We start from the raw sequence: 40460 nt of genomic DNA, 5'->3' as shown, positions 1-40460 counted from the left end.
CATGGTTATGACTGCTTTGCGCCGAACATCCTGGCCCGCTGCTCCGAACGTCTCTGCCTACGTCTGGTAGAGGGCTCGGTGTCGGCGCGTGATAAGAGCGCCCGAGGATAGGGCGGACGAACCGGGTGAGGTCCGCCGGCGGCCGGTACGTCGTTTGGCCGTAGTCCAGCAGCTTGCCGCCGACGGGGTCGGTGACCAGGCGCCGCCACACTCCGTCGCCGGCGACCTGGCGAGCCACATCCGCTCTGATCGGCTACACATAGATATCCCCCTAAAAGAGAGCGGCGTACGGGCGGATGGATCGCGAGGTGACGGAGGGATACGCCCAGGTGTTGACCTTGATGGTCTCGAAGGGCTATGACTCGACAGGTGCATGGCACCGGACCCCACGAAACGCGGGCCTGTTTCGAGCATGCGGCCAGCGCGTTCGTGTCCCTCGTCACCGGAATCAGCGATGATTGCTGGACGGCCCCGGCCCTGGGTGAGTGGTCTGTGCGCGACCTGGTCGGGCACACGAGCCGGGCGTTGTCGACCGTGGAGACCTACCTGGGGACACCGGCCGGCGTGGTTGATGCGGGCGCCGGCGCTCAGCCTGATCGCATAGATGCCGTCGGCTACTACCTGGCGGTACGAAGCGGGGATCTGGCGGTGCGTAGCGGGCTGGCGGACCCCGCGGCCGTGACCCAACGTGGCCGTGATGCTGGCGCGGCACTCGGTGACGACCCGTCGGACGCGGTTACGGCGCTGGCCAACCGGGTGCGCGAGCTGGTGCGCGAGAGCCCCGACGACGCGGTCGTCATGACTGCGCTCGGCGCTATGAGGCTGGCTGACTACCTGCCCACCCGGACCTTTGAGCTCACCGTCCACACCCTGGATCTGGCTCGTGCGCTGGATGTCCCGCCACCGGCGAGCCTCGGCACCGCCATCGGTGGCAGCCTGCTGCTCGCCGCCGGCATTGCCGCGGCGCTCCCCGACGCCGCCGACATCCTCCTGCTGCTCACCGGGCGCGCGGACCTACCCGCAGCCCTCAGCGTGGTCTGACACCAGCGGCATGGCCTGACACCAGCGGCACGTTGGCCGGGGTCAGATCAGGGTCTCGTAGAGGCGGGCGGTCTTCTCGGCCACGGCCGGCCAGCCGAACTCGGTGACGGCCCGGTCGCGGCCGGCTCTGCCCATGGCCGCGGCGCGCGCCGGGTCCGCGAGGAGCTCGTTGACGGCGGCGGCGAGCGCCGCCGGGTCGCTGGGCGGGACGAGCAGCCCGGTCACGCCGTCATCCACCACTTCGGGGATACCGCCGACCCTGGAGGCGACCACGGCCGTGCCACAGGCCATCGCCTCCAGGTTGACGATCCCGAGCGGTTCGTACACGGACGGGCAGACGAACACGGTCGCGTGCGACAGCAGTCCGATGATGTCGGGCTTGGCCAGCATGCCCGAGATCCATACGAGTCCCTTGCGGGTGTCGCGCAGCCCGTCCACCAGGTCGGTGACCTCGGTCAGTAGCGCGGGGGTGTCGGGCGCGCCCGCGCAGAGCACCAGTTGTGCCCGCGGGTCGAGCTCGGCCGCGGCCCGCAGCAGTACCGGTACTCCCTTCTGCCGGGTGATCCGACCGACGAACACCACGGATGGCTGCTCCGGGTCCACCCCGTACCGGGTGAGGACGTCGGTCGCGGGGCTTGGCGCGTACTCGTCGGTGTCGATCCCGTTGCGGATGACGTGGATCTTCGCCGGATCGACCGCCGGATAAGCCGACAGGACGTCCGCCCGCATGCCCTCGCTCACCGCGATGACGGCCGCGGCGGACTCGATGGACACCCGTTCGCACCAGGATGACAGCGCGTAGCCGCCGCCGAGCTGTTCGGCTTTCCACGGCCGCAGCGGTTCCAACGAGTGTGAGGTCAGCACATGTGGGATCCCATAGAGCAGCGACGCCAGATGCCCGGCCAGGTTGGCATACCAGGTGTGTGAATGCACCAGGTCGGCGTCGGCGGCAGCGGCGGTCGCGGACAGGTCGGCCGACACCGTCCGCAGGGCGTCACCCGCGTCCGCCAGCTGTTCCCACGGCCGGTGGGCGCGCACCGCGATACCGTCCGGGCCCACCCGGTCGGCCCCCTGGCAGTGCACGGTCAGCTCCACGAACCGGGAGATCTCGCGGGCAAGGTACTCGACGTGCACTCCGGCACCGCCGTAGACCTCCGGCGGGTACTCCCTGGTCAGCAACGAGACGCGCATTACCTGCCCTTCAGGCATCCGGGACGGGGCTCAGTCGGTCATCGTCAGGCTCAGCCGGTGATCGTCACACCTTTCCCGACGACCGTGATGCCATCGGGGCTGACTGTGAATCCGCGGGCGAGGTCGTGTTCCTTGTCCATCCCGATCTGCGTACCTTCCGGTACCACCACGTTCTTGTCGAGGATCGCGTTGCGGACCACCGCACGCCGTCCGATGATCGTGTTGTCCAGTATGACCGCGTTCTCGACCTGCGCCCAGGAGTTCACCCGTACTCCCGGCGACAGGACCGACCGGCGTACCAGGCCGCCAGAAATGATCACTCCGTTGCTGACGACGCTGTTGAGCGCCATGCCGGTACGGCCTGGTTCCTCGTGCACGAACTTCGCCGGCGGCAGGGACGGGACGTTCGTCAGGATCGGCCAGTGCCGGTTGTACAGGTTGAACACCGGATCGAAGGCACACAGATCCATGTGCGCGTCGAAGTAGGAGTCGAGGGTGCCGACATCCCGCCAGTAGCCCCGGTCCCGTTCGCTCGCGCCTGGCACGTCGTTGTCAGCGAAGTCGTAGACCTGCGCCATGCCTTCCTTCGCCAGCATCGGGATGATGTTCCCGCCCATGTCGTGGACGCTGTCGTCGTCGGTGGCATCGGCTCGCAGCGCCTCGATCAGGGTGTCGGTGGAGAAGACGTAGTTGCCCATGGAGGCGAACGTCTCATCGGGTGCGTCCGGCAGGCCCGGAGGATCCGCGGGCTTCTCGAGGAAGGCGTCAATTGTGCGGCCATCCGCACTCGGGCTGATCACACCGAGTTGTGTCCCCTCCATCCGGGGCACACGCAGCCCCGCGACGGTCACTCCGGCCCCGCTGTCCAGATGCTGTCCGACCATCTGCCGCGGGTCCATCCGGTAGACATGGTCGGCGCCGAACACGACCACGATATCCGGTTGATCATCGTAGATGAGGTTCAGTGACTGCAGGATGGCGTCCGCGGATCCCGTGTACCAGCGGGGTCCGAGCCGCTGCTGTGCGGGCACCGGCGTGACGTAGTTGTCGAGCAGGTCGCTCATCCGCCACGTGGTGGTGATGTGCCGGTCCAGACTGTGGCTCTTGTATTGCGTGAGAACGCAGATCCGCAGGTAGCCGGCGTTGGCCAGGTTCGACAGGACGAAATCGATCAGTCGGTAGAGGCCGCCGAACGGGACAGCCGGTTTGGCGCGGTCGGCGGTGAGTGGCGCGAGCCGTTTGCCCGCACCACCGGCCAGCACGACGCCGAGCACTCTTGGCGTTGACATCCCAGACCTCCCCGGGGTGGCGATCGATGATCGGATGGGATCGGCTGGCACCGGCCGCTGGCGGCCGGGTTGGCAGGCCCAAAGCCTAACAACGCGTAGCTAATTGCGATGTTGGGAACAGAAGCTCCCAGGACCTGTCCTACCACCAGGTTCACGCTGATCATCCCGAGCGCGGCGGATCGGATGCTTACGAAAAGGACTTTTTGTTTTAATTGGGTACAGTAATCTCATTGGTTGATTTTTTGTGGTGTTCTGGTGTCACTCGGTTGTTCTTCCCTGGCTGTGCCCTGCTATGCGCGCGATCCCCGCCGCGCTGTCCGGCGCATCGATGGAATATCGACCGAATGCGGAGGGACGGACCAGCGGGGATCGCACCTGCCTGCGCTCTGTGATTGATCCTGCGCATTTCCCTGTGCGTGGCGGGCGCTCTTATCCGGCGGGCGTGGTCAGGTCGTACACGGTTGTGCCGCCGATCGTGGTCTGGCTGAAGTTCTGCTGAACCCACGCGGTGATGGCGCTGGCCGTACCACTGGGCTGGCCGCCGCCCATCCCCATCCCGCTGCCGCCTATGAAGTAGTGGATTTTTCGCTGGCTGACGTACCCTTGGAACTGCGTGAGTGTGGGCGTGGGATCGGTTCCGTTGAAGCCGCCGATGGCCATCACCGGGTCGCCGGTGGCGAGCTGGACGCCTGCCGCGGAGTTGGAGCCGACGGCGGCCGCGACCCAGGTGTAGCGCCCCGCGTCCGCCTTCAGCGCCGTGACCAGCGCGGCACTTGGTGTTCCCGCGTCGAGAAGCCCGCCGAGGCCACCGGCTGTCCGTCCGAACATGGCTCCGCCCCGCCGGCCGAAGCCGCCGGCCAGACCTGCGGTACCGCCCTGTGCGGTCGGGCCGCCCGGTGACGTACCCGGCGGGGTGTTACCGCCAGCGAAACCACCGCCAGTGAAACCGTTCATCCGGCCGCCGCCAGCGAAGCCGCCGCCGAAGCCGCCGCCGGGGCCGCGGCCGGGGCCACCGAAGCCCGTGGGCCCGGCGGATGGGATGGCACCGGTGTGCGCGGCGGAAGCTGTCGCGACCGCGTAGGCGGCTGGCCCGGTGGCGCCCGCGACAATGCTCACGGCAGCCATCACCACGGCGGCACGGCGAGCCAACGGCACCGAGAGCACGAGGCTGAGGATCAGCGCGACAATCGCCGCGCCACCGAGAAGGAGCACCAGCGGCCGCAGCCACGGGTGCCAGCTGGGCGTCCGGCTGAGCAGGACGTAGGCCCAGGCTGTTGTGGCGGCCAGGGCCATGGCCAGCAGCAGAGAGGCGGCGAACTGGCCACGGCGGTGCCAGAGGCCGGTGCCGCCGATACCGGTCACAGCTCCGATCGCGGGGGCGAGCGCTACCGTGTAGTACGGGTGGATGATCCCCTGGGCGAGGCTCAGGGTGATGCCGGTGACGAGGAGCCAGCCGCCCCACAGCGCAAGGGCCGCCCGGGTCCTGTCCGTACGCGGGGCGCGCCAGCCGAGCGCAAGCCCGCCGATCAGGAGGATCAGCGCAGCCGGAATGAGCCAGGAGACCTGCCCACCCATCTCGGAGTTGAACATCCTGGTCAGACCGGTCGCTCCCCAGCGGCCGCCGGTGCCGCCCGCCCCGCCCATGCCACCGACGCTGCCGGCTTCGTTGCCGTTGAGCCGGCCGAAGCCGTTGTAGCCGAAGATCAGATTAAGGACGCTGTTGTTCTGCGAGCCGCCGATGTAGGGGCGTGAGCTCTTCGGCCACAGTTCCACGGCCGCGACCCACCAGCCGGCAGCGACGAGCATCGCCACCCCGGCGAGCAGGAGCTGGCCGATCCTGCGCCGGAGCGGCGTCGGTGCGGCCAGGAGATAGGTGAGCGCGAACGCCGGCACGACCAGGAATGTCTGCATCATTTTGGCGAGAAAACCGAAACCGACGAAGACGCCCGCCCAGACGATCCAACGGGTGCTCGCGTCCTCCACCGCCCGGACGGTCGCGTACGCACCCAGGACCAGCAGCAGGACGAGCAGCGAGTCGGGGTTGTTGAACCGGAACATCAGCACCGCGACCGGGGTTGTCGCGAAGACCGCGCCGGCCAGCAACGCCGCGCCGGGGGAGAACCAGCGCCGGATCGTCGCATACAGGACGCCCACGGCCGCGACGCCCTCGAGCGCCTGTGGGACGAGCACGCTCCACGAGTTGAGCCCGAAGAGGCGTACGAAGATCTCCGCCACCCACAGGGAAGCCGGCGGCTTGTCCACGGTGATGAAGCTCGAGGCATCCGAGGAACCGAAGAAGAAGGCCTTCCAGCTCGTCGAGCCGGCCTGCACGGCGGCGGAGTAGAAGGCGTTCGCCCAGCCGGACCTCCCCAGCCCCCAGCTGTAGAGCAGCGCGGTTGCGGTGAGAAGGGCGAGCAGGGCAGGGCGCACCCAGGGCTGGTCGGCTTCCCGGCCGCGAAGAAGGCGCCGCGTCCATCGGGCGGGTGACTGCCGGACCTGGGTAGCCGCCGGGCCAGCCGGTGCGGGGGGAACGCCGGCCGCCTGGTCCGGAAAGGTTGTGGTCACGTTCAGGTCCTCATCGTCAGGGGCGGGAGCTGGACGACGGCGCGGCCGGGGAGCGTCCAGGGTGCCCGGCTGGCCGTCATCACGGATATCGCCGACATCGCCCTATCGTCGGGTCTCAGCCTGATGTGGGCCTGACGCAAGTCTGGGAACCGACTGAAGGCCGACGCGGGCGGGCAGCCCCGCCGACACAGCTGTGCGGGGACGGCGTCGTGGCCATCGCGCCGGTCACCCGCTGTCGGGGCGACCGGCGATCAGATCGGAGATACGGTCTTTGCGGTGGATCCACCGTTGGTCGTGGCGGATGGCCCGGCTGTCGGCCCGGGCGGCTTTGTGAGATCCGCTGTGATAGCGCCATCGTGCCCACGGCGAGTTGGGCCGAGCCAGCCGGATCGCGCCGATGAGCGCGAGGAAGGGGACGAGCAGCCCGATGGTCCCGAGGCGCAGTTTGCCCTTCAGAAAAGTGATCACTACCAGAAGGATGTTGAGGATGAGCGATGCCACATAATCCCACAGTGCCGCGCTCTGGCTGTCGTCAAGGCCGTTGACCCCGAAGGGCAGGCTGCCCAGAACGAGCAGGCCGGTGACCGCCACCCCGAGGGCCACCGCATCGACCGAGACACGGCCCTCCTCGCTCCAGTACACGTCCTGTAGGTGCAGGACCAGAGCGAACTCGTCCAGGACGAGCGCGATCCCGGCACCGAACAGCGCTCCGAGCAGGTCCCACCACGGTGATCTGCCGGCTGCCGGGGTGAACGCACCGACTCCGGCGACGCACATGAAAATGATGCCGAAGACGACATGGTGGATATGTGTCCCACCAGCCGCGACATTTCCTGGCCACCAGGAAACCCCCGCCCGGATCATCCGGACGCTGAGCCGGATGAACAGAAATGTACCCACGAACGCCACCAGCAGCAGGAACAGCGGCTGTTTTCCGGGCTCGACAATGACCCGGTGATAGAAGTCCGCCACCGCGCTCACCTGAACTTCCGCAAAGAATCTCGGCCCGCTGCGGCCGGGTCTGCCCGGACCGTATTCGTCAGGCGGTTATCCTACGTCCAGCCGGTCCCGTGGCTCGCCGCGCCTGGCAGGTGTCAGGAAGTCGCGTGCCCGCGCTACCAGCCGGGTCATCTCATATCCGACGAGACCGATTTCGCATGTTTTGGCGGCCAGGACGGACAGGCAGGCGCCCTCGCTGATGGCCATGAGGAGCAGGGTTCCGTGGTCCATCTCGACCATTGTCTGGCGTACCGGCCCGAACTCCATGAGAGTCGCCGCACCGAGGGTCAGGCCGAGCAGGCCTGAGGAGATCGCGCAAAGTTGTTCTGCCCGGTCGCGGATGAAGCCGTCGCACACCGCGAGCAGCAGCCCGTCGACCGAGACGACGATGGCACTCGCCACTCCAGGAACCGACCCGACGAAGTTATTGACGAGCCAGTTCAACCCACCGTCTGGCCCGTCGTCCGGTGCGCTCGCCTCGGTCACACGCTCCCTCGCTGTCCGCGCGGGCGCGCCGATCCACCATGGCTCCGGTAGTACAATTCGCTACCTCTCTGGCCGTTCTCGTCCGCGTTCGGTGACCCGGCTGAGCCGTGGCTATTTCCGCCAAGGTATCGGCTCGGGGCTCGCCAACCGCGACCAGGTTCCTCGCGTCACCGTCGGATGGTCAGTTTATGCCCTGCCAGGCGGGCGCCTTGACCTGGTGACAGCTGGATCAGGCGGCGGGCCGGAAAAAGTACCCAGGATAAACGAATTAACATATTATGTCTGTATTGCCATGGTTACCTGTTGATTGGATTTTGTCATCGGGCTCGTGCCGGGATGGCCTTGACCCGCTGGGATCCACGGCCAATCTCGTCGCCGTGATCTGACCGGTCGGTATCGGTCGTCATGGTCCAGCCGGTAGAAAAGACCGGAATCCGGCAAGGCCCATGCATCCGGCAAATCCAGTATTTTGGCCATATGCCCGTCCGGCCACCCGGCCGTCGATCAACGGGCGGGTGGCCGGACGGGCATGCCGGTGTTCAGCTGGCGGCGGCCCCGTGTTCAAGCCGGGCAGCGATGTTGTAGATCCGGCGTTCGAAGCTCCCAGACCAGTACGGCGTCATCGGGCTGGTGATCTCACGGTGGCCCGGTGCGGTCTCCCAGGCGAGGAACTGCTCTTCGCTCTCCCACTCGCTGAGCAGGAGGTAACGGCCGGAGCCGTCGGGGCCTCGCAGGAGCTCGTCACCGAGGAGGCCGGGCGTGCCCTTCATCCGTGCGGTGACCTGTAGATAAGCCAGTTCGAACTCGTTCGCCACCGCCGGGGCGACATTCGCGAAGACAAGAATACGCGCGGTCATCGACGACCTCCTTGCGTCAGCTGTTCTTTGATCTTCCACGGACAGCGCCGAGAAGGCTATCCGGCTGTGGCCAGAACAAGCGAGGCCGGACCGGCCAGCGGCTGGTGCTCGTCGAACCGCCAACCGGTGTCCGCGAGCAGTTCGGCGGCTTCCTCGACGCTGTAGGCCTGGCCACCGCCGACAAGCAGGAATTCGCCCGAGAGGAGTGCCGCAAACGCGGGGTCGGTGTGGGTGGGATCGGTCCACAGGTCGACCAGCAACAGACGGGCCCCGTCAGGGGCCGCCTCCCGAACCCGGCTCAGCAGAATCCGGCTACGGTCCGGTGGGAAGAGATGAATCACGTTCGCCAGCAGCAGCACATCGTGATCCTTGGGTATCGGATCGTCGAAGAGATCGCCCTCGACGATGTTCAGCCGGTCCCGGTCAGCCAACCCGTCGACATGCCGCGCAGCCACGACCGCGGTCTGGGGAAGCTCGAACAACGTGGCGGACAGCTGCGGATTGCGGCCCAGCGCCGCACGCGCGAACGAACCGGTACCGCCACCCAGATCGAGCAGGCGCTGATGGGCGGAGAAGGAGTAGCGACCGGGTAGCGCCGCCGCGGAGGCGCTGGTGCTGACCTCCATTCCGAGCGAGAGCATTGTCTGCTCCGCCGCGGACAGGGGCGCTGTCTGCGGTTCGCCCGTGCGCACCGCGGCCTCAAGCCGTTGCCAGGTGGGATAGCTGATCTGGTCCCACCACCTCAGCATGGGGCGCCGGTCAGCCGGCGTGGCGCCGGCCAGAAACGTCTGCGCGACTGGGGCGTTGCTGTATGCGTCGCCCTCCCGGTTGACCAGGCCGACGCTCACCATCGCATCGGCGACGATCCGCGTGGACCGTTCCGGGACGTCGATCACGCTGCTCAGCTGCGCCACTGTGCGCGAGCCCTGCGCCAGCGCCTCGAACAGGCCGATCCGGGACGCGACGAACAGAAACTTGGCGGCCATGTAGCCGGCGGAGATCCGTAGAATCTGTTCGGGTGTTTCACTGGACTCGGTCATTATAGTTCCCGTTCTTGAGTAATGGTTCGTCGGCGGGGTGCTGATATTTGCGGGACCAGGTGTCTAAACGGATCGAGGCGGGCAGTTCAGCCGGTGCTCGGGAAATTTTCTGGTGCCACTCGGCGGGCGACAGCCGGGAAAAGCCGAAGTGCGTTTTCGCGACTGATCAGACGAAATGCTTCCGCATCGAGGCTGGGATCATTTTTCAGTCCCTGGGACGCCACGGAAACTCCTGCGGCGGGTACCGCGTTGTAGTCGCTACCGTAAAGGATTCGCGTGGCACCGACGGAGGCGAGTAATGTCGGTGTGGCGTATGGTGACATTGGCCCGGCTGTATCGTAGTGAAAGCGGTTCAGGGCGGCCTGGACCGTGCTGGCATCGAGACCATGCCCCAAGGCGGCGGCAAGGGTGAGCCGAGCGGCCTGATAAGGTAGGAACCCGCCGGCGTGCGGCAGGATGAACGAGATTTCCGGGTAACGGTCCAGCGTGCCGGAAGTAATCAGCTGGATGGCTGCCCGCGTCGTGTCGAGCATGAAGTCCGCGATGAATGCCGGGAACGGGCTCACTGAACAGGCCGGCAGGTTGAACGGGTGGATGAGCACGACTGCCTGCCGCAGGTTCAGCTCCGCGAAGACCTCGTCAAGGGCAGGATCTCCCAGATATGCCCCGTCCGCATGGCAGCCCATGACGACGCCGTCCGCGTCGAGCTCGTCGAATGCATAGGCGATCTCGGCCAGTGAGATTTCCATGAATGGCAGCGGAACGTAGGCGAGAAATCCGAACCGCCGCGGGTGCTGATGGGCGATCTCGGCCAGTGACTCGTTGGCGGTACGGGCGATCTCGGCGGCCCAGGGCGCATCGCCGCCGAGGAATTCGCTGGGAATCGCGGCCGACGCCAGCCCCAGCTCGATGCCGTTCATGTCCATCGTCTTCAGGGCGGCCGCGAGATCCCAGGTCGCGAAGGGCGGTCCGCCGACCGGTGGTAACAGATTACGGTCGACCGCCAATCGTTTTAAAGTGGGTGGTAACATATGGTGATGGACGTCGATGTACCCGCTTGGTCGCGCACCGTCGGAATGCCTTCCGGGAGGATGTTCGCTCATGGTGGGTTCTCCTGGCCGGGACGGGGTGGGATAAAACTAAGGTGGGATGAATACTAAAGGGCAACCGGTCCGCTGGATTATGACGCCACTACTCCTGACTTGCGACAATGTTGTTTTTCTCGACCGGTAACCTAATTTTCGGCAGAAAATCAGAGCGCGGTGTAATGGTGCTGGGAAGGGCTTGTGTGATCTGTTTCGCCCAGCTTGGGAGACAGGGCTTTGACCCTCGCCGGCCGGGCGGTGGACGGCTGGTTATCCGACGGTGAGAGGTACGTTCTCCTGTACCCCGCTGCCCGTAGCTCCTTTCTCGGAGCTCCCGAGCCCGCCGCCGAGCCCGCCGGGATGCGGGCCTCGCACGTTCATGCCAAGCTGGCGGAGCAGGCCGCGATCGTCGCGGATCGCGTCATGCTCGACGACCTTTCCCCCGGACATGCGAAACCAGTGGGTGTGTCGCCAGGCCACCCGCTGACCAGCGGCCCGCACTCCCATGATCACTCCGTGCGCCGTGCCTTCGATCACAATCATCGAGGCGACGAGCTCCGAATCCGCGACGATGCTTTCCAGCCGCCAGGCGGCGGCCGGAAAGCATCGCAGCACGACCCCCAGGGTGGCAGCCAGACCAGCCCGCCCAGGTGGGCTGCCGGGCTCCATCCGGTGATTAACCATATCCGGGGCGAATGCTGTCAGGGCACCTTCGAGATCGCCGTTCTCCAGTGCCTGGAAGTGGTTGATGATCGTCCGTCTGTTGGTCTCGGCCAGGGTCTCGCCGCTCACGATCGCCATTCTGTTCCTTCCCGGTGAACGAGGATTTCGGCTACATCCATCCGCACGCTCTCTCGTAGGTCGCGCAGTGGCGCGGTGAGAGCGTCCTGCTCCGGGCTGCGCTCGAAGGCCTGGAAATGCTCCCGGTCCGTCCAGTCGCTCGTGATGACGAACGCGCGCGGGCCGTCCCGCAGGAGGCTCTGCCGCAGATTGCCCGTCGCCAGGCTCGCGGCCAGCGCGACCTTTTCCCAGGCGTCGATGAAATCTTGTTCCCGATCGGGACGGACACGCATCGTAAGAGTTACTCTGATCATCAGATCCCTCCGTCTACGTACAGCGTGGCGCCGGTGATGTAGCGGGCCGCGTCGCCCGCGAGGAAGAGCACCGCGCTGGCGATCTCCTCGGGCAGGGCGAGGCGCCCGAGCGCGGTCATCGCCTCGGCCTGTGCCCGCCTTGCTGGCGACATGCCGGCCGTCTGGTCGGTCTCGGTGAAACCGGGGGCCACCGTGTTGACTCGGATGCCTCGTGACCCGAGTTCCTTGGCCAGGGATCTGGTGAAGCCGAGGACAGCGGCCTTGGAGGTCATGTACGGGGTGCGGTCCGCGACGCCACGCAATGCTCCAGCTGAGCCGATGGTAATGATCGACGCTTCATTGGCCAGTAGGTCGTGCGCCGCTCGGTGGAGCAGGTAAAGGCTGGTCAGGTTGGTGTCGAGTACCCGTCGCCACTCGTCCAGGCGGAGCTGGTGCAGCGGTGCCTGGGTCGCGACCGCCGCGTTGTTGACCAGGATGTCGAGCGCCCCGAAGCGGTCGCGGGCGGCCTCCAGCAGCCGGTTCACGTCCGCTTCCACCGACACGTCGGCGCGTACCAGCTGCGCGTCGGTGCCAAGTCGGTCGAGTTCGTCCGCGAGCGAAGTGACCGCGTCGCTTTCGTTGACATAGCAAGTGATCACGGACGCTCCCTGCTGCGCGAGCGCCAGCACGACGGCACGCCCGATCCCGCGGGCACCGCCGGTGATCAGGGCTGATCTGCCTTTGAGCCCGAAGTCCATCAGCTGTCCTCCCGCGCGGGTGTCTCGACGGCCCGCAGGATCAGCGAGCTGTTGAAGCCGCCGTAGCCGCGGGCATTGACCATGGCGACCCGTACCGGGGTTTCGCGTGGTTCCCGGACGAGGTCGAGGCGGTACTGCGGGAGCGGGTCGTCGAGGTTACCGACCGCCGGGATCACTCCGTCGCGAATGGACAACAGCGCGTTCGCCGCCGCCAGCGCTGAGCCGCCCGCGCACATCCGCCCGATCAGGCCCTGCGGAGCGGTGACGGGAACGTGCTCCGCATGGGCACCGAATGCCAGGTGGATCGCGCGTGCCTCCAGGTCGTCGAGATCCCGCGAGCCCGCGCCGTCCGCGAAGATCACATCAACGTCGGCCGGGGTGAGGTCCGCATCGACGAGCGCTCGGCGCATGGCCTCGGCGTACCAGCGCGGGTCCGGCGATGGGTCGCGATGATGGGCCGCGTCGTGGGTCGCCGCGTATCCGGCGATCTCGGCGTATATCTTCGGCGCACCGCGGGCTGCGGCGGAGGCCGGGTCCTCCACGACGAGTGTCACGCCGCCCTCGGCGGGCACATGACCGCCCGCGGAGCGGTCGAACGGCTTGTAGCCGGCCTTCGGCTCGCTGCTGGTGGACAGGCGCCCGCCGGTGATCTGGCAGGTCAGAGCGTAGGGAGTGAGGCCGGCCTCGGCAGCGCCAGCGAGGACGGCCGGCGTTCCCCGGCGGATCGTCCGCCGGGCCTGCGCAAGACTGTCGAGGCCACCGGCGGCGTCGGTGACCACAACCGCGGACGGTCCCTTCAGGCCATGCCTGATCGAGGTCTGGCCGGTGGTCGCCGCGTAGAACCAGGCGATGGACTGGTACACGCTCACGGCCTGGCGGCCAAGGCTCCACAGCCGCTGGATCTCCCGCTGGCCGAAGTCATTGCCGCCGGACCCGGCCGCGAACACCACCGAGGTCGCGTACGGATCGTGCGCCGCCGGGTCGTAGGAGGCGTCGGACAGCGCGAGTTCGGTCGCGGCCATGCCGAGCCACGTCCACCGGTCGGTCTGCAGGACGAGTCGGCCGCCCAGGCGCCCAGCGGGGTCGAATCCGTCGATCTGGCCGGCAAGCGTCGTGGTGTACCGGCTGGCGTCGAAGCTGGTGATCGGTTTCACTCGCAACTCGCCACGCAGCGTGGAGCGCCAGTGCTCCTCGGTTCCGATGCCGCTGGGGGCAATCACTCCGACACCGGTGACAACAGGACGCAGGGCTGGCCGGGCGGCGATCACCGGGCGTCCGATCCACGGTCGAGAACGATGGCTGACTGGAACCCGCCGAAGCCGCTGCCGACCGACAGGGCCACGGTGACGTCATGGTCACGAGCGATGTTCGGTACGTAGTCCAGGTCGCATTCGGGGTCTGGGCGGGCCCAGTTGGCGGTGGGTGGGACGACCCGGTTCTCGATCGCCAGGGCGCAGGCCGCGACCTCGATGGCGCCGATCGCTCCCAGGGAGTGACCGACCATGGATTTGATCGAGCTTACCGGGACGGTGTACGCATGCTGCCCGAGCGCTTTCTTGAACGCGGCGGTCTCGTGGCGGTCGTTCTGTTTGGTCCCGGAGCCGTGGGCGTTGACGTAGTCGATCCGGGCCGGGTCGGTGTGGCCCTGCCGCAGGGCATCCGAGATCGCCACGGCCATGTCGAGACCATCGGCCTTCAGACCGGTCATGTGGAAGGCGTTCGAGCGTGCGGCATAGCCGGTGACCTCGCAGTACACGTGGGCGCCCCGGGCCCGCGCATGTGTCAGCTCCTCCAGCACGAGTACGGCGGAGCCCTCGCCCATCACGAACCCGTCGCGGGTCGCGTCGAACGGCCGGGAGGCGTGCTCGGGATCGTCGTTGCGCGCGGACGTCGCCCGGATCGCGTCGAAGCAGGCGATCGAGATCGGGGACAGCGGCGCGTCCGACGCTCCCGCGATCACGATGTCGGCCTCACCGTCGACGATGAGCTGGTGACCGTACCCGACCGCGTCGATCCCGGAGGTACAGCCGGTCGAGACCACGTGTGCCGGGCCATGGGCGGCGAACCGGTAGGCCACCTCGGTGGCCAGACAGCTGGGGACCAGGGCGTGGTAAAGAAAGGACGATGCGTAGCTGGGGTCGACAAGCCAGTCGCGCCCACTGTTACTGGCGATCACGTACTCGTCTTCCAGCCGGGTGGTCGCGCCGACCGCGCTGCCCATGCTCACGGCTACCAGCGGCTGGTCGGGGTCGGCGGGGTCCGCGTCCCCGCCGAGTTCCAGCCCGCTATCGGTGACCGCTTCGGTCGCGGCCACGAGGGCGAACTGGATGAAACGGTCGTTGCGGGCGATTTCCTGTGGCGTCAGCCCCGCTGCGGCCGGGTCGAAGTCGCATTCGGCGGCCACCTGCGAGCGGAACTGGCTCGGGTCGAAGAACGACAGGCGTCTGGTGGCTGTCCGGCCATCGGTCAACAGGTGCCAGAACTCCTTGCTACCTGTGCCTCCCGGCGCGACCACGCCGATGCCGGTTATCGCCGTCCGTCTCACTTCCGGCTCCTTCATGGGATGTTCCAGCGTGGGCACGTCAGTTCTGGGGGAGCGGTTCGGTGTCCACGTGGCCGAGTTCCGGGCGCGGCGCCAAGGGGCTCAGCTGGAAGACAAGGAAGGCCGTCTGGCTGCCCTCGTTGACGATCCGATGCCGCATCCCGATCGGGATGAGGAGCCCGTGCTCGGCGGGCAGCGCGGTGTGCTCCCCATCGAGCCGCGCGGTGACGCCTCCGGACACGCAGTACAGGAACTCCTCGGAGTACGGATGCCAGTGCTCGGTGACGACCTCACCCGGTTGCAGCGTCAGCGTGCCGAGGAAGCCGGACTTCGCACCCACCGTCGCGGGGGACAGTAGGGTGCGGATATCACCGCCGCGACGGCGGTTGGCCGGGACGGCGTGGATCGACAGCGCGGCCGGTCTGGTGGTGGGGGTGGTCACGGTCATGGCTTCTCCTGGATCCCTGGGGGTGGGCAGGCCAGCGTTCCAAAATCGTCGGCGACGTGGGGGCTTGTCGTCGCCGGGTAGCAGGTGCGCTGTGCGGGGGCGTGCTGCGCCGGAGGCGTGGGGCGCGAGGTCAGGCCTGGCGGGGGAGTGGCGTTGTGGCTCGGGCGGCTTTTTCGATCTTGTCGCGGATGACGCCCATCTCCCGTCGGGTGTTGTTGTTGATATTGTTGGTCATCCATGCGTCGTCGACGGGTGCTTCTGGGCGCATGTGGAAGTCCTGGACCCAGCGCATCCTGGTGCCGGTGCCCTCTGGTTCGTAGGTCCACTCGATGTTCATGAATTCGAAAGGCCCTGTTTCGACGCGGTGCGCCTGGACGCGGTGTTTGTCTGGGTCCAGGGTCCGTTCCGAAACCCAGCTCCAGACGTTTCCGTTGGCATCCGGGTGCATGGTGAGCCGGAACCTGAAGGTCTTGTCGTGGTGTTCGAGAATTTCTACCGAGGCGTACTCGGTGAAGAGTTCCGGCCAGTTTTCGAGATCATTGGTCGTTTTCCAGACGAGATCGATGTCAGCGTTGATCCAGATCGAGTTCTCTGTGTGTGAGGCCATCATTCTCCATTCGGTTCACCAGGTGGGCGCAATGGTCCGCCCAGGCTCGTTCGTTTTGTCAGGCGATGACCTGTCCGGCGGCGTTGATCGTGGCGAGGATCTGTTCGAGGGTGTAGTCGGCGGGCGGTTCCGCGGGCAACTCGATCCCGAACGCGTCGAAGACGACGGTCTGCAGGTGCAGGTACGCCAGTGAATCGATGCCGACCTCGGCGAACGTGACGTCAAGGTGCGCCGGGCGGTCGTCGGGGGCGAGCACGGTCTGTTCGATGAGAAAGTCGAGCAGCCGGTCGGTATTCCAGGCAGGTTCCATGACGTTCTCTCCCTTGTGGTGGTGGCTGGGGGCGGCCGGCGGTCAGGGCCGCTGGTCAGCCCGTTCGGTCCGGTCGGTCCGTTCGGTCCGGTCGGTCCGGTCAGTCGGCAGCCCATGAGTAGAAGTTCCGCGCCATCGCGTCCCGTGGACTTTTCCAGGTTGCCGGGTCGTACGCTGTGATATGTTTCCCCAGTTTCGTGTTGACGTCCACGAACAGCGGATGTTCACGAAACGAGGGCAGCGCGTGGCCGACATCGTCAGCCGCCTCGATCAGATGGAAATACAGTCCGTGAAAGCTGAACAGATCGCGGCGGACGACGCCTAGCAGGCGGGGCAGCTGGCCGTTGTCCGACTCATGGAAGATGTCGGCGACAGCGGTTTCGTCGCTGGTTTCCATGCGGGCGACGATAAGGGTCCGGTGCGTCATCGGGAGGGTCCGGGAACAGCTGGGCGGACCTGGCTGTAGAACACTGACACGCATGCTCCCTAGCTGTACTTGGAAGAACTCGGACGAGCGTGCGCGACATCGGTGTCGCATTGACGCCGGCATGTGCTGACGATATGCCAGAACCGCTGGTAGACGCCTGTTTTATGCCTTGATCAGCGGCTGCTCCCGGCTGCCTTCGATGATCTGATGACGCGGGTCCAGTGGACCGCGAAGCGATCTGTTGCATCCGCCCTTGCTGTACCGCGATAAGCCCCCGGAAGCCAGTCCCGACCTGGCCTTTGCCCCCGTAGCAGCATGCTTTATTTGTTCCACCTGTGTCTCTAAATTGATCTGGCAGGAACATGTAGTGGCAACTTAATGCCAAGTGTGGCTTCTGGCGTGCCGGTTCTGTTATAGCCAACCCCGCTCCGCAGCGAGGATGCCGGCCTGGAACCGGCTGCGGGCGTCCATCCGGCGCATCAGGTCAGCGATCATCCGGCGCACTGTCCGGACCGACACACCAAGATGGCGGGCGGCCGCCTCGTCCTTGGCACCGAGGCTCAACAGCCGCAGGAGCACACGTTCGGATTCCGTCGGCTCCTCTGGTTCAGCGGAATCGTGATCGTCCATGTCGCGGTCCGCTGGATCACCACCGGACGGATCGCCACCGGAGATCGTGCCGAGCGCGTTGCGGCCGGCCTCCAGCGGTTCGGCGGACTTCCACAAGTGGTCGAACAACATCACGGCCAGATTGGTCAGCGCCGGCTCGCGCAGCAGCAGCGCATGGCTGTCGTATGGATCAAGCTTCAGTAGGACGAGAGCGATCTGGCGGTCGACGATGGCAAAATCCGCTGGTGGGGCATCGATCACACGTAGATCCAGGCTGTGTGCGGCCATGTTACGGATGCGCGCGGCGGTCATGCCGCCCGAACGCGTCCCGCGGGAGTAGATGCCGCGCATGGTGATTCCGCGCTCCAGCGCACTTCGGACGGCTTGTGTGCTCGTAGCTGTGATGGACGGTTCCCGACCGGGCTGGGTGTGCAGCATCAGTACTTCCCGTTCCGCCCGGGCCAGCAGTTCCCGCGCCTTGATCTCGACGGCGTCGGCGCCGTCCAAACGCTCCACCGCCTCCCCGGGCCCCCCGATCTGACGCCCCTGCAGGTAGTCGGCGACCAGCGTGTTCACCTGCAGGCGCGCGCGGATGAGTTGTTCCTGCCGGCGGATGAGTTGATCATGTTGCTGGCGGAGCAGCTGTTCCAGGGGGACCTCGGGATGCACCGCGACGAGGCGGCCCGGATGATCTCGGGACATCACCAGCAGCGAGAGCTCGATGAGCCTGTCGCGGGCCCGCGTGATAATGCTCGTGGGAAGCCTGAGGGTCAGGCTTACGTCCTCGGTGGTCAGGTCCTCTTGGCGTAGCCACAGCCGGTAGGCCGCGAGAGCGACGTCATCAAGGCCGAGAAGATCAAGCACTTTCCTCTCCCGCGCCGGCTAGTCGACGTGGGCGCTGGCCTCGGACAACAGACCCCGCTGTCGGGTCTCGGCTGCCACCACATCCAGGGCGTGGCGGACCAGCGCGATCAGGGCCTGCCGGACGGACTCCCGCCGACGGGCGTCGCAGAACACGATGGGTCGCCGAGCGTCGATGTCGAGAGCGTTGCGGACGTCGTCGAGGGTGTACGCCTTTGAGCCGTCGAACTGGTTGACCGCTACCAGGAACGGGATATCGCGTTCCTCGAAATAGTCGACCGCCGGGAACGAGTCCGAGAGCCGGCGGGTGTCCACGAGCACGATGGCGCCGATGGCGCCGAGGACCAGCTCATCCCACATGAACCAGAAGCGGTCCTGACCGGGCGTGCCGAACAGGTACAGAATCACGCTGTCGAGCAGGGTGATCCGGCCGAAGTCCATGGCAACCGTGGTCGTGGTCTTGGCACTGACCTGGGACGTGTCGTCGATACCGAGGCTCGCGGAGGTCAGCGCCGCTTCGGTGGTGAGCGGGGGTATTTCGCTGACGGTGCCCACGAAGGTCGTTTTTCCGGCGCCGAATCCACCGGCAATTATTATCTTAACCGGATTGAGTGCGGAGCCGGTGGTATTTGTTCTAGAGGGTCTGAAGTCCATCGAGCACCTTCTCCATCAGCGCTACGTCGGGACGCTCGGTCGGTCGGGTTGGGCGGGTGACGTGTACGAGACCAGCGTCGATCATGTCGCCGACGAGGACCCGTGCCACGCCGACCGGAAGGCTGAGCTGGGCGGAGATCTCCGCGATCGACTGGATGTGCTGACAGAGCAGCACGATGTCCTGCTGCTCGGGATCGAGGTTCCGAAGCATTGCCCGTCCGTGCGCCGTCGTCGACACCAGAGCTACGAGCTCCAGCGCGCGATTGGCCGCCGGCCGTGTTCGGCCACCGGTGACGGCGTAGGGGCGGACGACCGGACCTGCGTCCTCGTCGTACCACTCCTCGTCCACGGGTCCTCCTGATCAGGGCGTGGGGTCAGGTCCCGCGGGCCTGCGGCGACGCGACAGAGCGAGAATCGCGTCGCCTTCAGCCGGGCGGGCGCTCAGCGCGGTAGTGCCGCCTGCATCTCGGCACGTAGCTCGGGGGTCAGGAACTCGCCGACACGGATGACCAGCAGGGCCATCTCGTATGCGATCAGACCGATATCCGACCCAGGCGTGCTGAGGATGGCCAGACACGACCCGTCGCCGACGGCCGTGACGAACAGAAAGCCCTGTTCCATCTCGACGATTGTCTGGCGGACGTTGCCGCCGCGGAAGAACCGCCCGGCCCCCCGGGCCAGGCTGTTGAATCCCGAGGCGACCGCGGCCAGCTGGTCGGCGGTGGTCCGGTCCATACCGTTCGACGTGGCCAGCAGGAGACCATCCGATGACAGCACAATCGCGTAGGTGACCTCCGGTACTTTCCGCGTGAGATTGTTCAACAGCCAGCTCATGTTTTCAGCCGGGCCGATATGGCGCATCACATCACCTTCCTGGCGTCGTCGCCGTTCGGGTTAGGTCCTTCTTGCAGGCCGCGGCCGAAGTTGGACTGGAAGGAGGACATCATGTTCCGGATTTCCTCCGGCGATCGTTGCCCGACAAGGAGCGGCGGGGCCGTGGGTTCGTTGGCGGGCGTTCCCCTGAGCTCGGGAGCCAGACTTGCCCGTCGCCTCCGCTTCGGCAGGCCCGCGTCCGTTGTCGGTGGTGTGGCAGGTGGCAGCTCCGATGCGGGTGCTGACGCCGCGACCGGTGGAAAGGATGTTGTCTGGGACGGTGCAGCCGGCGGGGGGAAGTGCGGGCTGGGTGGGCTGGGTGGGAAGGGCGAAGCCGGCGGGAGCAGCCGGGATTCGGGCGCATGGGCCCGCCCAGGCAGGCCGTTGTCAGTGAACGCCGCGGTGGTCCAACGTGTTGAGGTATCGGCCGGGTCCTCCCAACGACTGGTCGGTCCGGTCTGGTGGCCATCATTGCCCGGCGGCTGGCCCCACCGATGTGATGGGTCCAGCAGTTCGGCCGGGGTATCCGGAGCTTCGGTCCAGTCATTGGACGCGGGCTGTGGGTCCGGCCGCGTCCACGGCCCGGAGTGCTCGCCGTTCTTGCCGTTGTCGGAGCTCCCGACTCCGTTCCGCTCGGCGACGAACCAGCTTGAACGGATCGTGGCGAACACGGGCAGATCGTCCATGAGTGGCCGGTCATCGCCGTCGCCGTTGCTGGACGCGGCCGGCGCGCCCACCGGCATCAGCTCGCCGAACTCGCTGGGTTCGGCGGAGCCGCCGAGCGGGTCCGTGAACGAGCCGGCGGGGACCGCTCCGGAGGTCTCTTCGTAGATCGCCGGGTTCTGCTGGCCGGCGGCCGCGTCGATCTCGCGCAGCAGCGCCGCTGGGAGCAGGACGATGGCGAGGGTCCCGCCATACGGTGACGGCCGCAGCCGGACCTGGATGCTGTGCCGCTGGGCGAGCCGGCCGACGACGAACAGGCCGAGTCGTTCGCTGGTCTGGAGGTCGAACGGTGGTGGGTTGCCCAGCCGCTCGTTGACCTCGTCGTACTCCTCGTCGGTCATGCCGAGGCCGCGGTCTTCGACCTCGACCACGCAGCCGTTGGAGACCTCGTGGCCGGAGACGTGGACGGGAGTGTGCGGCGGGGAGAAGGAAGTGGCGTTCTCGATCAGCTCGGCGAGCATGTGGATCACGTCGCCGACCGCGTGGCCACCGACGGCGGAACCCGAGATCGGCAGCACCTTGACGCGGGTGTAGTCCTCCACCTCGGCGACAGCTCCGCGGACGACGTCCTTGAGCGGGACCGGCCGGCGCCAGCCGCGGGCTGGTTTCGATCCGGACAGCACGATGAGGTCCTCGGCGTGGCGCCGCATGCGTGTCGCGAGGTGGTCGAGCCGGAACAGCTCCGCCAGCTCGTCCGGGTCGGTCTCCTTGCGTTCCAACCCGTCGATGACCTTGAGCTGGCGATGGATGAGAGCCTGGCTGCGGCGAGCGAGGTTGAGGAACGTGTCGCCGATGCTCTTGCGCATCGCCGCCTGTTCGACAGCGGTGCGCACAGCCACCTGATGGACGGTGGTGAAGGCGTCGGCCACCTGGCCGATCTCGTCCCTGGTCCGGCTCGCGGTGGGGAACGCCTCGTTGTCGATGTTCACCTGCTCCCCCTGGTGGAGCCGTTCCACGACATCTGGGAGGCTCTTGTTCGCGACCTCCAGGGCGGCTCCCCGCAGGCGCCGGAGGTGGCGGATCATCGGGCTCGCCACGAACAGCGAAATGCCGATCGACACGGCGAGAACCAGCGCGACGGTGACACCGCCGAGCCAGGCGCCACGGGTCGCGGTCGAGGCGATCGCGTTGCTCCGGTTCCGCAGGTCGGTCGAGAGCTGGTTTTCCATCTCGACCATCCGGGCGAGCTTGTCGTCAGCCGCGGTGAGCCACGCCTGTGGGTCGATGGTGATGGGCTGGTTCATCTGGGCCGCGAACACCGTGCCGTCACGCATCCGGGTCACGCCGTCCACGGTCGGGCCGACCGTCTTGTCGTAGCTGTCCTGCTGCCGCTGGGAAGCGGTGGTGCGGAACTGCGTGATCCAGGCATCCTCCGCGCCGCCATTCGCCTGGATCAGCTTGACGACCCCGACGTTGCTCTGGTGGAGGAACAGGATCACGGCCACGTAGCCGCGCTGGAGAGCGGCGGCCTCCTTCGCCCGCGTCATGCTGCTCAGGCTCGCGGCCATGTTGATGAGTTCCGAGTTGTCGGACCCAAGACCAACCTGGGCGACGACAGTCAGCAGATCCGTGATTCCCCGGGTGTAGAAGGTGACGTTTTTGTCACGGTCCGTCTGCCCCAGGTCGATCGACTGCCGGTGGGCGGCAAGCTGATCGAGCTGGTTGCGGGTGGTTTCCAGCACGGCTCGCAGATTCTTGCTTGCGCTGCTGGGAAGCCCCGCGACGTCGGTTCGGTACTTCTCCAGGGCCGCGTCGGTCGGGATCCGGGTGGCTCGCACGTCGTCCAAGCCGACCCGAAATCCGCTCCCGACATACGTGCCCGCTGCGTTGCGTTCCTTCTGGAGGGCATCAGCGAGATCGTTGACCTTGATTGAGAAACCCGCGAGGGTCCGGATCCGATCGCTTGCGCTGACACTCTCAAGGTTCGTCCGGACCTGGATGGCGCTGAAAACTGTCAGCGCCATCAGCGGAAGGATGAGAATGGCGACCAGCTTGGAGCGGATTGGCCAGTTCTGGAGCATCCGATCCTCTCGTCCGACGCCGTGTCTTGGCGCCTCGTTGGGGCGAGCGTTCTTGTAGAGCCTTCGTGCCCCGGCCCTGCCGCGGCCCGGGGCGAAAACCGTAACCCTCCGGTCTCCCCCCGTGGGCGAGACGACTCTACCCGGGTGATTAGTCCAGGTTCGGAGGGGGTACAGCCGACAGGTTCGGGCGCGGGTTGGCTGGGTCAGCCTAAGGCCGACAATGGATCATTGACGCGAAAAGCCAATTCTGTGATGAATTGTTGGGTATCCCCTTGTGTCGTCAATGGTGCCACGCGTCCGTTTGTGTGGTTCTGGTTGTCTCATGAGCAAGGAGTGGCATCCATAGGGATATTCCCAATGGTTCCACATGTAACAGACTCTATTTGGCGGCCGATGGGTGCCTGGCGGGCGGCTGCTGCGTGCCTGGGGAGAGCTTTGCCGGACTGCGGCCGCGGCCGTTGGGGAGTTTGGTGCCAGTGGCGCTGTATCGAAAAGACGTGCATCCGAGCGGGTCGGTGAGCTGCTAAAAGTTTCATGATCGCAATCTGCTCTGCCGTGCCCGCGGGATCACCGGGTGGTCCCGAAAGGATCTGAATTGTGTCCCGTACTTGTCTTCAGGGGATGAGATGACAGGACGGGAAATAGATGCAGATTGCCGGATTTATGTTGATCGTATGGCGATCGGTAAATATTTAGTTAACATATTGTATTTGTTGGCAGGCTGCACTGTTGACGGTAGGGAAATGCTGTTTCCATCCGCTCGGATGGTGTTTCCGTTGAGCTGTGAAAAGCGTCCGGGCGGGCTACGTGCGCGGTCGAATGAGTCGAATGATCAGTGGGAGCCGGTGCGGAGGACCGCGTAGGTGCCGGTGGGCAGTGCCCTGACCCCATCCGCCGACCGGACCAGGGGATAGACGGCGAAGTGGTAGATCAGTCCGTTGTCGGGCGCGCGCAGGTGCCAGCCGCCTCTGATTTCCAGGCTGGCGTTGGTGACCTTCGCGCTCCGGGCGGCCGGATCGTCCGGCCCGGTGGGCATCGTGTCATGGCGCCACAGCACCCGGGCTTCGGTGATGCCAGGTGGCATCTGGAACGTCAGGACGATCTCGTTGCCGCGGTCGACGGCATGCAGCGCACGGATAGGCCCGGTGGGCAGGTGGTGGGTTGAGCGGCCGACGACCGCTCTGTTCCCGGCGACACTGACCGGGGTGTATACGACCGGCCCGCCGGCAGCGGTCACGGTGAGACGGCCACGCCGGCTTGAGCCGGCCAGGTGCGCGTGCCCGTCCAGTGAGTCCACGGGCAGTTCTTCGTCGACAGCGCCGAACGGGCCTGTCGCGAGGAGCGGATCAGCCGGGGTGGGGCCGCCGTCAGGCGGCTGGTCCGCCGGGCGTTCGGGTAAGCCGGCGGGCACCTCGGTGACGTAGATCCGCACCAGCGCGCCGGGAACGGTCGTCCACCGCAGGGTAGTCACCGCGCCGTCGCTGTCCGCCTCGAGGTCGAGGACCGGACGCGGCCTGGCGATCACTTTCACAACCACGTCCACGCCCGCGGTATGGGCCAGAGCGCCGAGCGGATCCGGGTAGGACACCCGTACCCGATAGCGATAGGTGGCCCCGGTCTGCGCGTCATGGTCGACATAGCGGCCACCGGCGGCGCGGACCCGGCGGGTGGCCCCGTGAAACGGCGACGACTCGTCAAAGGTCCGCTCGATCAGTACGTCGTCGTATCCTGCCGCGAGATTCCAGGACAGGGCGACGCCGTCACCGTCCATGCGGGCGCGCAGCGCCGTGACATCTGGGGCGATCGTCAGCGGCTGGGTTCGGGCCGGCACCGAGCGCCGGCCGCCGGCCGCCGACATCACCTCGTGCCAGACCGTCACGCCGTGGGGAACACCCGCGTCGGACAGTTCGGTGGAGGCGGTCATGCCGAGGCTGCGTTCGAACCGTCCAGTCGGTGCGGCCGGGTCCGCCACCACTCGCAGGACGCGGAAGGAGACCGGGCCGGACGACGTCGGCGCGCTCCACCGCAGGACCACCGCTCCGTTCTCCTGCGTGGCGGTCAGATTGGACGGCGGTGCGAGCGCGCCGGGCGCATCGGCCGGCATGCCGGCGGGCGCATCGGCTGGATCATCAGGGGCTGTCTGGGAGCCGCGGGTGGTCGGCGCGACCTCCGGTGCTGCGACCTCGGGCGTCGTGCTCCCAGGGGCGCTGCCGAAGGCGTAGCGCGGGCCGACGTCGTCACGGCTGACGACCCGCGGGCGTCCGCCGGGCTGGCGGCTTGGTGGCGGGGCAGCTGGCGGGCGTGCCGCGGCGATGCCGATCAGGAGCCCGTGCGTCTGGCGGGACGTCAGGCGGGTGCGCGGATCCTTGTCGAGCAGGCCGGTGAGAACATCGCCCAGCGGGCCCGCCCGGTATGTCTGTGAGGGGGGCTGGAACAGGATCGCCGCCACCATCGCGGCGAAGGTCTCCCGGTAGAACGGCGGCTTCCCCTCCACGGCGAAGTAGAGGGTCGCGCCGAGGCCGAACATATCCGCCTCAGGCGTTGCCGGATCACCGTTCAGGCGTTCCGGTGACATGTAGGACGGTGTCCCGAGCACACCGGTGACGGTGAGAGCTGAGTCGCTGTCCCGGGTCGCGATGCCGAAGTCGGTCAGGACCACCCTGCCGTCGGTTCCGATCAGCACGTTCGAGGGCTTCACATCGCGGTGCAGAATCCCGAACGCGTGCGCGGCGGCCAGCGCGTCGCCGATCGCGATCCCGATGCGGGCAACCTCCGCGACAGACAGCGGACCGTGATCGCGGACCAGCTGGAACAGCGACTGGGACGGCACCAGCTCCATGACGATCCATGGCAGACCATCCTCGACGATCACATCGAGGATGGTCACGACATGCGGATGGCCACGCAGCCTCGCGGCGTGTCTGGCCTCCCGGAGAGCTCTTTCCACCCGGTCGGCCCGCTCGAACGGATCAGGAGCGTCGCCGAGGTCGACCTCTTTGAGAGCCGCCTCGGTCAGCAGCACCTCGTCAAAGGCGCGCCACACCGTGCCCATCCCACCGGTGCCGAGCCGTTCGATGAGCCGGTACCGGCCAGCCACGATGCGGCTGGCCTCTGGAGCGGCAGCCACGTCGTCCCCTCCGCGGTGTTTGTTACGCCGAGTTGTCCCAGTGCAGCATGCCACCTGGATTGTGCGTTCGCGCCGGCCGCGTCGTCGCGCTTCCGGCGGCGTCGGCCGCACGGTAGCGCTGGGAGAGCGGACCATGTGGCCAGCCGGCCCGCACCGGGCGGCAGGACTGGGCCGCGGCGAGGGTCACAACGACAGGGAGGCAGGCGAGAAGCAGCCAGACAAGCCAGCCGCCCGATGGTGACCAGGCGGGGCGGGGCACGAACCAGAGCGGTCCGTCCATGCCGACCGCGTACCGGTGGCTGTTGGCGCCCCAGGCGACGAACTGGCCGACCGCGGTCATGACGATGACGCCGACCGCCACCGTGGCCGCATGGCCGCAAAGGCGCTCGGGCAGCCGGACGGCGAGCACCTCCGCCGCCAGCAGGGGCAGCATGACCAGCACAGGCAGGATGTACCGGCCCTGCATGCCAAAACCGTTCTGGATGAACACGGCCGCGGCGAGCAGTTCGTAGCTGGCCATGACCACCGCGAGGCTTCCCGCGAGCAGCGCGCGATCGCGCCACCGGCCGACCGCGAAGGCGGCGAGGAGGAGCCCCACCACCAGCAGTCCCCACAGCCAGTACACGGCGTCCGGGATGGGGACGGACTGCCAGCCGAAGATCCCGACAGCCTGGCGGGCGGACTCCGGGGCCAGCTCGACGGCGACCGCGAGACCGCGGCCGAGGCGGTCCCACAGGACAGGGGTCCGTAGCGACAGGCTCTGCGTCCAGAGCGTTGTCGCGGCGATTCCCACCGCGGTGACCGTCACTGCCGCGATCGAGGGCCGGCCGGCCGCGCGCAGCCGCAGCAGCGCCGCGCGCCCGCCGGCACGGCCGATCCCGATAGCGATCGCGAAGGCCACCCACAGGGGTGCCAGCGGACGGCTCAGCGCGGTGATGCCCAGGACGGCGCCAGCGATCAACCAGGTTCGGGCCGTGGGATGTTCGGCACGGGACAGGCGCAGCGCCGCCGCGGTGGATGCGATCGCTCCGGTGACCTCGGCGCCACTGGTACCCACCTGCGAGCTGAGAAAGATGACCATCGGGGTGGCGGCGAGGGTGTACCCGGCCAGCAGCAGGGTCTGCCGGGCGCGTCGCCCGGCTGCTGCTTGCCCGGCTGGTGGCTGCCCGGCTGGTGGCTGCCCGCCCAGCAGCAGCCACAGCCCGGCGCCGAGCAGCCCGGCCGACATGAGGGTGGCACCCAGCCGCGCGAGGAGGTACCCGGAGTGGACCGACCAGGCGGCCCGGGTGAGAACTCCCGCGGGCAGGTACAGCCAGGGTGGATACGCACCGACGATGCTGTTGACCCGCCCGTCCGGAACAGCTGCCGGCAGGCGCAGGCACGCTGCCGACACGTCCGGGTGCAGGGCGGTGCACGGAGGATTCGTCGTGTCCCGGAGGTCAGCTGGCAGCAGGAAACTCCGGTAGGCGTTCCGGACCTGGCGCAGCGAGTCATCGCTGAATGCCCGCGTCGCTTGTATCTCCGCGAACGGGACAGCGTCGCCGAGGATCTGTCCGTGTCCCGCGGCCACGGCCTTTGCGTAATGGCTCGGCTCGTCCGGGGCGGTTCTCAGCGGATTGGTCAGCGCCCACAGCAGAATCCAGCAGGCCAGTGCACCGAGAAGGAGCACCGGCGCACGGCTCACCCGGGCGCCGGGCAACCGCGGTCTCCTCATCCGTGCTTACCGCCGCCTGGGAAGGTTCTTGCTGACAACATGTGGAGATCCTCCCGCCGCGACGTCCCGGCAGCCCGTCGCACGGGGCCACAGTAGTCTCCCTGCCGCGTCACCGGCCTGATGCCGGCTGAGGCGGGTTCAGGGATTGACAGGCTGTGGCCGCCAGCTGGTCACCAGGAGTGCGGCGGCGCCCGCGAGGCCGACGCCGGTCGAGATCGCGAAGCCGGCCCAGCCAACGCCGCCCAGGCCGATCGCGTGGTCGAGTGAGGCCTTGCCCGGACCGGCGGTAGCGACGGCGACCGCGATCACGGCGATCATCAGAACGTACTCGTAACCCTCACGGAACACGAAGAAGCCGTGCGGCCTGTGCGCGACCACTCCCGCGACCGTCATGAGACCGACCGCGGCCGCGGCCGCCAGCGGGGTGAGGAAGCCGGCGGCGAGGCCGATGCCCGCCGCGAACTCGAACAGCACTGACATCCAGGCCTGCACGAGTGGGGGACGCAGGCCCATGGAGCCATACCAGCCGGCCGCGCCGGCTATCCGGCCGCCACCGAACAGGTGGTTCCATCCGTGGGCGACCAGGGTGAGCCCAACGCACAGGCGAATCAGGAGGATGGCTGTATCTACATGGGTCATTTCATGCTCCCGAGGAAGAACTGGTGGATCGGTGCCGGGTACCGCGGCGCTGCGTGCCAGCCGGGCCTCGGACCTCGGACGTAGCAGGGCTGGGGCACGCACCTTGCGTCATCGTTCCCCTTGGTCCACGCCCCTGTTGCCGGGCGCTCTACGTCCAAGATGCTTCGATGATGGCTGAATGAACTATACGATGAGTTGGTGAGCAGACGACCCGCCGACATCGACGCGACTGGCCACGTCCGGGTGCCCAAGACCGCTGAGTTGGTAGCGGCTGCCCTGCGTCGGCAGATTATTCGTGGTGATCTTCGAGAAGGTGACGGCCTCCCCAACGAGGCGTCCCTGATGGCGAGGTTCGATGTCTCGCGACCGACGCTGCGTGAGGCTTTCCGGGTGCTGGAGTCCGAGGGCCTGATCGGTGTGCGGCGGGGCGCTCACGGCGGGGCACGGGTGCATGTTCCCAACGGCGATGTGGCGGCACGTTTTGTGGGGCTGGTCCTCCAGCACGACAACGTGACAGTCGCCGACGTGCTGGAAGCCCGTTCGGTGATTGAGCCACCGGCCGCCCGGCTGCTGGCGGCGCGGCGGCGGCGGCGGGATGCCGAGGCGCTCACGGCGCATCTCGATTGCGATGAAGAACGCCTGACCGGCCCGGAAAGCCTGATTCCAGCGCACACCGACTTCCACGAGACAATGGTGGAGCTGGCCGGCAACCAGACCCTGGCGGTCCTGACGAGAATGTTGCATCACCTGGTCACCGGAGTGGCCATGGCGCACCGGGCCGCGCTGCCGTCCGGTAGCGGGGAGGAGTCCCACGAGGACGATCTTGCCCTGCGTGCGCACCGGCGGCTGGTCGATCTGATCGCGGCTGGCGACGCCACCGGGGCGGAGCTTTTCTGGCGGCGTCATCTGGTGGAGACCAATCAGCTTGTCCTGGCGCATTTCGATGGGGCCAGCGTGCTTGACGTGCTCGGCTGAGGCTGCCATCGCGCTCTCCTGCCGGGCTGCTGGCGGGAACCGCGGCGGGCCGGATGGTCGTGGCCCGTCGGGCCGGCCGCCCACTATCGGGCCGATGACGCGGCCGGTGCGCTGGTCTCGCGAAGCAGGGGCGCGAGTCTGGTGCACACGATGTCGACGTGGCGGGCCACGAGGTCCGCCGGCATTCCGCCGAGTGAGGCCCACAGGTACACGGTGTCGACCGGTGCGTCGCCGACGAAGGCCCGGATGCCGCTCGCGACCTCCTCGGGCGTGCCGTAGTGGAAGTAGTCGATCGGGTTCTTGGACGCCTCGCGGGCCCGGACGCGGTCGGGGTCGACCGGCCGTGGCATCGGGGCGCCGGTTCCCTCCACCATGTGCCGGCGGTAGGAGTCGAGCTGGTAGGCGAGGTACCCGCCGATGACCGGCCAGTCGCGTTCCGGGTCGTCACTGACCCAGCCCTGGATGCCGCCAGCCATGCGGGCGGTCTCGGGGGCGTGCCCGGCTTCCGCGAGCCCCTTGCGGTACGGCTCGGCGATCGGGCCGAAGGCCGACAGCAGGTTCTCACCGAGCAGACCGGCCCGCCGGGCGCCCTGGGGGCCCAGGTAACCGAGCCAGATGGGCAGCCGTTCCTGGACGGGGCGCGGGGTCACCCGGCCCTCGGCCCAGATCTGCCGCAGTTCACGGACCCGCCGGTCGGTGGCACCGTAGCGCTTCGCCGGATCGGCGCCGAACAGCTCGAACTCCGGTATCCGGTAGCCCGCGCCGAGGCCGAGGTCGAGGCGGCCGCCACTGATGATGTCCACCACCGCGGCCTGTTCGGCGATCTCGACCGCCGCGTGCAGTGGGGCGATCATGATGCCGGTACCGATGCGTACCCGGCTCGTCCGGGCCGCGATGGCCGCCGCGAAGGTCAGCGGTTGGGGAAGGTAGTCGTCATCGAACAGATGGTGTTCGGTCACCCAGATCGAGTCCGCGCCCAGCCGCTCCGCCTCCTGGCACATCTCCAGGGTGAAACCGTACAGGCGGGTTGGGTCCTGGCGGCGTTCCGGCGGGTTGCGGAGGTCGAAGTAGAGGCCGACCTGCATGCTCGTCTCCTTCGTCCGGACGGTGCGGGCGCGTCGTGAAGGTCTGGCCGCCTCGCCAATAAATAAGGTAGACAATACAGATGAGGCATCTTCATGTCCTTGGGTGCGTCCGGGTGCGGCGTGCCGCCTGTCGGCTGGCCGGGGAGGTTCTGTGAAGATCGATACGACGCTTCCGAAGGACATCGATGTCGTTCATCGCAACGCGCGGGAAGCCGAGGCCGCGGGCTATGACGGCCTGTGGCTGGGCGAGACGCGGCACGATCCGTTCCTGCTGTCGCTGCGGGCGTGCGACGCCACCGGTGACCTGACGGTCGGGACCTCCATCGCGATCGCCTTCGCCCGGACACCGATGACGCTGGCGAACGTGGGTTTCGACCTTGCTCGTTACTCCCGGGGGCGGTTCGTCCTCGGGCTGGGCTCCCAGGTCAAGCCGCACATCGAGCGGCGTTTCTCGATGCCGTGGTCACGACCGGCCGCCCGGATGCGTGAGTTCGTGCTCGCGATGCGCGCCATCTGGGACACCTGGCAGAACGGAACGCCGCTGTCGTTCCAGGGCGATTTCTACACGCACACTCTCATGACGCCGTTCTTCTCTCCCGAGGCGCACGAGTGGGGCCCGCCGCCGGTGTACCTCGCGGCCGTCGGCGAGATGATGACCGAGGTGGCCGCCGAAGTGGCTGACGGCATGTTCTTCCATGCGTTCTCGACGCCGCGGTACCTGCGTGAGGTCACGCTCCCGGCGCTGGAGCGGGGCCGGGCGAAGATCGGCCGGACGCTGTCGGACTTCGTCCTGGCCGGCCCGGCGTTCGCGACGGTGGGCCGCAACGAGGCGGAGCTCGCGACGGCCATCGCCGGCACGAAGAAGCAGATCGCCTTCTACGCCTCCACGCCCGCCTACCGCGGGGTCCTCGACCTGCACGGCTGGGGCGACCTGCAGACCGAGCTGACCCGCATGAGCAAGCAGAACCGCTGGTCGGAGATGGGTGATCTGATCGACGACGAGATCCTGCGGACGTTCTCCGTCGTCGGTTCGCCCACGGAGGCCGGCAAGGGCCTGCGGGAAAGGTACGGCGATGTCGCCACTCGCATCACCTGCTATGCGACCTATGAGAGCGACCCGGCCATGTGGCCGGAGGTCCTCGACGCCATCCGTGGCTGAGTGGTCCTGCCGGCGCGGGGGCTGGCCCAACCGTCGGTAGTGGCCGCCAGGTAACCGATCAGGGAGAGAAATGAGCATTCTGGACGGCAAGGTCGCCATCGTGACCGGGTCGGGGCGCGGTCTCGGCCGCGCGCACGCGCTGCTGCTCGCGAGCCAGGGCGCCCGGATCGTCGTCAACGACCCGGGCGTGGCCTGGGACGGCGCAGGCAAGGACGAGGGACGGCCCGCGCAGCAGGTCGTGGACGAGATCGTCGCCGCGGGTGGCGAGGCGGTCGCGAACTTCGACAGCGTCGCGGACTGGAAGGGCGCCGACGGGCTCGTCCAGCAGGCTGTGGACACCTTCGGTGGGCTGGACGTCCTCGTCAACAACGCCGGGTTCGTCCGTGACAAGATGTTCTTCAACCTCGACGAGGACGACTGGGACTCCGTCATCGAGGTGCACCTCAAGGGCCATTTCGCCCCGGCCCGGTTCGCGGCCCGGTACTGGCGGGCCCGCGCGAAGGCCGGCGAGGAGGTCTACGGCCGGATTATCAACACTACCAGTGAGTCGGGGCTGGTCGGCAACTTCGGCCAGGCCAACTACGCGGCCGCGAAGGCCGGGATCAGCGCGCTCACCGTCGTGATGGCCCGCGAGCTGGCCCGGATCGGCGTGACGGCCAACGCGATCGCGCCCCGGGCGCGCACCCGCATGACGACCCAGACCTTCGCCGGCTACGGGCAGGTGACGGAGGGCAGGTTCGACGACCGGGCGCCCGAGCACGTCAGCCCGCTGGTCGGCTGGCTGGCCAGCCCGGCCGCGGCCGACATCACCGGCCAGATCTTCCATGTCTACGGCTCGGTCGTCTCGGTCTTCCGCGGCTGGGAGATCGCCGCCACCATCGACGCGGGCGAGCGGGCCTGGACAACCGAGGAACTGGTGGCTGAGGGGCCGCGGTTGTTCGTGAACCACGATCCGGGACTACCCCCGACCCTGCCTGGGGTCGCGGCGAAGGACTGAGCTCCCCGTCGTCGTCGTCGCTCGCCCCGCCCATCGCCTGACGGGCGGGGCGAGCAGTCACAGCTGATGGTCAACTCGAAGGGGAGCGCGGTGTCGGACGATCTGGTCCTTTGCGTAACTGACAGTGATGGTGTTGCGACTGTGACGTTCAATCGTCCGGACCGCAGGAACGGCTGGTCGCCCGAGCTGGAGGCGGCCTACTTCAGCCAGCTCGACCTGCTCGACCACGATCCGGACGTCCGCGCGGTCGTGCTCACCGGCGCGGGCACCACCTTCTGCCCCGGGCTGGACACCAGCCGCCTCAACAGCAGCGCCGGCAAGGGACTCGATCTGTCCGGGCGCCCGCCACAGTACCGGCCGCGGACCTTGCGCAAGCCGCTCGTCGCCGCTGTCAACGGGGGATGCGCCGGTATCGGGCTCGTCCAGGCGCTCATGTGTGACGTCCGCTTCGCCGCCCGCGGCGCGAAGTTCTCCACGGCGTTCGCCCGTCGTGGGCTCGCGGCCGAGTACGGCCTGAGCTGGGTCCTGCCCCGCTACGTCGGCGTGGAGAACGCGCTCGACCTGCTGCTGTCGGCCCGGACGTTCGACGCGGACGAGGCCCACCGGCTCGGGCTGGTCAGCCGGGTGGTCGAACGCGACGACGTGCTCGCGCAGGCTCAGGCCTACGCGGGTGAGCTGGCCCGCAACTGTGCGCCGACGGCGATGGCCGCCATCCGCCATCAGGTCTATGGCGATCTCGAGGTGGGCCTGGACGAGGCACTGCGCAGGTCGTTCCGGGTGATGGAGGTGACCAACGGGGCGGGCGACTTCGCTGAGGGAGTCGGGAGTTTCCTGGAGCGTCGTCCGCCCCGGTTCGCCCCGCTGGCCGACGACTTCGACCCGGGCGCGCTGCTCGGTGCCCCCGTGCCCGGCGGCCACCTGGCAGCCGACGACGTCCTCGGCTGACGCTGTGGATGGGGAGATCGCGGATGGCAGGAGGTCAGGCAACGAGTCGACTTGTATACCCGGCCTCTACCAGCGCCTGGTAGGCCGCGTGTACTTCGGGCGGGATCGTCTGGGGGATAGCGAAGTCGCGGTCGGCGTAGACCCAGATGCGTTGGGTATCGCCCACCAGCATCGACACGACCCGGCCAACGTCTCCGATGGTCGTCACGTAGGCGTCCAGCGTGAGTGGCAGAGATGCGCATTGGACGGTGACCTCCGGCCAGAGCTTGCGGCAGGTGGCGTACGCTCGCCGCTGCTGGTAGGGCCGGGAGATTAGGGTAGCTGATCGAACTGTATGGCCCTGGTTGTGTAGGAGATCGCGGGCCAAGGTGATGTTCTCACCGGTGTTGCGTGCCAATGGCTCGATCAGGATGGCGGCATCCGGGACGCCGAGGGTCAATGCGTGCTCGCGGTAGTGGACCGCCTCACCGCGAGGGAACACAGCAAGAGTGGTGGGCGCGTTCGCGCCGGTGAAGACGATGTGCGGGTACAGCCCTCGCCGGTAAAGGTCCGCTGCGCAGGTGGCTACAGCAAGATCGTGGCTACCCAGTCCAATGCCCACATCGGTGGGCCGCAGCTCGTGGCGCAGGTCGTGGTAGTCCCATAGGACCCGCACGCAGTCGCGGATGGCGGCAGGGATGGCGGCAGGCCGTTCGCCGCTGGTCATGACGCAGGCCGGGCCGAGTCGGGCACCTCGAAGCTGTAAGACCAGGTGAACCGCGACGCGGCATGCACCCCCACGGCGTACTCGACCACGACACCATCCGCTGTGCGGGTCGTGCGATGCAGTTCGACGACCGGCTCGCCGGAAGGCAAGGACAATGTCTCCAACTCCTCGGGAGTCGGCATCCGTGCTTGGAGCTCCTCGGTCATGTGCGCGATTTCCAGACCCTGCTCATACAGCACACGGAACCCGCCGCCGGGTCCAGCCGGCCCGGCGGCGGGTTCCACCAGGCGGGTGCCCTCGACGTGTTCGGGACGGTAGTAACTCGTCAGTGTGTGCGTGGGCGTGCCCTGTTCGCGGACCAGCCTGGCCCGCTCGTACACGTCGGCTTCGTCTGGTAGACCGAGTGCGGCCGAAACCCTGGCCGGAGCGGGGATCCGCCGTACCGTCTGCGTCTGATCGTTACGTTCCCATGTACGGCCGGACGCGATCCTGTCCGCAATGAACGCCACTTGGTCGCAGTCGCGCCATTTGGCCTTGTCATACCGATCGACACCGAGCCGCCGCAATGGCGGCCGAGGCCGTACATAGACGCCCGCGCCCGTTCGCCCAACCACAAGTCCTTCCTCCTTCAGTTTGGTCACCGCGAGACGAGCGGTCTCAGCCGCGACCTCGTAGCGCCGAGCCAGCTCGGCAGTGGAGGGGAGCGCGGCTCCTGGCTCGAGCCGTCCGGACTCGATATCGGCCCGCAGGTCGGCTCGGATGCGCTCCGAGGCGCCTCGTCTGCTGGTCACAACGCCGAGTCTAAGCATCTTCCTAGGAAGGTATTGACCTACCTAGGAAGGTAAGGAAGGCTGGGGATCGCACCAATCTTCCTAGGAAGGTTGCCTGTGGCCGGAGCTCTCACATCCTGCCGGAGACCTTGATCCCAACCCCCTGCGCCGAGGAGGCCGAGACCCGTGTCTGATTCTGCTTCTGCCCGCTCGCCTGATAGATACGTCGACTGGCGGCATGGTGCCGTCTGCCGCGACGATGATCCCGAGCTGTTCTTCCCGGTCGGTAGGACGGGGCCCGCTGTGGAGCGTCAGATCGCGATGGCCAAGGCGGTATGCGACCGCTGCCCAGTGACTCGGGGCTGCCTGGACCAGGCAGTGAATACCGGAGAGGACACTGGCGTCTGGGGTGGTCTGGACCCGGACCAGCGACGGAGCCTGGTTCACAGCGAAGCCCGGCTCCGGCTCCCGCTCCAGGCGCTCATGCCATGAGCGCCCTCACCCCGCGGTCGTCCGCGACGGCCGAGCAGATGACGCGGGCGTTGACGGTCGTCCGGGACCAGGCCGCAGTGTTATGGCAGGCGGCGTGGGAGTACGGCCGGGCGGTGGAGGCGGAGACGGACGCCCTGCTCGCCTATGCGCAGACTGTGGCCGCTGACGCCGATGAGGTGAATGTCCGCGCCGATCGCGAGGTACTCGTGCGCACGCTGGGCCGGCGGGACGCGGCCGGCCGGAGGCTGGGCCTGTCCGGTCAGCCGCCCGCGCTGGTTCGTGCGGTACGAGAACTGCTCACCGCGGCCCGGACGGGAGCCGCAGCGCGCGGCGCAGGGCCCGGGCCGCCGGCTGGAAAAGATCGGTTCCGACCGGTCAGCGTGGTTCTTTGGGCAGCCCGAGCACCTGCTCGCCGAGGATGTTGTGCTGGATCTCGACAGCGCCTCCGTAGATCGTCTCCGCTCGGGAGTTCAGGAAGCTCGCCTGGAACAGGCTCAGTTTGTAGTGGTCCCCGACCAGCATCGAGTCGGCACCGGTCGCGTCCATCAGCAGCTCACCGAAGTCCCGGTGCCAGGTGGACCAGAACAGCTTCGAGATCGAGGACTCCGGCCCGGGGTGCGCGTTCGCGACTGCCCGGCTGATCGTGCGGATGTTCATCGCCTGCATGACCCGCAGGCCGACGTAGGCGGACGCGATCCGGTCGCGCAGCACCGGGTCGGCCGGGCGGGATTTCACGAGGTCGATCAGTGCCCGCATCTCGCGCTCGAACCCGGCCTGGAAGGGCAGCACAGTGGTGCCCCCGCGCTCGTTGCCGAGGGTGCCCATGACCACGCGCCAGCCACCGTTGACCTCGCCGACGACCAGGTCCTTGCTGGTGCGGGCGTCACTGAGGAAGACCTCGGCGAACTCCGTCCCGCCGGCCATGTTCCGGATCGGCCGGACCTCGACACCGGGCTGGTGGCGGGGCACGAGAAGCATCGAGATCCCCCGGTGCTTGGGGGCGTCCGGGTCGGTGCGGCACAGGACGTAGAGCCAGTCGGCGTACCCGCCGAACGTCGTCCATATCTTCTGGCCGTTGATCACCCATTCGTCGCCGTCGAGTTCGGCGCGGGTGCGCAGGCCGGCCAGGTCGCTGCCGGCGTCGGGCTCGCTGAAGCCCTGCCCCCAGAACTCCTCGACCTGTGTGATCTTCGGGAGGAAGCGGGCCTTCTGCTCGGGGGTGCCGAACGCGAGCAAGGTCGGCCCGAACAGGTCACGGCCGTGGACTCCCACCCAGTACGGCGCCTGTGCCCGGGCGTGCTCGACCTGGAAGATGATCTCCTGGGCCAGCGTCCCCCCGCGGCCGCCGTACTCGACCGGCCAGGCGATGTTCAGCCACTTGTCCTTCGCGAGGAGCTTCTCCCACTCCCGGCGAAGCTCCCAGGCGGTGTCGTCCGCCGGGCCGCCGACACCCAGGATGCTCCGGAAGTCACCGGTGAGATGATCGGCCAGCCATGACCGCGCCTCCTCCTGGAACTGCCTGTCCTGCGCGGTGACGGCAACGTCCATCGGCTACCTCGCCCACTCGCGCCCAGGCGGGCGCCTCTGGCTGATTCAGGATACAAAATCGTATAAAAAGTTATCTGATAGGTAGGGCTATAGCAAGTCCCGCGGGGCGTGCCGGGCGTGCGGTCGGTCGTGCGCTGGCTGTCGGCGGGTCCACCCACATCATCCGACGGGCTATGGTTAGCTGATTTACCTGATGGGAGAGGTGCTGTCGTGGACTTTGACCTCACGGACGAGCAGCGGATGCTGGCGCGGACCGCACGGGACTTCGTCTCGCGCACCTGCCCGCCGCGGCTGGCCAAGGAATGGGACGAACGGGGCATCCTGCCGAAGGAGCTTTTTCGCGGCATGGCCGACCTCGGGTGGTTCGGCCTCCCGCTGCCCGAGGACAGCGGCGGGGGCGGCGGGACCGCGCTCGAGCTCGTCCTGCTCGCCGAGGAACTCGGGCGGGCCAGCCTCGACATCGCCATGTGCTATTCGGGGACCTTCATCCCGGGGCTCACTCTGTTGAAGTGGGGCACGCAGGCCCAGCGCGACCGGTACCTGCCCGGCATGCTCGACGGCACCGAGCGCTTCGCCATCGCCATGAGCGAGCCGGACGCCGGCTCCGACGTCGCGGCGCTGCGCACCACCGCGGCCGACCACGGCGACCATTTCGTCCTCAACGGCCAGAAGGCGTGGTGCACGGGGGCGGGCCTGCCCGGCACGACCATCGCGATGTACGTGCGCACCGACCCGTCCGCGCCGAAGCACGAGGGGCTGTCCCTGGTGCTGGTCGATCCCGCGACCGCTGGCGTGGAGATCCGCCGGACGCCGACGCTGGCCCGGCACATCCTCGGTACCAACGAGGTCTTCCTGCACGACGTGGTCGTCCCCCGGGAGAACCTGGTCGGCCCGCTGCACGGCGGCTGGAAGGTCATGCTCTCCGGCCTCGACCTCGAGCGCGTGCTCATGAGCGGCGCATACGTCGGTGTCGCCCAGGCCACGCTCGACGAGGCACTGGAGTACTCCAAGCAGCGCCAGCAGTTCGACCGTCCGATTGGCAACTTCCAGTCGCTGTCACACGCGATGGCCGATCTCCAGGTCGAGATCGACTCCGCCCGGCTGTTGTCCTACCGGGCCGCCTGGCTGCACGCGCAGGGCCGGCCGTGTTCCCGCGAGGGCTCGATGGCCAAGCTCAAGGGGTCCGAAACCTATGTCTCGGCGGCCCGGTGGGGTATGCAGATCCTCGGCGGCCACGGCTTCGCCACCGAGAGCGTGATGAGCTTCCGCTGGCGCGAGTCCATCGTCGCGCCGATCTCGGGCGGCACCAGCCAGATCCAGCGCAACGCGATCGCGCGCAGCATGGGCCTGCGCAGCTACTGACAGCCAGTCTGACCGCAGTCTGACCGCGCTTGTCCCGGAATTTCCCCGGGGTTTTCCAGGAGAGGCAGCCACTGAACATGGCGGACTACGATTTCGGGGGCATCCTCCTCGTCGAGTCGGACGGCCCGGTGCGCATTGTCACGCTGAACCGGCCGGACGCGTTGAACGCGTTCGCGGACGGCCTGCATGAAGCTGTCGCCGAGGTCTGGGCGCGCATCGCCGGCGACCGGGATGCCCGCGCGGTGGTGCTCACCGGGGCGGGGCGCGCGTTCAGCGCGGGTGGCGACATCCCGGGCATGGCCAGGCAGATCGCTGACGTGGAGGTCCGCCGCCACTCGATGCGCGAGGCGCGCCGGCTCGCCGATGAGATCGTCCGCTTCCACCTCCCGGTGGTGACGGCGGTCAACGGCCCGGCGGTGGGCCTCGGGGCGACCATCGCCGTCATGAGCGACATCGTCCTGATCGCCGACACCGCCTTCCTGGCTGATCCCCACGTGCAGGTGGGCCTGGTCGCGGGCGACGGCGGCGCGGCGTTCTGGCCGCTGGCCACGAGCATCCTGCGGGCCAAGGAGTACCTGCTCACCGGTGACCGCATCCCCGCGGACCAGGCCGTCGCCCTCGGCCTGGCCAACCGGGTGGTCCCGGCCGGGGAGCTGCTGGCCGAGGCGCGCCGGGTCGCGCACAAGCTCGCCGGGCTGCCTCCGCAGGCGGTCCAGGACACCAAACGGGCGATCAACCTGCACCTGGCGCAGGCAGCCCGGCTGGTGCTGGACTTCTCCCTGGCCGCGGAGGGCGAGTCGTTCACCACCGAGGAGCTGCGCCGCAACGTCGAGAGCTTCCAGACCAGGTCATGAACGTGTCTCCCAGCGGAACGGGTGCCGACGGCCTGCCTTGCGCACCCTTGGCGGGCCTGTTCGTGGTCGGCCTGGAGCAGGCTGTCGCCGCTCCGCTCGCCACCCGGCATCTCGCTGATCTCGGCGCCCGGGTCGTGAAGGTCGAGAACCCGCGCGGTGGCGACTTCGCCCGTGACTACGACCAGGCCATGAACGGTATGGGCGCCCACTTCGTCTGGCTCAACCGGGGCAAGGAGTCGCTCGCGCTCGATGTGAAGAAACCCGCGGGCGCCGAGGTCCTCGCCCGCCTGATCGAGCGCGCGGACGTCGTCGTGCAGAACCTCGCGCCCGGCGCCGCCGCCAGGCTCGGCGTGGCCGCCCATCAGGTGCTGGAACGCCATCCGCGGGCCGTGGCCGTCGACATCTCCGGCTACGGCGAGGGCGGGCCACTGGCCGCGAAGCGCGCCTATGACCTGCTCGTGCAGTCCGAGACCGGGTCATGCTCGGTGACCGGGTTCCCCGGGCAGCCGGCGAAGCCGGGCATCCCGCTCGCCGATGTCGCCGCCGGCATGTACGCGTACTCCAGTGTCCTGGCCGCTCTCCTCGCGCGGGGCCGTACCGGCACGGGCGCGGAGATCTCGGTCAGCCTGTTCGACGCGGCGGCCGAGTGGATGGGGTATCCCCTCTACTACACGCTGGGAACTGGTCTCGATCAGGAGCCCAACGGTGTGAGCTCGCCGTCGGTCGCGCCGTACGGCGCCTATCGGACCGCCGACGATCAGGTACTCGTGGTGGGGACGACGAACGACCGTGAGTGGCAACGCCTCACCGAGGAGGTGCTCGGCCGGTCGGATCTTGCCGCGGATCCGTCGTTGGCCGGTAACGCCGACCGGGTCCGGGACCGGGCCAGGGTCGACGCGGTCCTGGGGGAGTGGGCCGGCGGACAGCTCCTGGCCGACGCCCAGTCCCAGCTGGACAAGGCGGGGATCGGCAATGCGCGCCTGAACTCAGTGACCGATCTTGTCAGGCATCCGCAGCTCGCGCTTCGGGACCGGTGGCGTGAGATCGATTCGCCGGTCGGCCCGCTGCGCGCGTTGCTGCCGCCGCCGATCTCGCCGCAGTGGTCGGTGCGGATGGGGCCGGTGCCGGCGCTGGGCGAGCACACCGACGGGGTGCTCGCGGATCTCGGCTACGAACCGGCGCAGGTGCGGGCACTGCGGGCGGCCGGCGTCGTCTGACACCGGCCGCTGCCAAAATTTTTTACCATGTTGTGGAAGTCAGGGCCGCTTGATTCCGCCGGTCGTTCTTGACTTGCGATTTAACGTCGCTCTCAGTGAGTGGTTGTCAGTTCTCAGTTGGTCTGTCCTCCAGTAGTGCCGCTGACCTGCGGTTGGACAGATCAACTGAGACGGTCGCCGGTCATCGTGCCCCAGTCGTTCTGTCCTTTTCTGGGTGCGTACTCGGGCACAGGGTCGCGCTGACCTGCGAGAGGACAGGTCGGATGAGACGCCGGCCACATCTGTGGCCAGCTCGCGGGACTGTTCGGCCAGATCCACTGAGAACTGACAGTGGTGTCCGGTGCTGGGGTCTTGCGGTGGACGGGCCGGCGGGCCTTGGGGCGGTTCTTGGAGCCTCTGGGCCGCCCCGGG

The 40460-nt window shown here is 67.7% G+C and carries 38 protein-coding genes; 9 read left to right on the top strand and 29 right to left on the bottom strand.

The window, feature by feature from the left end; all coding sequences use genetic code 11:
- Nucleotides 1-357 precede the first annotated feature (357 nt).
- Nucleotides 358-1041, top strand: a complete 684-nt coding sequence (locus tag MJ797_RS12070) for a maleylpyruvate isomerase N-terminal domain-containing protein (RefSeq protein WP_239334427.1) — start codon at nt 358-360, stop codon at nt 1039-1041.
- Nucleotides 1042-1083: 42 nt separating this feature from the next.
- Here the strand turns inward: MJ797_RS12070 and glgA are convergent, their stop codons facing one another.
- From glgA to MJ797_RS11945, 25 genes are all read right to left on the bottom strand, one after another.
- On the bottom strand, nt 1084-2232 hold the full coding sequence (gene glgA / locus MJ797_RS12065) for a glycogen synthase (protein ID WP_239334426.1): 1149 nt from the start codon (nt 2230-2232) through the stop codon (nt 1084-1086).
- A 50-nt stretch (nt 2233-2282) separates the two neighbouring features.
- Nucleotides 2283-3521 carry a glucose-1-phosphate adenylyltransferase gene (gene glgC, locus MJ797_RS12060; protein ID WP_239334425.1) on the bottom strand — a complete coding sequence of 413 codons (1239 nt, stop codon included), beginning with the start codon at nt 3519-3521 and terminating at the stop codon, nt 2283-2285.
- Between the two features lie 429 nt (nt 3522-3950).
- Nucleotides 3951-6086 (bottom strand): glycosyltransferase family 39 protein, encoded by a 2136-nt coding sequence (locus MJ797_RS12055; RefSeq protein ID WP_239334424.1) that lies wholly within the window; start codon nt 6084-6086, stop codon nt 3951-3953.
- Nucleotides 6087-6311: 225 nt separating this feature from the next.
- Nucleotides 6312-7067: a hypothetical protein gene (locus MJ797_RS12050; protein ID WP_239334423.1), complete on the bottom strand. Its 756-nt coding sequence runs from the start codon at nt 7065-7067 to the stop codon at nt 6312-6314.
- 66 nt (nt 7068-7133) lie between these two features.
- Nucleotides 7134-7571, bottom strand: coding sequence for a roadblock/LC7 domain-containing protein (locus MJ797_RS12045; protein WP_239334422.1), 438 nt, complete (start codon nt 7569-7571; stop codon nt 7134-7136).
- A gap of 539 nt (nt 7572-8110) precedes the next feature.
- Nucleotides 8111-8428, bottom strand: a complete 318-nt coding sequence (locus MJ797_RS12040) for an antibiotic biosynthesis monooxygenase (protein WP_239334421.1) — start codon at nt 8426-8428, stop codon at nt 8111-8113.
- A 56-nt stretch (nt 8429-8484) separates the two neighbouring features.
- The gene (locus MJ797_RS12035; protein ID WP_239334420.1) at nt 8485-9468 is read right to left on the bottom strand and encodes an acetylserotonin O-methyltransferase; all 984 of its coding nucleotides are present in this window, start codon (nt 9466-9468) and stop codon (nt 8485-8487) included.
- Nucleotides 9469-9554: 86 nt separating this feature from the next.
- Nucleotides 9555-10571, bottom strand: coding sequence for an amidohydrolase family protein (locus MJ797_RS12030; protein ID WP_255738834.1), 1017 nt, complete (start codon nt 10569-10571; stop codon nt 9555-9557).
- 252 nt (nt 10572-10823) lie between these two features.
- Nucleotides 10824-11345: an ester cyclase gene (locus MJ797_RS12025; protein WP_239334419.1), complete on the bottom strand. Its 522-nt coding sequence runs from the start codon at nt 11343-11345 to the stop codon at nt 10824-10826.
- Nucleotides 11342-11647, bottom strand: coding sequence for an antibiotic biosynthesis monooxygenase (locus MJ797_RS12020; protein WP_239334418.1), 306 nt, complete (start codon nt 11645-11647; stop codon nt 11342-11344). Before MJ797_RS12020 ends, MJ797_RS12025 begins: the two co-directional genes overlap by 4 nt.
- Nucleotides 11647-12384 carry an SDR family NAD(P)-dependent oxidoreductase gene (locus MJ797_RS12015; RefSeq protein WP_239334417.1) on the bottom strand — a complete coding sequence of 246 codons (738 nt, stop codon included), beginning with the start codon at nt 12382-12384 and terminating at the stop codon, nt 11647-11649. Before MJ797_RS12015 ends, MJ797_RS12020 begins: the two co-directional genes overlap by 1 nt.
- Nucleotides 12384-13652, bottom strand: a complete 1269-nt coding sequence (locus MJ797_RS12010) for a beta-ketoacyl synthase N-terminal-like domain-containing protein (protein ID WP_239334416.1) — start codon at nt 13650-13652, stop codon at nt 12384-12386. The genes MJ797_RS12015 and MJ797_RS12010 overlap by 1 nt, the downstream gene beginning before the upstream one ends.
- Entirely contained in the window at nt 13649-14944 is a 1296-nt protein-coding gene (locus tag MJ797_RS12005; RefSeq protein WP_239334415.1) for a beta-ketoacyl synthase, read from the bottom strand. The genes MJ797_RS12010 and MJ797_RS12005 overlap by 4 nt, the downstream gene beginning before the upstream one ends.
- Before the next feature lie 22 nt (nt 14945-14966).
- A complete protein-coding gene (locus tag MJ797_RS12000; protein WP_239310366.1) occupies nt 14967-15374 on the bottom strand; it encodes a cupin domain-containing protein in 408 nt (135 codons plus the stop codon).
- Nucleotides 15375-15504: 130 nt separating this feature from the next.
- The gene (locus tag MJ797_RS11995; protein WP_239334414.1) at nt 15505-15981 is read right to left on the bottom strand and encodes an SRPBCC family protein; all 477 of its coding nucleotides are present in this window, start codon (nt 15979-15981) and stop codon (nt 15505-15507) included.
- 58 nt (nt 15982-16039) lie between these two features.
- Nucleotides 16040-16291: a phosphopantetheine-binding protein gene (locus MJ797_RS11990; RefSeq protein ID WP_239334413.1), complete on the bottom strand. Its 252-nt coding sequence runs from the start codon at nt 16289-16291 to the stop codon at nt 16040-16042.
- 100 nt (nt 16292-16391) lie between these two features.
- The gene (locus MJ797_RS11985; protein ID WP_239334412.1) at nt 16392-16718 is read right to left on the bottom strand and encodes a TcmI family type II polyketide cyclase; all 327 of its coding nucleotides are present in this window, start codon (nt 16716-16718) and stop codon (nt 16392-16394) included.
- Nucleotides 16719-17129: 411 nt separating this feature from the next.
- Complete coding sequence (locus MJ797_RS11980) at nt 17130-18191, bottom strand: LuxR C-terminal-related transcriptional regulator (RefSeq protein WP_239334411.1); 1062 nt, start codon at nt 18189-18191, stop codon at nt 17130-17132.
- A gap of 18 nt (nt 18192-18209) precedes the next feature.
- Nucleotides 18210-18842 carry an ATP/GTP-binding protein gene (locus MJ797_RS11975; RefSeq protein WP_239334410.1) on the bottom strand — a complete coding sequence of 211 codons (633 nt, stop codon included), beginning with the start codon at nt 18840-18842 and terminating at the stop codon, nt 18210-18212.
- The gene (locus tag MJ797_RS11970) at nt 18823-19191 is read right to left on the bottom strand and encodes a DUF742 domain-containing protein (RefSeq protein WP_239310372.1); all 369 of its coding nucleotides are present in this window, start codon (nt 19189-19191) and stop codon (nt 18823-18825) included. Before MJ797_RS11970 ends, MJ797_RS11975 begins: the two co-directional genes overlap by 20 nt.
- Before the next feature lie 92 nt (nt 19192-19283).
- Nucleotides 19284-19703, bottom strand: a complete 420-nt coding sequence (locus MJ797_RS11965) for a roadblock/LC7 domain-containing protein (protein WP_239310387.1) — start codon at nt 19701-19703, stop codon at nt 19284-19286.
- Nucleotides 19703-22459 (bottom strand): sensor histidine kinase, encoded by a 2757-nt coding sequence (locus MJ797_RS11960; protein ID WP_239334409.1) that lies wholly within the window; start codon nt 22457-22459, stop codon nt 19703-19705. The genes MJ797_RS11965 and MJ797_RS11960 overlap by 1 nt, the downstream gene beginning before the upstream one ends.
- Nucleotides 22460-23291: 832 nt before the next feature.
- The gene (locus MJ797_RS11955; protein WP_308128309.1) at nt 23292-25586 is read right to left on the bottom strand and encodes a serine/threonine-protein kinase; all 2295 of its coding nucleotides are present in this window, start codon (nt 25584-25586) and stop codon (nt 23292-23294) included.
- A 22-nt stretch (nt 25587-25608) separates the two neighbouring features.
- Nucleotides 25609-27285 (bottom strand): DUF2142 domain-containing protein, encoded by a 1677-nt coding sequence (locus tag MJ797_RS11950; protein WP_239334408.1) that lies wholly within the window; start codon nt 27283-27285, stop codon nt 25609-25611.
- Nucleotides 27286-27438: 153 nt separating this feature from the next.
- Entirely contained in the window at nt 27439-27939 is a 501-nt protein-coding gene (locus tag MJ797_RS11945) for a DoxX family protein (RefSeq protein WP_239334407.1), read from the bottom strand.
- A 198-nt stretch (nt 27940-28137) separates the two neighbouring features.
- On the opposite strand from MJ797_RS11945, the gene MJ797_RS11940 reads away from it, so the two are divergent.
- On the top strand, nt 28138-28914 hold the full coding sequence (locus tag MJ797_RS11940; RefSeq protein WP_239334406.1) for a FadR/GntR family transcriptional regulator: 777 nt from the start codon (nt 28138-28140) through the stop codon (nt 28912-28914).
- An 83-nt stretch (nt 28915-28997) separates the two neighbouring features.
- On the opposite strand, the gene MJ797_RS11935 is transcribed toward MJ797_RS11940, so the two are convergent.
- Complete coding sequence (locus tag MJ797_RS11935; RefSeq protein ID WP_239334405.1) at nt 28998-29999, bottom strand: LLM class flavin-dependent oxidoreductase; 1002 nt, start codon at nt 29997-29999, stop codon at nt 28998-29000.
- Nucleotides 30000-30150: 151 nt separating this feature from the next.
- Between MJ797_RS11935 and MJ797_RS11930 the strand changes: the two genes are divergently transcribed.
- The 3 genes from MJ797_RS11930 (at nt 30151) to MJ797_RS11920 (ending at nt 33100) form a co-directional block, all read left to right on the top strand.
- A complete protein-coding gene (locus MJ797_RS11930) occupies nt 30151-31158 on the top strand; it encodes an LLM class F420-dependent oxidoreductase (protein WP_239334404.1) in 1008 nt (335 codons plus the stop codon).
- 70 nt (nt 31159-31228) lie between these two features.
- Entirely contained in the window at nt 31229-32155 is a 927-nt protein-coding gene (locus MJ797_RS11925) for an SDR family oxidoreductase (protein WP_239334403.1), read from the top strand.
- 66 nt (nt 32156-32221) lie between these two features.
- Nucleotides 32222-33100 (top strand): enoyl-CoA hydratase-related protein, encoded by an 879-nt coding sequence (locus MJ797_RS11920; RefSeq protein WP_255738831.1) that lies wholly within the window; start codon nt 32222-32224, stop codon nt 33098-33100.
- Between the two features lie 34 nt (nt 33101-33134).
- On the opposite strand, the gene MJ797_RS11915 is transcribed toward MJ797_RS11920, so the two are convergent.
- Together MJ797_RS11915 and MJ797_RS11910 are read right to left on the bottom strand one after the other, a co-directional pair.
- Complete coding sequence (locus tag MJ797_RS11915; RefSeq protein ID WP_239334401.1) at nt 33135-33806, bottom strand: YdcF family protein; 672 nt, start codon at nt 33804-33806, stop codon at nt 33135-33137.
- A complete protein-coding gene (locus tag MJ797_RS11910; RefSeq protein WP_239334400.1) occupies nt 33803-34597 on the bottom strand; it encodes a GntR family transcriptional regulator in 795 nt (264 codons plus the stop codon). The genes MJ797_RS11915 and MJ797_RS11910 overlap by 4 nt, the downstream gene beginning before the upstream one ends.
- 165 nt (nt 34598-34762) lie before the next feature.
- Between MJ797_RS11910 and MJ797_RS11905 the strand changes: the two genes are divergently transcribed.
- Complete coding sequence (locus MJ797_RS11905; protein WP_239334399.1) at nt 34763-35068, top strand: WhiB family transcriptional regulator; 306 nt, start codon at nt 34763-34765, stop codon at nt 35066-35068.
- Nucleotides 35069-35443: 375 nt separating this feature from the next.
- Here MJ797_RS11905 and MJ797_RS11900 read toward each other — a convergent pair whose 3' ends face one another.
- A complete protein-coding gene (locus tag MJ797_RS11900; protein ID WP_239310384.1) occupies nt 35444-36616 on the bottom strand; it encodes an acyl-CoA dehydrogenase family protein in 1173 nt (390 codons plus the stop codon).
- Nucleotides 36617-36826: 210 nt separating this feature from the next.
- On the opposite strand from MJ797_RS11900, the gene MJ797_RS11895 reads away from it, so the two are divergent.
- The 3 genes from MJ797_RS11895 to MJ797_RS11885 all read left to right on the top strand — a co-directional run bounded on the left by MJ797_RS11895 (nt 36827) and on the right by MJ797_RS11885 (nt 40049).
- Nucleotides 36827-37978, top strand: a complete 1152-nt coding sequence (locus tag MJ797_RS11895; RefSeq protein ID WP_239334398.1) for an acyl-CoA dehydrogenase family protein — start codon at nt 36827-36829, stop codon at nt 37976-37978.
- 77 nt (nt 37979-38055) lie between these two features.
- The gene (locus tag MJ797_RS11890; protein ID WP_239334397.1) at nt 38056-38832 is read left to right on the top strand and encodes an enoyl-CoA hydratase/isomerase family protein; all 777 of its coding nucleotides are present in this window, start codon (nt 38056-38058) and stop codon (nt 38830-38832) included.
- A complete protein-coding gene (locus MJ797_RS11885) occupies nt 38829-40049 on the top strand; it encodes a CaiB/BaiF CoA-transferase family protein (protein ID WP_239334396.1) in 1221 nt (406 codons plus the stop codon). Before MJ797_RS11890 ends, MJ797_RS11885 begins: the two co-directional genes overlap by 4 nt.
- Nucleotides 40050-40460: the final 411 nt, after the last annotated feature.

This window comes from Protofrankia sp. CiP3 (assembly GCF_917627345.1).
Lineage (GTDB): Bacteria > Actinomycetota > Actinomycetes > Frankiales > Frankiaceae > Protofrankia.
The sequence above is the reverse complement of the archived record's forward strand: the minus strand, read 5'-3'. Positions and strand labels throughout refer to the sequence as shown.

Excerpts from the sequence above, each read along its gene's own strand:
- MJ797_RS12070 (WP_239334427.1), top strand. The coding sequence starts at position 358 with ATGACTCGACAGGTGCATGGCACCGGACCCCACGAAACGCGGGCCTGT.
- glgA (WP_239334426.1), bottom strand. The coding sequence starts at position 2,232 with ATGCGCGTCTCGTTGCTGACCAGGGAGTACCCGCCGGAGGTCTACGGC.
- glgC (WP_239334425.1), bottom strand. The coding sequence starts at position 3,521 with ATGTCAACGCCAAGAGTGCTCGGCGTCGTGCTGGCCGGTGGTGCGGGC.
- MJ797_RS12040 (WP_239334421.1), bottom strand. The coding sequence starts at position 8,428 with ATGACCGCGCGTATTCTTGTCTTCGCGAATGTCGCCCCGGCGGTGGCG.
- MJ797_RS12035 (WP_239334420.1), bottom strand. The coding sequence starts at position 9,468 with ATGACCGAGTCCAGTGAAACACCCGAACAGATTCTACGGATCTCCGCC.
- MJ797_RS12030 (WP_255738834.1), bottom strand. The coding sequence starts at position 10,571 with ATGAGCGAACATCCTCCCGGAAGGCATTCCGACGGTGCGCGACCAAGC.
- MJ797_RS12020 (WP_239334418.1), bottom strand. The coding sequence starts at position 11,647 with ATGATCAGAGTAACTCTTACGATGCGTGTCCGTCCCGATCGGGAACAA.
- MJ797_RS12015 (WP_239334417.1), bottom strand. The coding sequence starts at position 12,384 with ATGGACTTCGGGCTCAAAGGCAGATCAGCCCTGATCACCGGCGGTGCC.
- MJ797_RS12005 (WP_239334415.1), bottom strand. The coding sequence starts at position 14,944 with ATGAAGGAGCCGGAAGTGAGACGGACGGCGATAACCGGCATCGGCGTG.
- MJ797_RS12000 (WP_239310366.1), bottom strand. The coding sequence starts at position 15,374 with ATGACCGTGACCACCCCCACCACCAGACCGGCCGCGCTGTCGATCCAC.
- MJ797_RS11995 (WP_239334414.1), bottom strand. The coding sequence starts at position 15,981 with ATGGCCTCACACACAGAGAACTCGATCTGGATCAACGCTGACATCGAT.
- MJ797_RS11990 (WP_239334413.1), bottom strand. The coding sequence starts at position 16,291 with ATGGAACCTGCCTGGAATACCGACCGGCTGCTCGACTTTCTCATCGAA.
- MJ797_RS11985 (WP_239334412.1), bottom strand. The coding sequence starts at position 16,718 with ATGACGCACCGGACCCTTATCGTCGCCCGCATGGAAACCAGCGACGAA.
- MJ797_RS11975 (WP_239334410.1), bottom strand. The coding sequence starts at position 18,842 with ATGGACTTCAGACCCTCTAGAACAAATACCACCGGCTCCGCACTCAAT.
- MJ797_RS11965 (WP_239310387.1), bottom strand. The coding sequence starts at position 19,703 with ATGCGCCATATCGGCCCGGCTGAAAACATGAGCTGGCTGTTGAACAAT.
- MJ797_RS11960 (WP_239334409.1), bottom strand. The coding sequence starts at position 22,459 with ATGCTCCAGAACTGGCCAATCCGCTCCAAGCTGGTCGCCATTCTCATC.
- MJ797_RS11945 (WP_239334407.1), bottom strand. The coding sequence starts at position 27,939 with ATGACCCATGTAGATACAGCCATCCTCCTGATTCGCCTGTGCGTTGGG.
- MJ797_RS11935 (WP_239334405.1), bottom strand. The coding sequence starts at position 29,999 with ATGCAGGTCGGCCTCTACTTCGACCTCCGCAACCCGCCGGAACGCCGC.
- MJ797_RS11925 (WP_239334403.1), top strand. The coding sequence starts at position 31,229 with ATGAGCATTCTGGACGGCAAGGTCGCCATCGTGACCGGGTCGGGGCGC.
- MJ797_RS11920 (WP_255738831.1), top strand. The coding sequence starts at position 32,222 with ATGGTCAACTCGAAGGGGAGCGCGGTGTCGGACGATCTGGTCCTTTGC.
- MJ797_RS11915 (WP_239334401.1), bottom strand. The coding sequence starts at position 33,806 with ATGACCAGCGGCGAACGGCCTGCCGCCATCCCTGCCGCCATCCGCGAC.
- MJ797_RS11900 (WP_239310384.1), bottom strand. The coding sequence starts at position 36,616 with ATGGACGTTGCCGTCACCGCGCAGGACAGGCAGTTCCAGGAGGAGGCG.
- MJ797_RS11890 (WP_239334397.1), top strand. The coding sequence starts at position 38,056 with ATGGCGGACTACGATTTCGGGGGCATCCTCCTCGTCGAGTCGGACGGC.
- MJ797_RS11885 (WP_239334396.1), top strand. The coding sequence starts at position 38,829 with ATGAACGTGTCTCCCAGCGGAACGGGTGCCGACGGCCTGCCTTGCGCA.